The organism is Pseudomonas sp. 5Vm1k (assembly GCF_056161485.1).
On the sequence record NZ_JBSPCZ010000005.1, the window covers coordinates 230,687 to 286,591 of the forward strand.

At 59.3% G+C, this 55,905-nt stretch carries 57 protein-coding genes and 4 tRNA genes (1 of these 61 running past the window's edge); 32 read left to right on the plus strand and 29 right to left on the minus strand.

Features of this window, described 5'->3' with window-relative positions:
- The 8 genes from cobU to ACWIKB_RS12470 form a co-directional block, all read left to right on the plus strand.
- Window positions 1-158, plus strand: partial view of a bifunctional adenosylcobinamide kinase/adenosylcobinamide-phosphate guanylyltransferase gene (gene cobU, locus ACWIKB_RS12435; RefSeq protein ID WP_475267114.1) — the 3' end only. Its footprint begins 364 nt before the window's first position; the window shows 158 of its 522 coding nt (coding positions 365-522); its start codon lies beyond the left edge, outside the window; its stop codon occupies window positions 156-158.
- Window positions 155-1,210 (plus strand): nicotinate-nucleotide--dimethylbenzimidazole phosphoribosyltransferase, encoded by a 1,056-nt coding sequence (cobT, locus tag ACWIKB_RS12440; RefSeq protein WP_475267116.1) that lies wholly within the window; start codon window positions 155-157, stop codon window positions 1,208-1,210. The genes cobU and cobT overlap by 4 nt, the downstream gene beginning before the upstream one ends.
- On the plus strand, window positions 1,207-1,782 hold the full coding sequence (gene cobC, locus ACWIKB_RS12445; RefSeq protein WP_475267118.1) for an alpha-ribazole phosphatase family protein: 576 nt from the start codon (window positions 1,207-1,209) through the stop codon (window positions 1,780-1,782). The genes cobT and cobC overlap by 4 nt, the downstream gene beginning before the upstream one ends.
- Before the next feature lie 2 nt (window positions 1,783-1,784).
- Window positions 1,785-2,522 carry an adenosylcobinamide-GDP ribazoletransferase gene (locus ACWIKB_RS12450; RefSeq protein WP_475267120.1) on the plus strand — a complete coding sequence of 246 codons (738 nt, stop codon included), beginning with the start codon at window positions 1,785-1,787 and terminating at the stop codon, window positions 2,520-2,522.
- Between the two features lie 138 nt (window positions 2,523-2,660).
- On the plus strand, window positions 2,661-3,065 hold the full coding sequence (locus ACWIKB_RS12455) for a MarR family winged helix-turn-helix transcriptional regulator (protein WP_475267122.1): 405 nt from the start codon (window positions 2,661-2,663) through the stop codon (window positions 3,063-3,065).
- A gap of 52 nt (window positions 3,066-3,117) precedes the next feature.
- Entirely contained in the window at window positions 3,118-4,326 is a 1,209-nt protein-coding gene (locus tag ACWIKB_RS12460) for an MFS transporter (RefSeq protein ID WP_475267124.1), read from the plus strand.
- Window positions 4,323-4,445: a hypothetical protein gene (locus tag ACWIKB_RS12465; RefSeq protein WP_256207536.1), complete on the plus strand. Its 123-nt coding sequence runs from the start codon at window positions 4,323-4,325 to the stop codon at window positions 4,443-4,445. The genes ACWIKB_RS12460 and ACWIKB_RS12465 overlap by 4 nt, the downstream gene beginning before the upstream one ends.
- A gap of 56 nt (window positions 4,446-4,501) precedes the next feature.
- A complete protein-coding gene (locus tag ACWIKB_RS12470; RefSeq protein ID WP_475267126.1) occupies window positions 4,502-5,053 on the plus strand; it encodes a glutathione peroxidase in 552 nt (183 codons plus the stop codon).
- A gap of 186 nt (window positions 5,054-5,239) precedes the next feature.
- Here the strand turns inward: ACWIKB_RS12470 and ACWIKB_RS12475 are convergent, their stop codons facing one another.
- From ACWIKB_RS12475 to ACWIKB_RS12485, 3 genes are all read right to left on the minus strand, one after another.
- Window positions 5,240-6,511 (minus strand): OmpP1/FadL family transporter, encoded by a 1,272-nt coding sequence (locus ACWIKB_RS12475; protein ID WP_475267128.1) that lies wholly within the window; start codon window positions 6,509-6,511, stop codon window positions 5,240-5,242.
- 146 nt (window positions 6,512-6,657) lie between these two features.
- Window positions 6,658-7,140: a hypothetical protein gene (locus ACWIKB_RS12480; RefSeq protein WP_475267130.1), complete on the minus strand. Its 483-nt coding sequence runs from the start codon at window positions 7,138-7,140 to the stop codon at window positions 6,658-6,660.
- A 277-nt stretch (window positions 7,141-7,417) separates the two neighbouring features.
- Complete coding sequence (locus ACWIKB_RS12485; RefSeq protein ID WP_003214941.1) at window positions 7,418-7,642, minus strand: hypothetical protein; 225 nt, start codon at window positions 7,640-7,642, stop codon at window positions 7,418-7,420.
- A 994-nt stretch (window positions 7,643-8,636) separates the two neighbouring features.
- Here ACWIKB_RS12485 and ACWIKB_RS12490 point away from each other — a divergent pair.
- Window positions 8,637-8,960 (plus strand): sel1 repeat family protein, encoded by a 324-nt coding sequence (locus ACWIKB_RS12490; protein WP_475267132.1) that lies wholly within the window; start codon window positions 8,637-8,639, stop codon window positions 8,958-8,960.
- A 175-nt stretch (window positions 8,961-9,135) separates the two neighbouring features.
- Window positions 9,136-10,500, plus strand: coding sequence for a DNA recombination protein RmuC (locus ACWIKB_RS12495; RefSeq protein ID WP_163910401.1), 1,365 nt, complete (start codon window positions 9,136-9,138; stop codon window positions 10,498-10,500).
- Window positions 10,501-10,624: 124 nt separating this feature from the next.
- Here the strand turns inward: ACWIKB_RS12495 and ACWIKB_RS12500 are convergent, their stop codons facing one another.
- Both ACWIKB_RS12500 and ACWIKB_RS12505 read right to left on the minus strand, forming a co-directional pair.
- A complete protein-coding gene (locus tag ACWIKB_RS12500) occupies window positions 10,625-14,095 on the minus strand; it encodes a hybrid sensor histidine kinase/response regulator (protein ID WP_475267134.1) in 3,471 nt (1,156 codons plus the stop codon).
- A gap of 251 nt (window positions 14,096-14,346) precedes the next feature.
- Window positions 14,347-14,886, minus strand: coding sequence for a TetR/AcrR family transcriptional regulator (locus ACWIKB_RS12505; protein WP_475267136.1), 540 nt, complete (start codon window positions 14,884-14,886; stop codon window positions 14,347-14,349).
- 91 nt (window positions 14,887-14,977) lie between these two features.
- On the opposite strand from ACWIKB_RS12505, the gene ACWIKB_RS12510 reads away from it, so the two are divergent.
- The 4 genes from ACWIKB_RS12510 (at window position 14,978) to ACWIKB_RS12525 (ending at window position 19,754) form a co-directional block, all read left to right on the plus strand.
- Complete coding sequence (locus ACWIKB_RS12510) at window positions 14,978-16,171, plus strand: MFS transporter (RefSeq protein ID WP_475267138.1); 1,194 nt, start codon at window positions 14,978-14,980, stop codon at window positions 16,169-16,171.
- A gap of 41 nt (window positions 16,172-16,212) precedes the next feature.
- Entirely contained in the window at window positions 16,213-16,524 is a 312-nt protein-coding gene (locus ACWIKB_RS12515) for a cupin domain-containing protein (protein ID WP_475267140.1), read from the plus strand.
- 105 nt (window positions 16,525-16,629) lie between these two features.
- The gene (locus ACWIKB_RS12520; RefSeq protein ID WP_475267142.1) at window positions 16,630-17,781 is read left to right on the plus strand and encodes a TDT family transporter; all 1,152 of its coding nucleotides are present in this window, start codon (window positions 16,630-16,632) and stop codon (window positions 17,779-17,781) included.
- A gap of 98 nt (window positions 17,782-17,879) precedes the next feature.
- Window positions 17,880-19,754 carry an MFS transporter gene (locus ACWIKB_RS12525; RefSeq protein ID WP_475267144.1) on the plus strand — a complete coding sequence of 625 codons (1,875 nt, stop codon included), beginning with the start codon at window positions 17,880-17,882 and terminating at the stop codon, window positions 19,752-19,754.
- Window positions 19,755-19,858: 104 nt separating this feature from the next.
- Here the strand turns inward: ACWIKB_RS12525 and sugE are convergent, their stop codons facing one another.
- The 3 genes from sugE to rdgC form a co-directional block, all read right to left on the minus strand.
- On the minus strand, window positions 19,859-20,173 hold the full coding sequence (gene sugE / locus ACWIKB_RS12530; protein WP_027922462.1) for a quaternary ammonium compound efflux SMR transporter SugE: 315 nt from the start codon (window positions 20,171-20,173) through the stop codon (window positions 19,859-19,861).
- 119 nt (window positions 20,174-20,292) lie between these two features.
- A complete protein-coding gene (locus ACWIKB_RS12535; RefSeq protein WP_475267146.1) occupies window positions 20,293-21,258 on the minus strand; it encodes a bile acid:sodium symporter family protein in 966 nt (321 codons plus the stop codon).
- A 151-nt stretch (window positions 21,259-21,409) separates the two neighbouring features.
- Window positions 21,410-22,330: a recombination-associated protein RdgC gene (rdgC, locus tag ACWIKB_RS12540; RefSeq protein WP_133836582.1), complete on the minus strand. Its 921-nt coding sequence runs from the start codon at window positions 22,328-22,330 to the stop codon at window positions 21,410-21,412.
- 159 nt (window positions 22,331-22,489) lie between these two features.
- Between rdgC and ACWIKB_RS12545 the strand changes: the two genes are divergently transcribed.
- The 4 genes from ACWIKB_RS12545 to ACWIKB_RS12560 all read left to right on the plus strand — a co-directional run bounded on the left by ACWIKB_RS12545 (window position 22,490) and on the right by ACWIKB_RS12560 (window position 23,028).
- Window positions 22,490-22,565: transfer RNA gene (locus ACWIKB_RS12545), tRNA-Val, on the plus strand.
- Between the two features lie 19 nt (window positions 22,566-22,584).
- Window positions 22,585-22,661, plus strand: a tRNA-Asp gene (locus ACWIKB_RS12550).
- A gap of 199 nt (window positions 22,662-22,860) precedes the next feature.
- Window positions 22,861-22,936 (plus strand) — tRNA-Val (locus ACWIKB_RS12555).
- Between the two features lie 15 nt (window positions 22,937-22,951).
- A tRNA-Asp gene (locus tag ACWIKB_RS12560) sits at window positions 22,952-23,028 on the plus strand.
- 214 nt (window positions 23,029-23,242) lie between these two features.
- Here ACWIKB_RS12560 and ACWIKB_RS12565 read toward each other — a convergent pair.
- On the minus strand, window positions 23,243-24,379 hold the full coding sequence (locus ACWIKB_RS12565) for a catalase family protein (RefSeq protein WP_475267148.1): 1,137 nt from the start codon (window positions 24,377-24,379) through the stop codon (window positions 23,243-23,245).
- Window positions 24,380-24,407: 28 nt separating this feature from the next.
- Window positions 24,408-26,216, minus strand: a complete 1,809-nt coding sequence (locus tag ACWIKB_RS12570; protein WP_475267150.1) for a di-heme-cytochrome C peroxidase — start codon at window positions 26,214-26,216, stop codon at window positions 24,408-24,410.
- 271 nt (window positions 26,217-26,487) lie between these two features.
- Here ACWIKB_RS12570 and ACWIKB_RS12575 point away from each other — a divergent pair, with 271 nt between their 5' ends.
- From ACWIKB_RS12575 to ACWIKB_RS12620, 10 genes are all read left to right on the plus strand, one after another.
- The gene (locus tag ACWIKB_RS12575; protein ID WP_054615693.1) at window positions 26,488-27,201 is read left to right on the plus strand and encodes an FKBP-type peptidyl-prolyl cis-trans isomerase; all 714 of its coding nucleotides are present in this window, start codon (window positions 26,488-26,490) and stop codon (window positions 27,199-27,201) included.
- A gap of 295 nt (window positions 27,202-27,496) precedes the next feature.
- Complete coding sequence (locus tag ACWIKB_RS12580; RefSeq protein ID WP_475267152.1) at window positions 27,497-27,973, plus strand: YkvA family protein; 477 nt, start codon at window positions 27,497-27,499, stop codon at window positions 27,971-27,973.
- 91 nt (window positions 27,974-28,064) lie between these two features.
- Window positions 28,065-28,406: a helix-turn-helix domain-containing protein gene (locus ACWIKB_RS12585; RefSeq protein ID WP_475267154.1), complete on the plus strand. Its 342-nt coding sequence runs from the start codon at window positions 28,065-28,067 to the stop codon at window positions 28,404-28,406.
- Window positions 28,403-28,774, plus strand: coding sequence for a hypothetical protein (locus tag ACWIKB_RS12590; protein WP_003223109.1), 372 nt, complete (start codon window positions 28,403-28,405; stop codon window positions 28,772-28,774). Before ACWIKB_RS12585 ends, ACWIKB_RS12590 begins: the two co-directional genes overlap by 4 nt.
- Entirely contained in the window at window positions 28,775-29,173 is a 399-nt protein-coding gene (locus ACWIKB_RS12595; protein ID WP_475267156.1) for an SEL1-like repeat protein, read from the plus strand.
- 204 nt (window positions 29,174-29,377) lie between these two features.
- A complete protein-coding gene (locus ACWIKB_RS12600) occupies window positions 29,378-30,409 on the plus strand; it encodes an alpha/beta hydrolase family protein (RefSeq protein ID WP_475267157.1) in 1,032 nt (343 codons plus the stop codon).
- Window positions 30,406-30,687 carry a hypothetical protein gene (locus ACWIKB_RS12605; protein ID WP_475267159.1) on the plus strand — a complete coding sequence of 94 codons (282 nt, stop codon included), beginning with the start codon at window positions 30,406-30,408 and terminating at the stop codon, window positions 30,685-30,687. Before ACWIKB_RS12600 ends, ACWIKB_RS12605 begins: the two co-directional genes overlap by 4 nt.
- Window positions 30,688-30,839: 152 nt before the next feature.
- The gene (locus ACWIKB_RS12610; protein WP_475267160.1) at window positions 30,840-31,034 is read left to right on the plus strand and encodes a hypothetical protein; all 195 of its coding nucleotides are present in this window, start codon (window positions 30,840-30,842) and stop codon (window positions 31,032-31,034) included.
- On the plus strand, window positions 31,031-31,357 hold the full coding sequence (locus ACWIKB_RS12615) for a low molecular weight protein tyrosine phosphatase family protein (RefSeq protein ID WP_475267162.1): 327 nt from the start codon (window positions 31,031-31,033) through the stop codon (window positions 31,355-31,357). The genes ACWIKB_RS12610 and ACWIKB_RS12615 overlap by 4 nt, the downstream gene beginning before the upstream one ends.
- Before the next feature lie 60 nt (window positions 31,358-31,417).
- Window positions 31,418-31,897 (plus strand): hypothetical protein, encoded by a 480-nt coding sequence (locus ACWIKB_RS12620; protein ID WP_475267163.1) that lies wholly within the window; start codon window positions 31,418-31,420, stop codon window positions 31,895-31,897.
- A gap of 27 nt (window positions 31,898-31,924) precedes the next feature.
- On the opposite strand, the gene ACWIKB_RS12625 is transcribed toward ACWIKB_RS12620, so the two are convergent.
- From ACWIKB_RS12625 to ACWIKB_RS12640, 4 genes are all read right to left on the minus strand, one after another.
- Window positions 31,925-32,386: a hypothetical protein gene (locus tag ACWIKB_RS12625; protein WP_475267164.1), complete on the minus strand. Its 462-nt coding sequence runs from the start codon at window positions 32,384-32,386 to the stop codon at window positions 31,925-31,927.
- Window positions 32,376-32,600, minus strand: coding sequence for a hypothetical protein (locus ACWIKB_RS12630; RefSeq protein WP_475267165.1), 225 nt, complete (start codon window positions 32,598-32,600; stop codon window positions 32,376-32,378). The genes ACWIKB_RS12625 and ACWIKB_RS12630 overlap by 11 nt, the downstream gene beginning before the upstream one ends.
- Window positions 32,601-32,687: 87 nt before the next feature.
- Entirely contained in the window at window positions 32,688-34,478 is a 1,791-nt protein-coding gene (locus ACWIKB_RS12635; RefSeq protein WP_475267167.1) for a bifunctional diguanylate cyclase/phosphodiesterase, read from the minus strand.
- A gap of 135 nt (window positions 34,479-34,613) precedes the next feature.
- Window positions 34,614-36,695 carry a carboxy terminal-processing peptidase gene (locus tag ACWIKB_RS12640; RefSeq protein WP_475267375.1) on the minus strand — a complete coding sequence of 694 codons (2,082 nt, stop codon included), beginning with the start codon at window positions 36,693-36,695 and terminating at the stop codon, window positions 34,614-34,616.
- Window positions 36,696-36,835: 140 nt separating this feature from the next.
- Here ACWIKB_RS12640 and ACWIKB_RS12645 point away from each other — a divergent pair, with 140 nt between their 5' ends.
- Window positions 36,836-37,798, plus strand: coding sequence for a zinc-binding dehydrogenase (locus ACWIKB_RS12645; protein ID WP_475267169.1), 963 nt, complete (start codon window positions 36,836-36,838; stop codon window positions 37,796-37,798).
- Between the two features lie 153 nt (window positions 37,799-37,951).
- On the opposite strand, the gene ACWIKB_RS12650 is transcribed toward ACWIKB_RS12645, so the two are convergent.
- From ACWIKB_RS12650 to ACWIKB_RS12675, 6 genes are all read right to left on the minus strand, one after another.
- Window positions 37,952-38,605: an HAD family hydrolase gene (locus ACWIKB_RS12650; RefSeq protein WP_475267170.1), complete on the minus strand. Its 654-nt coding sequence runs from the start codon at window positions 38,603-38,605 to the stop codon at window positions 37,952-37,954.
- Between the two features lie 34 nt (window positions 38,606-38,639).
- Entirely contained in the window at window positions 38,640-39,629 is a 990-nt protein-coding gene (locus ACWIKB_RS12655) for an ABC transporter ATP-binding protein (protein ID WP_475267171.1), read from the minus strand.
- Window positions 39,626-40,426: an ABC transporter permease gene (locus ACWIKB_RS12660; protein ID WP_475267172.1), complete on the minus strand. Its 801-nt coding sequence runs from the start codon at window positions 40,424-40,426 to the stop codon at window positions 39,626-39,628. The genes ACWIKB_RS12655 and ACWIKB_RS12660 overlap by 4 nt, the downstream gene beginning before the upstream one ends.
- Window positions 40,413-41,258, minus strand: a complete 846-nt coding sequence (locus ACWIKB_RS12665) for an ABC transporter permease (RefSeq protein ID WP_403021058.1) — start codon at window positions 41,256-41,258, stop codon at window positions 40,413-40,415. The genes ACWIKB_RS12660 and ACWIKB_RS12665 overlap by 14 nt, the downstream gene beginning before the upstream one ends.
- Entirely contained in the window at window positions 41,255-42,061 is an 807-nt protein-coding gene (locus ACWIKB_RS12670) for an alkaline phosphatase family protein (protein ID WP_475267174.1), read from the minus strand. Before ACWIKB_RS12670 ends, ACWIKB_RS12665 begins: the two co-directional genes overlap by 4 nt.
- A 144-nt stretch (window positions 42,062-42,205) precedes the next feature.
- A complete protein-coding gene (locus ACWIKB_RS12675; RefSeq protein WP_475267175.1) occupies window positions 42,206-43,273 on the minus strand; it encodes an ABC transporter substrate-binding protein in 1,068 nt (355 codons plus the stop codon).
- A gap of 360 nt (window positions 43,274-43,633) precedes the next feature.
- On the opposite strand from ACWIKB_RS12675, the gene ACWIKB_RS12680 reads away from it, so the two are divergent.
- Window positions 43,634-44,347, plus strand: coding sequence for a UTRA domain-containing protein (locus ACWIKB_RS12680; RefSeq protein ID WP_054049597.1), 714 nt, complete (start codon window positions 43,634-43,636; stop codon window positions 44,345-44,347).
- 132 nt (window positions 44,348-44,479) lie between these two features.
- Here the strand turns inward: ACWIKB_RS12680 and ACWIKB_RS12685 are convergent, their stop codons facing one another.
- From ACWIKB_RS12685 to minC, 8 genes are all read right to left on the minus strand, one after another.
- Entirely contained in the window at window positions 44,480-46,642 is a 2,163-nt protein-coding gene (locus ACWIKB_RS12685) for a mechanosensitive ion channel family protein (protein ID WP_475267177.1), read from the minus strand.
- A gap of 77 nt (window positions 46,643-46,719) precedes the next feature.
- The gene (locus ACWIKB_RS12690) at window positions 46,720-46,896 is read right to left on the minus strand and encodes a hypothetical protein (RefSeq protein ID WP_213937034.1); all 177 of its coding nucleotides are present in this window, start codon (window positions 46,894-46,896) and stop codon (window positions 46,720-46,722) included.
- Window positions 46,897-47,088: 192 nt separating this feature from the next.
- The gene (locus ACWIKB_RS12695; RefSeq protein WP_475267179.1) at window positions 47,089-48,378 is read right to left on the minus strand and encodes a M18 family aminopeptidase; all 1,290 of its coding nucleotides are present in this window, start codon (window positions 48,376-48,378) and stop codon (window positions 47,089-47,091) included.
- Window positions 48,379-48,454: 76 nt separating this feature from the next.
- Window positions 48,455-49,558, minus strand: a complete 1,104-nt coding sequence (locus tag ACWIKB_RS12700) for a hypothetical protein (RefSeq protein ID WP_475267181.1) — start codon at window positions 49,556-49,558, stop codon at window positions 48,455-48,457.
- A 48-nt stretch (window positions 49,559-49,606) separates the two neighbouring features.
- On the minus strand, window positions 49,607-50,242 hold the full coding sequence (locus tag ACWIKB_RS12705; RefSeq protein ID WP_475267183.1) for an RluA family pseudouridine synthase: 636 nt from the start codon (window positions 50,240-50,242) through the stop codon (window positions 49,607-49,609).
- Between the two features lie 181 nt (window positions 50,243-50,423).
- Window positions 50,424-50,678: a cell division topological specificity factor MinE gene (gene minE, locus ACWIKB_RS12710; RefSeq protein ID WP_007898843.1), complete on the minus strand. Its 255-nt coding sequence runs from the start codon at window positions 50,676-50,678 to the stop codon at window positions 50,424-50,426.
- A complete protein-coding gene (gene minD, locus ACWIKB_RS12715; RefSeq protein ID WP_054049606.1) occupies window positions 50,678-51,490 on the minus strand; it encodes a septum site-determining protein MinD in 813 nt (270 codons plus the stop codon). The genes minE and minD overlap by 1 nt, the downstream gene beginning before the upstream one ends.
- Before the next feature lie 201 nt (window positions 51,491-51,691).
- Window positions 51,692-52,429, minus strand: a complete 738-nt coding sequence (gene minC, locus ACWIKB_RS12720) for a septum site-determining protein MinC (protein ID WP_475267185.1) — start codon at window positions 52,427-52,429, stop codon at window positions 51,692-51,694.
- Between the two features lie 118 nt (window positions 52,430-52,547).
- On the opposite strand from minC, the gene ACWIKB_RS12725 reads away from it, so the two are divergent.
- Window positions 52,548-53,480, plus strand: coding sequence for a lipid A biosynthesis lauroyl acyltransferase (locus ACWIKB_RS12725; protein WP_475267187.1), 933 nt, complete (start codon window positions 52,548-52,550; stop codon window positions 53,478-53,480).
- 35 nt (window positions 53,481-53,515) lie between these two features.
- Window positions 53,516-54,670: a patatin-like phospholipase family protein gene (locus ACWIKB_RS12730; RefSeq protein WP_475267189.1), complete on the plus strand. Its 1,155-nt coding sequence runs from the start codon at window positions 53,516-53,518 to the stop codon at window positions 54,668-54,670.
- A 170-nt stretch (window positions 54,671-54,840) separates the two neighbouring features.
- Here the strand turns inward: ACWIKB_RS12730 and ACWIKB_RS12735 are convergent, their stop codons facing one another.
- Window positions 54,841-55,626 carry an outer membrane protein OmpK gene (locus tag ACWIKB_RS12735; RefSeq protein WP_475267190.1) on the minus strand — a complete coding sequence of 262 codons (786 nt, stop codon included), beginning with the start codon at window positions 55,624-55,626 and terminating at the stop codon, window positions 54,841-54,843.
- Window positions 55,627-55,905 lie beyond the last annotated feature (279 nt).

Consider the following 55,905-nt stretch of genomic DNA (forward strand, 5'->3'; position numbering starts at 1 on the left):
GCAACGAGACCGGAATGGGTGTCGTGCCGCTGGGCGAATTGACTCGCCGCTATGTCGATGAAGCCGGTTGGCTGCATCAAGCCCTGGCTGAGCGCTGTCAGCGTGTCGTTCTGACCGTCGCCGGCCTGCCCCTGACTCTTAAAGGTACTGCGTTATGACTCAATCCTGGTGGCTGAACCCGTGCAAACCGATCAATGCGGCCGTCGTCGAACAGGCTGAGGCCCGTCAGCAGCAACTGACCAAACCTGCCGGTTCCCTCGGTCGGCTGGAATCGGTGGCGGTGCAACTGGCCGGGTTGCAAGGTCAGGTCAAACCAAGCCTCGATCGGCTGTGGATCGCGATTTTTGCCGGTGACCATGGCGTGGTCGCTGAGGGCGTATCGGCGTTTCCTCAGGAAGTCACTGGGCAGATGCTGCATAACTTCGTCACTGGCGGCGCGGCAATCAGTGTGCTCGCTCGGCAACTGGGCGCTCAACTGGAAGTGGTCGACCTCGGCACCGTCACGCCGTCGCTGAACCTGCCAGGTGTACGCCATCTGAATGTCGGTCCGGGCACAGCCAACTTTGTGAACGGTCCGGCCATGACCGCCGCTCAAGGCGAACTGGCGCTACAAGCCGGGCGTGACAGCGCGTTGCGCGCCATCGCTGCCGGTGCGCAGTTGTTTATCGGCGGCGAAATGGGCATCGGCAACACCACGGCGGCCAGCGCTCTGGCCTGCGCTTTGCTGGATTGCCCAGTGGTGCATCTGACCGGGCCGGGCACCGGGCTAAATGCGGCGGGTGTCAGCCATAAAGCGCAAGTGATCGAGCGTGCGTTGGCGCTGCACGGCGCCCTGCGTGGCGATGCGCTGCTAACCCTTTTCAACCTTGGCGGTTTTGAAATCGCGGCGTTGGTTGGCGCGTATCTGGCCTGCGCCCAGGAAGGCGTTGCGGTGCTGGTGGACGGCTTTATTTGCAGCGTCGCCGCGTTGGTGGCGGTGCGTTTGAATCCAGAGTGCCGCCAGTGGTTGCTGTTCGGCCATCGCGGCGCCGAGCCGGGTCATCGTCATGTGCTGGAAACCCTGAACGCCGAGCCGTTGCTGGACCTCGGTCTGCGTCTGGGCGAGGGCAGCGGTGCCGCGCTGGCGGTGCCGTTGTTGCGTCTGGCGTGCGATCTGCACGGGCAGATGGCGACTTTCGCTGAAGCAGCGGTGGCGGATCGTCCGGCATGACCATGCGCCTGGATTTGCTGCGCCACGGCGAGACCGAACTCGGTGGCGGCTTGCGCGGCAGCCTCGATGACGCACTGACCGACAAAGGCTGGGCGCAACTGCGTGCGGCCGTGATCGGGCAGGGACCGTGGGATCGTCTGGTCAGCTCGCCATTGCAGCGTTGTGCACGGTTTGCGGAAGAACTGGGCGGGCAACTCGGTTTGTCGGTGCAGTTGGAAAAAGACCTGCAAGAACTGCATTTCGGCGCGTGGGAGGGGCAGAACACAGCGGAACTCATGAAAACCAGTGCCGAGGCGTTGGGGCTGTTCTGGACTGATCCATATTCGTTCACGCCACCCGAGGGTGAGCCAGTCAGCGACTTTTCAACGCGGGTGCTGGCGGCGGTCGAGCGGCTGCACGCGAGTTATGCGGGCGAGCGGGTGTTGCTGATCACCCACGGCGGGGTTATGAAGTTGCTGCTGGCCCAGGCCCGTGGCTTGCCGCGTGAGCAGTTGCTCAACGTCGAAGTCGCCCACGCTTCGTTGCATTCGCTGTCGGTCGGCGCCGGCCCCTTGTTACGGGAAGCACTCTGAGCATGTTGCCGTTCTGGATCGCCCTGCAATTCTTGAGCAGCCTGCCGATTCGTCTACCGGGCATGCCGGCACCTCAGGAATTGGGGCGCTCGCTGCTGTTTTATCCGTTGGTGGGGTTGCTGTTCGGCGCTCTGTTATGGGCGTTGAACGGATTATTATTCGGCACGCCGTTATTGCTGCACGCCGCACTGCTGCTGACGGTTTGGGTGTTGCTCAGCGGCGCGCTGCACCTGGACGGTTTGGCCGACAGCGCCGATGCCTGGCTCGGCGGGTTTGGCGACCGTGAACGCACCCTGACCATTATGAAAGACCCGCGCAGCGGGCCGATTGCAGTGGTCACGCTGGTGTTGGTGTTGCTGCTCAAATTCGCCGCGTTGCTCGCGTTGATCGAGCAGGGGCACGGCGTTGTCTTGATCATCGTGCCGTTGATCGGACGTGCGGCGTTGTTGGGGTTGTTCCTGACGACGTCGTATGTGCGGGCCGGCGGGTTGGGGCAGGCGTTGGCCGATCATCTGCCGCGTAAGGCTGGGTGGCAGGTGCTGATAATCAGTGCGCTGACCTGTGTGTTGATCGCGGGTGTTTTCAAAGGCCTGGTTGCGCTCGTGCTGGCGGCGGTGGGGTTTATCTGGTTGCGCCAGGTGATGGTGCGGCGGTTGGGCGGGACCACGGGCGATACGGCGGGGGCGTTGCTGGAGTTGCTGGAAATGGCGGTGCTCGTAGGACTGGCATTATTCCTGTAGGAGCGAGGCTTGCCCGCGAAGAACGATAACGCGGTGTGTCTGCGATACCGCGGTGCATTGTTCCCGGGCAAGCCTCGCTCCTACAGGGTTATGTATCAAAAATTTGCTTTCATTTAACCGCGGGTATATACACGCACCATGCTCGATTCCCAATGTTTATGTATCAACCTGCGTCGCGCCGCCCGTGGCGTCAGCAGGCATTACGACGGCGCACTCGACGGCTTCGGGATCAACGTTGCCCAGTATTCTTTGCTGTGCAATTTGCAGCGTCTGGATCAGCCGAGTATTTCCACCCTGGCCGAAGCGATGGGCCTGGACCGCAGCACTTTGGGGCGCAATTTGCGGGTGCTGGAAGGCGAAGGGCTGGTGACGTTGGTCGAGGGCGAAGACATGCGCAACCGCATCGTCAAGCTCACCGAGGCTGGCGCGGAACGCCTGGCAGCAGCCTTGCCGGCCTGGGAGGCGGCGCAGCAGCGGTTGATTGACCGTCTGGGCGCCGAAAAACGTGAAACCTTACTTAGATTGCTGGACGAGCTGGCTTGATGCCGGTTAGTTCGACCTTAAGCGGGTATATACCCGCTACCGGAGAATAAGAATGACATCGATGTGGCGTACTTGCGGTTGGGTGTTGGTGGGGAGTGCGCTGATTCTGGCGTTGTCCTTGGGCGTGCGACACGGCTTCGGGCTGTTCCTGGCGCCGATGAGCGCCGAGTTTGGCTGGGGGCGTGAGACGTTTGCGTTTGCCATCGCCCTGCAAAACCTGATCTGGGGCCTGGCGCAGCCGTTCACCGGCGCCCTGGCAGACCGCTTTGGCGCGGCAAAAGTGGTGTTGGTCGGTGGCGTGTTGTACGCGACGGGCCTGATCTTCATGGGGATGTCCGACTCAGCGGTAACCTTGTCTTTGAGCGCTGGCCTGTTGATCGGCATCGGCCTGTCGGGCACTTCGTTCTCGGTGATTCTCGGCGTGGTCGGGCGCGCGGTACCGCCAGAAAAACGCAGCATGGGCATGGGCATTGCCAGCGCCGCCGGCTCATTCGGCCAGTTCGCCATGTTGCCCGGCACGCTGGGGCTGATCGGCTGGCTCGGCTGGTCTGCCGCATTATTGGTGCTGGGCTTGCTGGTAGCGCTGATCGTGCCGTTGGTGAGCATGCTCAAGGACAAGCCGTTGCCGACCCTCGGCCATGAGCAAACTTTGTCCGAAGCGCTGCGCGAAGCCTGCTCCCATTCCGGCTTCTGGCTATTGGCGTTCGGCTTTTTTGTCTGCGGTTTCCAGGTGGTGTTTATCGGCGTGCACTTGCCGGCTTATCTGGTGGATCAACACCTGCCGGCTTCTGTTGGCACCACGGTGCTGGCGCTGATCGGGCTGTTCAATATCTTCGGTACCTATACCGCAGGCTGGCTCGGTGGGCGGATGTCGAAGCCGCGCTTGCTCACCGGTTTGTATCTGTTGCGAGCGGTGGTGATCGGGTTGTTCCTGTGGGCACCGGTCACCACGACCACGGCGTATCTGTTCGGTATGGCGATGGGTTTTCTCTGGTTATCTACGGTGCCATTGACCAATGGCACGGTGGCGACCTTGTTTGGTGTGCGCAACCTGTCCATGCTCGGTGGGATTGTGTTCCTGTTTCACCAGCTCGGCTCGTTCCTCGGCGGCTGGTTGGGCGGGGTGGTGTATGACCGGACCGGGAGTTACGACTTGATCTGGCAAGTGGCGATTCTCTTGAGCCTGTTAGCCGCCGCGTTGAACTGGCCGGTACGCGAACGGCCGGTGGCGCGGTTGCAAACCCAAATGAGTGCGATATGAACAGTCTTTGGCCGCGAATCGTTGCAGTTGCTGGCGGTGCCTTGCTGCTGGCCCTGGCGTGGTGGGGCTGGCATCAGGGCGGGCTGGCGTTGATGCAGTTGGGCATGGGTGCTTGCTAGGGCGTTGCGAGGGCGAGTAACTTCGATTTCTGACGACTTCTCAAGGATGTACCGACATGCCGATGCGCTGGCTTGCAGTCCCCGCGTTGTTGATGGCGTTCACCGGATTGGCCCAGGCAGCCGACTGTCCGGAGCTCTTGCAAGGCTCACTGCCGAAGTTGCGGGCCAAGGAATCCATCGATTTGTGCCAGCGCTTCGCCGGCAAGCCGCTGGTGGTGGTCAACACCGCCAGCTTCTGTGGATTCGCTCCGCAGTTCAAAGGCCTTGAGGCGCTGTATCAGCGTTACAAGGACCAAGGGCTGGAGGTGATCGGCGTTCCGTCCAATGACTTCAAGCAAGAGTCCAAGGACGGCGCCGAGACCGCGAAGGTCTGCTACGTCAACTATGGCGTGACCTTCACCATGACCGAGCCGCAGAAAGTCCGCGGCGACGATGCGACCCACCTGTTCAAGATACTCGCCGCGCAAAGCAGCGCGCCGAAGTGGAATTTTTACAAGTACGTGGTTGATCGCCAAGGCAAGGTGATTGCCAATTTCTCCAGCCTGACCAAGCCCGACAATCCTGAATTCATCGAAGCGGTCGAGAAAGCCCTGGCCTCCAAACCCTGATTCCTGTGGGAGCGGCGGTGCGACGATTCGACTTGCTCGCGAAGGCGATGTGTCATTCAACAAGGATGTTGAATGGGCCGCCCCCTTCGCGAGCAAGCCTGCTCCCACAAAAAAGCCCCGCCTCTGTACAAGAGAGCGGGGCTTTTTTGATTCAGGCAGCGAGCGGTTCAGCCTCGCCGTGAATCATCAGAAGCGGTAGGTCGCACCGACACCGAAACCGTTCGCCCAGTTTTGATACTTGGCGCTGTAGGCTTGGCCACGGTCGTTGGTGTTGTTGATATTGACCGACTCTTCGCGCAGGTACGAGTACGCCACGTCGATGGTCAGGTCGTCGGTCGGGCTCCAGCCGGCGCCCAGGCTGAAAATCTTGCGATCGCCAGTCGGGATGCGTGGGGAGCGGTCGACGTTGTTGGTCGGTGCCTGATCGAAGGTCAGACCGGTACGCAGGACCCATTCCTTGTTCAGCTGGTAGGACGCACCGATGGCGTGAGCCCAGGTGTCGTGCCAGTTCTGTTCTTCGGTGATGGAACCGAATTGACCGTTCAGGGCGGCCGGAACACCTTTGTTTTCGACGGTGATTTCTTTCAGGCGGCTCCAGCGAGTCCAGGTGCTGCCCGCGTACACGGTCCACTTGTCGTCGATCTGGTGAGTCAGCGAGAAGTCCACCGATTCAGGGGTGGTCAGGTCCAGCGAAGCGTCGTACTTCTGGCTTGGATTCTGGCCAAGAATGCCCAGTACACCGTAGTTGACCTTGGTGTTGCCTTCGAGCTTGTACTTCACTTTCGAGTGATAGGTCAGGCCGACACGAGTGCTGTCGGTCAACTGAGCCAGGATCCCGATGTTGTAGCCCAGTGCAGTGTCGTCGCCCTTGATCTTGACTTCGCCATCAGGAAGAGCCGAGACAGCCGACAGGTTTGATTCCAGCTTGCCGTCGATACGGTTGATGGTCGGACCGAAACCGATCGATACCTTGTCGTTGAAGGCGTAGCTCACGGTCGGTTGCAGGGTCACGACTTTTACGTCGCTGGTGCTGCCGAAGTAGCGGCCGGCAAAACCGTGCTCGTAATCGGTCACCAGACCGAACGGAGCGTACACACCCACACCGACTGCCCATTGATCATCGATAGGCTTGACGTAGTAGCCCATCGGTACGGCGATGAACGGCACCATGTCGCCGTCGTTGCTGCCGCTGTTCGGGCGGGAGCTGGCTTTGCTGATGTCGGTGTGTGCGTCGAGCATTGCAGCGCCGCCGGTGACTTGTTCGCGCTTGATGCGTGCCATGCCGGCAGGGTTGCCATAAATTGTGCTTGCGTCATCGGCAGAGGAAGATCGCCCAGCAAAACCTGTACCCATCCCGCTAATACTTTGTTCGTTGATGGCAAAGCCACTTGCGAAGAGCTGGGTGGATGCCAAGGTAACGGCGAGGCTAAGGGTGGTTTTGAGCATGACTTTTTTCATTATTAGAACTCCTGGTGATCACCGGGGCGAAAATTACCAACATTTTCGTCCCAGCGCTATAGCCTGTATGGGTTGAGTTAGAGCGGTTTTGTAGGACAATCAGACCAGATTCGCGTCCTGTTGCGAGATCTTGTGAAATGAGGTGGTCAGCAAGCGACCTGATTCAGCGATGAAACACAGGTTTGCCAGGCGCAGGTAAAGTCGCGCAGGCGTCCCTGAGGCTGGAAGGTCTGGCGCCAGATTCGGGCCATGCCCAGCAAATCATCAGAGTCGGGGAGGGGAGTGTTTTGCTCTTCTACCAGCAGCCAGGCGATGGCGGTGGCGTAACGCAGGTTAACGGTCAATTCCAGGTGTGGACTGCTTAAAAAAGCATGCTGACTGGCGAGGCCGCGAACCAGGCTCGCCCGTTCAGGGTCGAGGGCCAGGTAGTGATCCCACAACGCCCGGTGACGGGGCTCGGGAATTCGATACAGGCCATGTCCACGGCGGTCATGCAGGGCGGAACCAAGGGCTGACTGGCTGGCGGCGATGCCCAGCAACAGGGATTCGGCAGTTGCGCTATGGCGCCCGAGGTAAATCAAGGTCGGGCGGATCACATAACGACACAGTTCGCTGGCAGCGATACCCATAAAGCCCTCGAAACATTAAATGGGCGGCGATACCTGAAGGGGGGGCTTGGCAGCAGTGAATCGACTCAGGCTCGCCGGAAGCGGATCAAGCCGCTTGAGTTGAAGTGTAGTGTCATATTCGCGCCGTAAAGGTCTGTTTTTAAAATATTTCCGGCAGCCAGTTATAACCGTTATATCGGTTAGTGCTTAGGCGTTGAGCGGGGGAAGTGAAATATCAGGCAATAAAAAGCCCCGCTTTTTGAGCAGGGCTTTTGAGGTTTTCAGTCTTTCTGGCGTCTCAGGCAACCAGTGCCTGGCGAGTACGATCGATCACGGCCTGCAGCGGTTCAGCGCTGGAGTATTGATCGGGGTACAGGCGTTCGCTGTGACGGGCGATGCCGTGTTCGTTGACCAGAGTGAAGCTGAAGCAGCCTTTGCGAGCGGCCATGATCAGGCAGTTCATTGGTGCAAAAGCGTTGGTTAGGGTGCGAATGGCATCCTGAGTGTGGATTTGAGTAGACATTGTTGGTGTTCCTACAAGCGACACGGATAAGAGCCGTGCAAAATTAAAACGTTCCAGTGACGACGACCACCATTGGTCGATCGAAGAACCCGACTGGAACAAAGCAGCCAGTTTGAAGCGCTGATAATTGGCGCGCTTGGGCTGGCAGGTAGGTACTTAGGAGGGCAGGCAACACATCAAGGGCAAAGGTTCTGGGCCCGGGGTGAAGATCCTGATCAATTTGCAGGCTGGTTCGGTCAGAGTAAGTGAGCTTCGCAACACCCTTTGCAATCATTTCAAAGGCAGTGTTGACGCAAGGTTTACCTGGAAACCATCGAGGTGGTCGATCCCGCTTTGTCGGTTGAGGCTTCTCAAGGGAAGGCTGACCGGGGGGATTTGTTCGACCAGAATTGACTTTCAGCTTGGTACTAACGCCGCGGATACTAACGGATTGAATTTGAGAAAGGAAGTGTGTTAGCAAAAAAAGATCTTCGGCCGGGTGGTTGAGTCGCTTTCGGCGGGGGTAATTGTAGGCCGTAAACACGGGACCTGCCCTGTAATGGCTCAGGAATTAACCGTTGGTCGTCTCGCTGCAGCGGCCCTGAATCAGCCTGGGTCAACGTTTTGCCACGGCTTATCCCCAGGCTTGGCTGCAAAATGCGCCGAAAAAGCGCACCGATATAACCGCCGCGAAGGTACTTGTGCACATAAGTTGCGCAGACTGTCACGCCACTGTCACCTTGGCTTCAAACACAGTGGGTGCCTGTAATGAAAATTTAAGTCAATGAAAAACATCGCTTTTTTTTACTGGTGAAAAAATCGTCAGTTTGACTGCGAGCCCCATTCCACAGGGCTTTGCGAGAGTTCAAGGGCGGTTGTCCACTGAGTTATCCACAGCTTCTGTGGATTGTCCCAAGCGCTTGCTCTAGGACGGGCGTGCCGGGTTTTTTTCGACTTTACCTGTAAGAAAAAAAGAGTAGAGTGGCGCGCCTTCCGATCTGCCCTACAGTGCTTTATGAAGTTTCGCTCAGTATCATCCGCTGTTACCGCGACACCCCCGACTGTTACCCCACCCAAGCGCTTTTCCATGCGTGTGGCCGAGTGGCTGCTCGACAGCCCGCGCCTGGGCGATAACCCCAACGTCAAACATTTTGCCGGACGTTTGCTCAAGCAACCGGCCCGTGAAGGGGTGGTGGCTGCGCAAAGCCGTTTGGGTCAGTTGATGTGCCGCGAATGCGGCAATGCCCGGGATCGGCGCATCGGTCACGACTTGCTGCGCCAGGCCGCCCGCGCCGGTGACCGGCGCGCCCAGCAGGAACTTGGGCTGATCGAAGACTGAGCTGTCCAAGACCTGACGCCTTGGTTAACCTTCAGGCTTTATCTCATCGGCAGGAGTCGCTATGGCTATGGACTTGACCAGCATATTGCTTGGTCTGGCGGGCGCAGCAGTGCCATTGTTGGCGCTGGCCTGGCACATCCAGCGTCGGGCGAGCTCGGCGCAAGCCGATCAGGCGCTGCTGGAAGAGCGGCTGGCCATGGCCCAATTGGCCCAGGATGGTTTGAATGCCCAGCTCGATGCGTGCCGCGACGAAATCGGCGACCTGAGTCAGGCCAACTCCACCAAGCAAGCTGATCTTGCTGCGCTACGCCGTGAAGTCGAGTTACTGCAAATCGAACGTGACGATGCCCGCGACGCGGCCCACGCCTGGAACATCGAACGCGCCGGCAAAGAGGCTGAGTTGCGTCGTCTGGACGCGCAAACCGCGTCCCTCAACGCCGAGCTGCGCGAACAACAGGAAAGCCATCAGCAACGTCTCAACGACCTTCAGGGCTCACGGGATGAATTGCGGGCGCAGTTCGCCGAGTTGGCGGGCAAGATCTTCGACGAGCGCGAGCAGCGTTTCGCCGAAACCAGTCAGCAGCGCCTCGGACAGTTGCTTGATCCGCTGAAGGAGCGCATCCAGTCCTTTGAAAAACGCGTTGAAGAAAGCTATCAAGCCGAAGCCCGTGAACGCTTTTCCCTGGCCAAGGAACTGGAGCGCCTGCAACAGCTCAACCTGCGTCTGAGCGACGAAGCCACCAACCTGACCCGTGCCTTGAAAGGCCAGAAAACCCAAGGCAACTGGGGCGAGCTGATTCTCGAGCGCGTGCTTGAGCACGCCGGCCTGGAAAAGGGCCGCGAGTACCAGACCCAGGTCACCCTCAAAGGCCCGGACGGCGAACGTTTCCAGCCGGATGTGATCATTTACCTGCCCGGCGACAAGCAGGTGGTGGTCGACTCCAAGGTCAGCCTCACCGCTTATCAGCAATACGTCGCCGCCGACGACGATGCCATCGGCCAGATTGCAATCAAGCAGCACGTATTGTCACTGCGTAATCACGTCAAAGGCTTGTCCGGCAAGGATTACAAGCGACTCGATGGTCTGCACAGCCTGGATTTCGTTCTACTGTTTGTTCCCATCGAAGCGGCGTTTTCTGCGGCATTGCAGGCCGAGCCGACGCTGTTTCAGGAGGCCTTCGATCGCAACATCGTGATCGTCAGCCCGACCACGTTGCTGGCGACGTTGCGGGTCATCGACAGTCTGTGGAAGCAAGAGCGCCAGACCCAGAACGCGCGGGAAATCGCCGAGCGGGCCGGGTGGCTGTACGACAAATTCGTGTTGTTTATTCAAGACCTGGACGAAGTCGGCAATCGCTTGCAGCAACTCGATAAAGCCTACAGCTCGGCACGCAACAAGCTGACAGAAGGGCGCGGCAACCTGGTCAGCCGTAGCGAGCAATTGAAGCTGCTGGGCGCGCGGGCGAGCAAGAGCTTGCCGGCGGATTTGCTCGAGCGGGCGATGACCGATGTGGATGGGTTGGCGGAGTTGCCGGAGTAAGTCAAAAACTTCGCGAGCAAGCCCGCTCCCACAAGGGATCTTCAGTGCCACATAGATCCAATGTGGGAGTGGGCTTGCTCGCGAAGGCGTCAGATCAGCCACTGCCGGGCTTAAGCCTGCCGCATCACAACGGCAAATGCCGACTCAACAACGCCCGCAACGCCGCCGGTTTCACCGGTTTAGCCAGATAATCCAACCCCGCCGCATGCACCTGAGCTACCGTTTCCGGCCGCCCATCGGCACTGATCACCACCCCCGGCACCGGCTCGCCCATTCGCGTGCGTAGCCAGGCCATCAACTCGGTGCCGGTCTCACCATCGTCCAGGTGATAGTCCACCAACGCCAACTGCGGACGCATCCCGTCGCTGAGCAATGCGGCGCACTCCTCACGATTGCGCGCGGTCCAGACCTGGCAACCCCAGCGCGTCAACAGACTGTTCATGCCAATCAGAATGCTGTCTTCGTTATCGATGCACAGCACCTGCGCGCCGGTCGGCAATTTACCGTTGAGTTCAACCACGTTGCTCGGCGCCATGCTCTGCGCCCGGGCCAGCGGCACGCTGACGCTGAATACGCTGCCGTGACCCGGCCAGGATCGCACGCGCAACGTGTGGCCCAACACCCGACACAAACCATCAGCAATCGCCAGGCCCAGACCCAGGCCTTTCTCTGCGCGGGTCTGGTGGCTGTCGAGGCGCTTGAATTCTTCGAAAATCACCTGCTGCTTGTCTTCCGGAATCCCCGGTCCACGATCCCAGACTTCCAGGCACAGTTCGCCCTTGCGCCGCCGAACCCCCAGCAGCACCGGACCTTTGGCATAGCGGAACGCATTGGTCAGGAAGTTTTGCAAGATGCGTCGCAGCAACTTGATGTCGCTGTCGACTCGCAATGTGCTGCCGCGCAGGCGGAATTTCAGCCCTTGTTCCTGCGCCAGTGCCTTGAACTCGGCGCCGAGAATATCGAACAACTCGTTAAGCACAAACGGCTTGGGATCGGGGTTGATCTTGCCGTTTTCCAGGCGGGAAATGTCCAGCAAGTCACTGATCAAGTCCTCGGCTGAGCGCAACGAACTGTCCAGATGATGGATCAGTTTTTGCGCCTCGCCGGACAGGCCGTCGTCCTGATGAGTCAGGGCGGCGGAGAACAGTCGAGCGGCGTTCAACGGCTGCATCAAGTCATGGCTGACTGCCGCCAGAAAACGGGTTTTCGATTGGTTCGCTGACTCGGCGGTGCCCTTGGCTTCGGTCAGGGCGACGTTAAGTTGCGAGAGTTCGTGAGTCCGTGCGGTCACCCGTTGTTCCAGGCCTTCGTTGGCCTCGGTCAACGCCTGCTCGGCCTCGCGGAACGCGGTGATGTCGGTGAAGCTCATGACAAAACCGCCGCCGGGCATCGGGTTGCCGATCAACTCGATCACTCGGCCATTGGGGAACAGTCGCTCTGAGGTGTGGGCACGGCCCTGACGCATCCAGTGCAAACGGCGAGCGACATGCACCTCCGCTTCGCCGGGGCCACACAGCCCGCGCTCGGCGTTGTAGCGAATGATGTCGGCGATTGGCCGGCCGACACTGATCAAGCCGTCCGGGTAGTTGAACAGCTCCAGATAACGGCGGTTCCAGGCCACCAGTTTCAACGATTGGTCGACCACACTGATGCCTTGGGTGATGTTCTCGATCGCCCCTTGCAGCAAGGCGCGATTGAACTGCAACACTTCTGAAGCTTCGTCGGCGATGCGGACGACGTCCTCCAGTTGCATTTCCCGTCCTTCGATGGCGGCTTTTACTACAGCGCGCGTTGAAGAAGCGCCGAGGACACCAGCCAGCAAGCGTTCGGTATGCGCGATCCATTCACCGTCGGCGTTCTGGTTCGGGTTGAAGCCTTTGCCCTGGCGATAAGCGAAACGGATGAAGCTTTGACGGGCGCGTTCTTCACCGACGAAACGGGCGGCCAGTTGCAACAAATCGTCGATCTGCACCGAAAGCATCGAGCGCGCGCTGGGCCGGGCGCTGATTTCCTGGCCAATGAACCGACCGGCCTGCCAGTGCTCGGAAACCCGCGTGCGCGACAGCACCGATACCCAGGCAAACAGTGTGAAGTTGGCGGCCAGCGACAACACCACGCCTTGGGTCAGCGGGGTGAGCGGCAGGTGCAGCGGATTGCTGTGTAACCACGCCAGCCCTGGAAAAGTGCTCAAGGACCAGCCCAGGCTGTGGGCGGCAATCGGCAGAATCAGGGTGTAGAACCACAAGAACGTCCCGGCAGCGAGGCCGGCAAATACACCGCGGCGGTTCGCCTGTTTCCAGTACAGCGCACCCAGCATCGCCGGGGCCAGTTGAGTCACGGCGGCGAAGGCGATCTGGCCGATGGTCGCCAGGCTGGCGGTCGAGCCGAGCAGGCGATAACTGACGTAGGCCAGCAGCAAAATCACCACGATGGTGACTCGACGCACCGACAGCATCCACTGGCGGAACACTTCGAATGGCCGCTCGGCGTTGTTGCGGCGCAGCAACCACGGCAACAACATGTCGTTGGAAACCATGGTCGACAGCGCCACGCTGGCGACGATCACCATGCCGGTGGCCGCTGAAGCACCACCGATAAACGCCAGCAACGCCAGCGCCGGGTGGGCCTGGGCCAGCGGCAGGCTGATGACGAAGGAGTCTGGCAGTACCGAACTCGGTAGCAACATCTGGCCGGCCAATGCGATCGGGACTACAAACAGCGCTGCCAATGCCAGGTAGGCCGGGAACACCCACTTGGCCAGGCGCAAGTCCTGAGGCTCGATGTTCTCCACCACCGTGACGTGGAACTGCCGGGGCAAGCAGATAATCGCCATCATCGCGACACCGGTTTGCACCACCATCGACGGCCAGTTGATGGTTTCTTTCCAGTATTCCTCCAAGCGCGGGGCGAGCATGGCCTGGTCGAACAGGTCGTCGAAACCGTCGTACAAGCCGTAGGTCACGAACGCGCCGACCGCGAGAAAAGCGAACAGCTTGACCAGCGATTCGAACGCAATCGCCAACACCATGCCTCGGTGGTGTTCGGTGGCGTCGAGGTTGCGCGTGCCGAAAACGATGGTAAACAACGCCAATACCAGCGAGACGATCAGCGCCGTGTCCTGGGCGCGAACGCCCATGGCATCGGCCCCGGCGCCGATCAGCAAGTTCACCCCGAGCACGATGCCCTTGAGCTGCAAGGCAATGTAGGGCAGCACGCCGACCAGGCAGATCAACGCCACCACTACCGCCAGCGATTGCGACTTGCCATAACGCGCGGCAATGAAGTCGGCGATGGAGGTGATGTTCTCCTGCTTGCTGATCATCACCATCTTTTGCAGGACCCACGGCGCGCACACCAGCAGCAGGATCGGCCCGAGGTAGATCGGCAGGAATGACCAGAGCTGTTCGGCGGCCTGGCCCACGGCGCCAAAGAAGGTCCAACTGGTGCAATAGACGGCCAGCGACAAACTGTAGACCCAGGCACGTACGCGCGGCGGCAACGGCGCGCTGCGACGGTCACCGTAGAAGGCGATGGCGAACATGATGGCCATATAGGCCAGGGCAACGGCGGCGATCAGCCCGCTGGACAGCGACATGGAAACTCCAGACAAAAGACACCCGGGGTTCAGGCCCGGACAGACAGTCTCGCACGATGGCCCGGGTTCGTCAGTGTCGACCAAGGTCGAGGCGTGGCGGGGTGTCGCAGGGCGGCAGGGCTTCGGATGTTGGGTGTCTGGGCGGGCCTCTTCGCGAGCAAGCCCGCTCCCACATGGGATCTCCAGTGAACACAAAATTTGTGCACACCCTAGACCCCATGTGGGAGCGAGCCTGCTCGCGAATGGCGGCCTTAATGACTCAACGCAATCTCAATCAACCGATGCAATTCCTCAACCTCCAGCGGCGCCGCTGAAAACAGGACACGAAACACCGTCGGCGCCGCGATCAGATTGATCAGCCGATCAACGCTCGGCAACGACTGGTCAGGGTAGCGATCCAGAATGGTCTGCAACTGCCCGCCGATGATCGCCGCGCAAAAGCCGGGCGTAGAGCTGCATTGCACATCGCGCAACAGGTTGCGGCCAAGGTCTGAACTCATCTCATCCAGATACTGCTCGCCCCAGGCGCGCAGGTCCCCGCGCAGGCTGCCGGTATTGGCCGGCTCGCTGTCGGGACGCATGCGGGCGAGGGCGACATCGGCCAGCAACACCGACAAATCGCCCCAGCGTCGATAAATAGTCGATGGCGTGACCCCCGCACGCGCGGCGATTTGCGGCACGGTCACGGTCGCGCGGTCCTGCTCTTCGAGAAGTGCGCGGACTGCCGAATGAATCGACTCTTGCACCCGGGCACTGCGGCCACCGGGGCGTAAACCTTCTTTAATTGCCATGTGGCGGACCTTAACACAAAGAATTTGCTTTAAGCGCTAGCGAGTAGCACACTCCGCAAAAGCAAAAACTTAGCTTTTGCGGAGTGTGCCCATGTCTCATCCAACATCAAACCGTTCCAGCCTGTGGTTTCTGGCGATCACTTTACTCAGTTTTCTCGCCGCTTCCACGGCGCCGACGCCGTTGTATCACTTGTATCAGGACCAGCTGCAGTTCTCTGCAGCGACCCTGACCCTGATCTTTGGCGTGTACGCTCTCAGCTTGCTGGTGGCGTTGCTGACCGTCGGCTCGCTCTCGGATTTCCTCGGGCGCAAACCGGTGATTTTCACCGCGATACTGCTGAACATGCTGGCGATGTTGCTGTTTATCAACGCCGACAGTGTCACTTGGTTGATCAGTGCCCGAGTACTCCAGGGCTTTGCGACGGGAATGGCCACGGCGGTATTGAGTGCTGCGCTGCTGGATACCGATCGCCAGCAAGGGCCGCTGATCAACAGTGTCGCGCCGTTGTTGGGCATGGCTGTCGGCGCAATGGGCTGCGGCTTGTTGGCCGAGTTCGCGCCGCTACCGTTGCAACTGACCTATTGGGTGCTGCTCGCGTTGTTTGTGATGCAGGCGCTGTACGTCTGGCGCCTGCCGGAAAGCGTCAGCCCTCAATCCGGGGCGTGGGCTTCGCTGCGCCCGACCTTGCACGTACCCATCCAGGCACGGCGGGCGTTGTGGTCGGTGCTGCCGATCAACACGGCGGTGTGGGCGCTGGGTGGTTTCTTCGCCTCGTTGGCGCCATCGCTGGTGCGCACGGCCACCGGTTCGACCTCGAACCTGATTGGCGGTGCGACGGTCGCAGCGTTGACGGTGACTGGCGCATTGATGATCTACACCTTGCGCAATCGGCCGGCGGACAAGGTTCTGCGTCTGGGCGCGAGCATGCTGCCGGCTGGTGTCGTGCTGATTCTGATCGCGGTCCATAGCGCCAGCCTGCCGCTGTTTTTCATCGGTACGCTGGTGGCGGGGTGCGGTTTCGGTGCCGGTTTCCTGGGTGCCGTGCGCAGCGTTGTGCCGTTGGCGCTGCCCCATGAGCGGGCCGGTTTGATGTCAGCGTTTTATGCGCTCAGTTATCTGGCCTTTTGCTTGCCGTCGTTGCTGGCCGGGAGTTTGAGCCGCACTTTCGGGTTGGTGGCGACCACCGATGGTTATGGCGCAGTGCTGATTGCCCTGGCGGTCGGGGCGTTGCTGGGGTTGATGTATCAGCGCTCGGTGAAAGTCTGTGGCGCCGATGTTCGATGATCGCTAGTCTTGGCCTCGCCATCCCCTCGACGGACCGATCCATGAAAATCATCCGCAGCAAATCCTTCACCGCCGAGCGTGCCTGGGGCGCGCTGGACATCGCCAACATGAACGGCATCACCACCCGTTTGCACTGGACCGACCAGCCCTACAAATGGCACGTCAACGATGGCCAGGAAGTGTTCGTCGTGCTCGATGGGCAAGTGCAGATGCATTACCGCGAAGACGGTGTCGAACAGCAAACCTTGCTGGAGGTCGGCGATATTTTTTATGCGTCGGTGGGTACTGAACATGTGGCACATCCCCTCGGCGCAGCGCGGATTTTGGTGATCGAGACGGAAGGCAGCGTCTGAATCTATATCTGCAAAACAGATAACAGTTAGAGATATTACCCGTTATATAGATATTCGATTCGGATCTACCATGGGCTCTACCTCATCAGAGGACAGGAGTTCGCCATGATCTGCCCCAATACTGCCAAGCCCGGTTACAAACCTTTAAGTCTTCTTCCCCGCCCGCTGGAAGCGATCCGCCAGTTCACCCCAAACTGGTTCGCCGCCACCATGGGCACTGGCGTGCTCGCGTTGGCGCTGGCGCAATTGCCTGTCGCGATTCCCGGGTTGCACGCGGTGGCCGAGGGCTTGTGGCTTTTCAATATCTTTCTGTTTGTGTTGTTCACCGGGCTGTACGCCGCGCGTTGGGTGCTGTTCTTCGATGAAGCGCGACGGATTTTCGGTCACTCAACGGTTTCGATGTTTTTCGGCACCATACCCATGGGCCTGGCGACCATCATCAATGGCTTCTTGCTGTTCGGTTTGCCGCGTTGGGGCGAGGGTGTAATTCACGTGGCCGAAGTGTTGTGGTGGCTGGATGTGGCGATGTCCCTGGCCTGTGGGGTGCTGATTCCGTACATGATGTTCACCCGCCAGGAACACAGCATCGATCAGATGACTGCTGTTTGGCTGTTGCCCGTGGTCGCGGCGGAAGTGGCGGCCGCCAGCGGTGGTCTGTTGGCGCCGCACTTGGCTGAAGCCCATTCGCAACTGGTGGTGCTGGTAACAAGCTACGTGCTGTGGGCATTTTCCCTACCCGTGGCATTCAGTATTCTCACAATTTTGTTGCTGCGCATGGCGCTGCATAAACTGCCCCACGAAAACATGGCCGCATCGAGTTGGCTGGCGCTCGGCCCGATCGGCACCGGCGCGCTGGGCATGTTGCTGCTGGGCGCCGACGCCCCGGCGATCTTCGCCGCCAATGGCTTGCCGGGCATCGGCGAAATCGCCGCCGGGTTGGGGCTGGTGGCCGGGATCACGTTGTGGGGCTTTGGACTGTGGTGGATGCTGATCGCGGTGCTGATCACCGTGCGTTACTTGCGCGCCGGTATTCCGTTCAACCTTGGATGGTGGGGTTTCACGTTCCCGCTGGGCGTCTATTCTCTGGCAACGCTGAAATTGGCCAGCACCTTGAACCTGGCATTCTTCAGCGTTTTTGGCTGCGTCTTGGTGGCGTTGCTGGCGGTGATGTGGCTGATCGTCGGCAAGCGAACCGTGCAGGGCGCCTGGCGTGGAGAACTGTTTGTCTCACCGTGCATTGCAGGATTAAAGAAATAACCTGCAAAGATTAGGTAATGTGTGGCCTGGATCGGCGTTCGACATTCAAACAACAGTATCCACGCCACTCTCTACCTAACATCAGGGAAACACGGAAGATGAGTCACCCCTCACAGTTCACCTTGCTTCGCACCCGGCGTTTCCTGCCGTTTTTCGTGACACAGTCCCTCGGGGCGTTCAACGACAACATCTTCAAGCAGTCGCTGATCCTCGCCATTTTGTACAAATTGACCATCGAGGGTGATCGCTCGATCTGGGTCAACTTGTGCGCGCTGTTGTTCATCCTGCCGTTCTTTCTGTTCTCGGCGCTGGCCGGGCAGTTCGGGGAAAAATTCGCCAAGGACGCGCTGATTCGTCTGATCAAACTTGGCGAAATCGCCATCATGGCGGTAGGCGCGGTCGGTTTCCTGTTCGATCACCTGTCGCTGATGCTGGTGGCGCTGTTCGCCATGGGGACGCACTCGGCGCTGTTCGGGCCGGTGAAGTATTCGATCCTGCCTCAGGCCCTGCGTGAAGACGAACTGGTGGGTGGCAACGGCCTGGTGGAAATGGGCACCTTCCTCGCGATCCTCGCCGGGACCATTGGCGCCGGGATCATGATGTCGTCCGGTCATTACGCGCCCATCGTCTCCACGGCGATTGTCGGTGTCGCGGTGCTCGGCTACCTGGCCAGCCGCAGCATCCCACGCGCCGCGGCCGCATCCCCGGAGATGCGCCTGAACTGGAATATTTTCACCCAGTCCTGGGCCACCTTGAAGCTGGGCCTGGGGCAGACGCCAGCGGTGTCGCGGTCGATTGTCGGCAACTCGTGGTTCTGGTTTGTCGGGGCGATTTATCTGACGCAGATCCCGGCCTACGCCAAAGAATGGATGCACGGCGACGAAACCGTGGTGACCCTGATCCTCACTGTGTTCTCGGTCGGTATCGCCCTCGGTTCGATGCTTTGCGAGAAGCTTTCCGGGCGCAAAGTCGAGATCGGTCTGGTGCCGTTCGGCTCGTTTGGTCTGACCGTGTTTGGCTTGCTGCTGTGGTGGCATTCCGGCGGTATTCCGGACAGCGTAACCGGCCACGGCTGGATCGAAGTCCTTGGTTTCGGCCACACCTGGCTGGTGTTGATCGACATCCTCGGGCTGGGTGTTTTCGGTGGTTTCTACATCGTGCCGCTGTATGCCTTGATTCAGTCGCGCACCGCCGAGAACGAGCGTGCGCGGGTGATTGCCGCCAACAACATTCTCAACGCGCTGTTTATGGTGGTCTCGGCGATTGTCTCGATCGTGCTGCTGAGCATGGTGAAGCTGTCGATCCCGCAGTTATTCCTGGTGGTGTCGCTGCTCAACATCGGCGTCAACGCTTACATCTTCAGCATCGTTCCCGAGTTCAGCATGCGTTTCATGATCTGGCTGCTCAGCCATTCCATGTACCGCGTAGAGCATCGCAATCTGGACCTGATTCCCGACGAAGGCGCGGCGTTGCTGGTGTGCAACCATGTGTCGTTCGTCGATGCCTTGCTGATCGGCGGCGCGGTGCGTAGGCCGATTCGCTTTGTGATGTACTACAAAATCTACAACCTGCCGGTGCTGAACTTTATCTTCCGCACGGCGGGGACGATTCCGATAGCGGGGCGTCAGGAAGACATTCAGATCTACGAAAAAGCCTTCAAGCGGATTGCCCAGTATCTGAAGGACGGTGAGTTGGTGTGCATCTTCCCTGAAGGAAAACTGACCGCTGACGGTGAGATAAACGAGTTCAAGGGTGGGCTGACGCGGATTCTCGAAGAGACACCGGTGCCGGTGATTCCGCTGGCGTTGCAAGGGTTGTGGGGGAGCTTCTTCAGTCGCGATCCGGCCAAGGGCCTGTTTCGCCGGTTGTGGTCGCGAGTGACCCTGGTAGCAGGGCCGTCGGTGGCGGTTGAAGTGGCCGAGCCGGCGAAGTTGCAGGCTATGGTGGGGGAGTTGCGCGGGGCAGTTAGATAGTTAGTGATTTTGAGGGCCTCTTCGCGGGCAAGCCTCGCTCCTACAGGATCGCGTATTAATCGCGACTGTAGGAGCGAGGCTTGCCCGCGAAGGCTATCTAAAGGTCAGGCGCTAACCTTAAGCCCAACCAACCCGGCAATAATCAACGCCACACTGGCCAGCCGAAACAGCGCCATCGATTCCCCAAACAGAATAATCCCGGCAATCACCGTACCCACCGCACCCACACCAGTCCAGATCGCATAGGCTGTGCCCAGCGGCAATTCCTTCATGGCAAGGCCGAGCAAACCAAGGCTGATGGCCATGGCGGCGACGGTAAGTGCAGTGGGGAGCGGGCGGCTGAAGCCGTCGGTGTATTTCAGGCCAACGGCCCAGCCGACTTCGAACAGGCCGGCGAAAAACAGAATGATCCAGGACATGAAAGACCTCCATCGATTGACGGGGTCGTCCCCAGATTAATGACTCGATCGAGCCGCGAGGTCGTCCTCGCGTTGCGCGATAGAGTGCCAATCATTAACCCGGGGATCAAGTTTGGTGCTTATTCAGTCGCTTCCCGCGCTGCGATTTCCCGATCTTCTTTCTCGCTCATCCGACGGAAATACGTCGAAAGCAGCGCCCCGGAAATGTTGTGCCACACACTGAACAAGGCGCTCGGCACCGCCGCCAGTGGCGAGAAATGTGCGCTGGCCAGCGCGGCGCCCAAACCGGAGTTTTGCATGCCGACTTCCAGTGCCAGGGACTTGCGCTGGGCCAGTGGTAGCTTGAACAGGCGCCCGGTGAAGTAACCCAGCAAATAGCCGAAGCTGTTGTGCAGCATCACCACCGCCATGATCAGCAGACCGGATTCGGCAATCTTCGCCTGGCTGGCCGCAACCACCGCCGCGACGATGATCACGATGCTCACCACCGACACCAGCGGCAACACTTCTACCGCATGGCGAACCTTGTTGCCGAGCATTCGTTGGGCGACCACGCCGAGCACGATCGGTAACAGCACCACTTGCAGAATCGACCAGAACAACTCCATGAACGACACCGGCAACCACGCCGAAGCCAGCAGCCAGATCAGCGCCGGGGTCAGCAGCGGGGCGAGGAGGGTGGTGACGGCGGCAATGGCCACCGACAGCGCCAGGTCCCCGCGAGCCAGCCAAGTCATCACGTTGGACGAAGTGCCGCTTGGGCAGCAACCGACCAGGATCACGCCAACCGCGATTTCCGGCGGCAGGTGAAACGCCTGGCAAAGCAACCACGCCATTCCCGGCATGATCACGAAATGAGCGACCACGCCCAAGGCCACGCGCCACGGATGGCGAGCGACTTCGGCGAAGTCTTCGAGCTTGAGGGTCAGGCCCATGCCAAACATCACCAGCCCCAACAGCGGCACGATGGCGCCTTTCAGGCCAATGAACCACGCAGGCTGCAAGAACGCCACGACGGCGAAAATCAGCACCCAGTAGGCGAAGGTGTTGCCGACAAAGCGGCTTAAAGCGGCGAGGGCGCGCATGGGCTGATCCTTATTATTCGATTATGAACATCACACGGAACCCATGTGGGAGCGGGCTTGCTCGCGAAGAGGGAGTGTCAGTCGACATGGATGTTGACTGACACAACGCTTTCGCGAGCAAGCCCGCTCCCACAGGGTTAATCACAAGGCTTTAGATGCCTTGAGGGGTCTCTTCGCCGCCCAACGCTTCAACCAGCGCCGGCAGGAAATCGCCGAAGGTCAGCATCATCAGGGTGAAGCTGGCGTCCAGTTGGCCGAGGGCTTCTTCGCCGCCGTCCTGTTCTGCCTGATCCTGCAGCAAGTCTTCGAATTTCAGGCGCTTGACGGTCATTTTGTCGTCGAGCATGAACGACAACTTGTCCTGCCAGGCCAGGGACAACTGAGTGACCACTTTGCCAGTGCTCAGGTGCAGCTGGATTTCTTCGCTGGTCAGGTCCTGACGCTTGCAACGCACAATGCCGCCGTCTTCGTGGGTGTCGCGCAGTTCGCACTCGTCCAATACAAAGAAGTCGTCCGCGGCTTTCTGGGTTTTGACCCAGTCGGTCATGGTGGCGGTCGGGGCCATTTTCACGGTCAGCGGACGTACCGGCAGCGTGCCGATCACTTCACGCAGGGTCGACAGCAGGTCTTCGGCGCGTTTCGGGCTGGCCGAGTTGACCAGGATCAGGCCTTGTTTCGGCGCGATGGCGGCGAAAGTCGACGAGCGACGGATAAAGGCGCGTGGCAGGAAGGCCAGGATGATTTCATCCTTGATCTGATCACGCTCCTTCTTATAGACCTTGCGCATTTGCGTGGCTTCGATCTCTTCGACCTTTTCCTTCACCGCGTCACGCACGACGCTGCCCGGCAGAATGCGTTCTTCTTTACGGGCGGCGATCAGCAGGAAGTCGCCGCTGACGTGGGCCAACGGAGCATCTTCGCCCTTGCCGAATGGCGCGACGAAACCGTAGGTGGTCAACTCCTGGCTTGCACAAGGACGCGCCAGTTTGGTCGCCAGTGCAGTTTCCAACGCCTCGGCATCAAAAGGCAGATCTTGGGTCAGGCGATAGATAAGCAGGTTTTTGAACCACATGGGGCGAGTCTCTCCTTTATACAAAGGGGGGCATTATTCTCTTCGCGGCGCCATAGGCCAACCCTTCTCTAAGCCTTTGGAAGGCCTGAGAAAATTAATTAAAAAAGTGCTTGCCAGAGGTTGGGGTGCTCCGTAGAATGCGCGCCACACCGAAGCGAAGGGTGATTAGCTCAGCTGGGAGAGCGTCTGCCTTACAAGCAGAATGTCGGCGGTTCGATCCCGTCATCACCCACCATTCGTTCTTAGTGTTACGCGCAGCGGTAGTTCAGTCGGTTAGAATACCGGCCTGTCACGCCGGGGGTCGCGGGTTCGAGTCCCGTCCGCTGCGCCATATTCGGTAACCTGGAATGCTGAACGCCAGGTCACCACGGAAAAGCCCGCTCACGCGGGTTTTTTTCTGCCCCAAGTTTGTACGTTGTTCCCGCAGGTCGTGTCGTTTCACCGGTTTTCGGATTTATTTGAAAAAATATTCAATTAAATCAACACTTTACGAAAATCTGTGGCACAATGCGCCCCGCAACGAAGGTAAAGGGTGATTAGCTCAGCTGGGAGAGCGTCTGCCTTACAAGCAGAATGTCGGCGGTTCGATCCCGTCATCACCCACCACTTTCAACGCTACGCGCAGCGGTAGTTCAGTCGGTTAGAATACCGGCCTGTCACGCCGGGGGTCGCGGGTTCGAGTCCCGTCCGCTGCGCCATATTCGGTAACCTGGAACGCTGAACGCCAGGTCACCACACAGAAAGCCCGCTTAATGCGGGCTTTTTGTCGTCTGGGATTTGGCTGAACTGCTGCGATTTCTCCTTGTGGGAGCGGGCTTGCTCGCGAAAGCGTTGTATCAGTCGCCGAAGATGTTGGCTGACACACCGCTTTCGCGAGCGAGCCCGCTCCCACAGGGGTTGTGTGTTTGTCTGTTATTGCTCGGCGTTGCGGCTGTGTCGGTAATCGCTGATCGCTTCATACACTGCTTTGCGCAGACGATTGATCCCGCCAATCGGCCGATGCGCCTCCAGACCAAACCACGGGTTGAACGACTGGTTATCGCATTGCAGATTCAGCGCCGGCGTATCGAAATCCTGGGCCGGCACGTTGATCTTCGCGACCGTCTCGAACGGCGCATCACTTTCACGCCATTCAACGCTGGTGTCCTCAATCGGCATGTACTTGTTCGCATCCTGGCGCTGGATCTGCAGGACGAAGCACGCCGGCACGCGGTCTGTGGATAACTGTTGATTCAGCGCATTACGCAGGAAGTTCGGCAGGTCCTGATTTTGCTTCGGCAGGACGTAGGCCGGGCAGCTTCCCGGATCTGGCATCACACGGAATTTGGCGTTGGCTTCACCGAACTTGTAGGGCGAAACCGAAAAGTACGTAGTCTGGGTCGGACTGTCCGGAGCAGGGGAGAGCGTCGCCAAGGCAATAAACAGATGGCGAACCTGCCAAGTGCGCGGGTCCCAGCCCGGGAAGAACGCCATCACCGATTTGCCGTCAGCCTGCGCGGCCACATTCTGACGGTACTCGGCGACATCACTGACAAAGAAATTCGGATGGCTGAACATCACGAAGTCCTGCTCGTGACGACTCGCCTGATCGGCCAGCAACGGTTTGCCGGGCACATCGAGCAACTTGATGGCCATGCCCCGGGCATCGCGGATGCTGTCGAATTGCGGGTAGGCGTTGCCGTTGGACAGGCGCACGGTGGCTTGCCAGGTTTTGCCCGGCTCGCTGAACACACCTTGACGCAGCTCCGCTGTCAGATCCGGCAACACTTGAACCTCGGCCTTCACGCAGCCATGGGCCTTGGCGTGAGCATCACGCAGGTAGCGGGTGCTTTCACGGTGCTGATCGACGATGCGCACGGCGGTCTGGATGATGTCCTGGGTCATCGCCGCCTCACCGGCCGGAATCTGCTCGTCGGCGGACACTGCGCCGTTGTGCTGCCAGGCAAACCACGCGGTGGCCACTGCCCAGCCCAACAGCCCCAAACCCAATAGCCAAAGCAGGAGTTTTCCGAGGAAGGCGCCGAGGCGCAGCCAAAGCGTAATCAGCATGAGCAAATCCTTTTGACGGAGACAGGGTTCATGGCAATTGCGCCTCCAGCGGACCACCCAAAACTTTCAGGTATTCCAGCAGCGCCCAGCGTTCCTGCGGTTGCAGCAAGCGGCCGATGACGCCGTTGCCGCGCTCACCGGCGCGGAATTCGTGGCCGCTGTTGTGATTGCCGGTGATGCGCGTATCGAACACGAAGCCGTTGTTAAACGCCTCGGTGCGATAACCAAGATGCTGAGGGTCGTACTCGAAGCTGCCTTTATAGAAGGTGGTCGCGCGCTCGTCCTGGGGCGAGAGCAACTGATAAATGCTCGGCACCGAACCGTTGTGCAGGAACGGCGCCGTCGCCCATACACCTGCCAGTGGCCTGGCCTTATAGGCGCGCAATTCCTGGACGCCGATCGGCAGGCCGAAACCATCCATGTCCGCTCGTTCTGCCGGCGTGACATTGGCTTCGCGGTACGCTCGGTTCTCGACGAACGCCGTGACGTAGGCAAGCCCCTTGGTCACTGAGAGCTTGCTCAAGTCCAGCGGCTCGGTCGGTTTGGGGTGCAATTGCACATCCAGTTGGCCAAGCTCCGCCGGGTCCCATTGCAGGGCTGTCAGGTCGAAACGATGGTCGGCAATGTTGTTGGCGGCGGTCGGGTCGGTGCCGATGGCGGCGACCGGGATCAGTTTCAGTTGTTGCACCGAGCGCCCGTCGACTGGCTTCACCCGCGGCACATGGCAACTTGCACAATTCTCGGCGAACAGCGCACGACCCTGGGCGGCCAGCGGCTTGTCGACGTTGCCCAACACCTCTTCCGGCCAGGCGGGTGGTTTGAGGCGTTGCAGGGTTTCTTCGATCAGATTCAGGTCACGCACGCGCACGCTGGAGGGATAACGCGCATCGCCTTTCAGCGGTTGGCCGTCGGCGTCGAAGAAATTTAGCGTGGCGCCCACACCCAGCGCCTCGCCGATATTGCGCGCCATTGGTTGCTGCGCCGAACCGTTCCACTGCACCCAGTCGAACGTCCAGATATCCCATAGCTGTGGATAATCCACCGGAGCATTGGCCACGCGGTAGTTGGCGGGGGAAATCGCATCGCCGAAGCTCGCATTGGCGATGCGCCCGAACGCGTCGGTACGGCCGGGGCCTTCTTCGGTTGGATAGAGCCCGCGATGGGTGTCGTTCCAGGCGACTTTCACGAAGGTATCGAGTGAGCTTTTGAAGTCTTCGCGTAGGGCTTTATGCCGGGCATCGTAGTCCGCGCCCAGTACGTTGCGTGCGAAACGTTCGAATTTCCACGGGTTGTAATAAGTCGACACAAGACTGGCGACCAATGCCTGACCAAAACTGCCTCCGCGCAGGGTCGGCACGCTGGAGGGCAGCACATGCTGGGCCGACCCACCATCGATGCGCACGGCCTGGCCGTTAAAGCGCAACTCGCCGGTGTGGCAGGCGGAGCAGGTAATGTCGAGGAACTGAACCTGGCTATCGGGATTCTGGTGCCGGGCAAAACCCACTGGCAGGTTGCCGGGGTTGTTTGGCGTGGCTTTCTGCGCGGGATCGATCAAAAAACCGAAGCGCGCGAGGTATTCCGGGGCGGCGAATCGCTGTTGCGAGAACGGCAGTTCCAGCGCCTCGAACCAGTCGTAATGCAGGCCTTTGACCTGGGTGCCCTGGGGTGTGAAGTAGTAAGTCTGACGATCAGCCACGCTCCATTGCTCCAGGTAATGCACCTGTTGAGCGGCGGAGTAGGCGGGCAGCTTTGGGTTGGCCACGTAGTACAGAACCACGGCCAGGCCAAGCCCCAGCAGCACAGCGATCAGAACCAGCAAGCGGAGTAAGAGGCGCAAGATAAACGTCCTTGTCGATTTTTAGCTCTCTTATGCCTCAGCTCCGTGGGTGGCGGCAAGTGGCCATTACGCCAGATGTTGTGGGATCCGGCATCGGCGTCTATAAGAAGAAGATGACAGAAACTTCATCCAGCTCATTCCCGAAATGCTTTAAAAGACCTGAACTTATCAGCAGTATCCTGCTCTCATGCCGGTAGCCATTGGTCGTGGCCGCCTGATAAGCTCGCGGCTTTATTCGATTGCCCTTTAGGCGCATGAACAAGGAAATAGCATGAAACAGCATCGGTTGGCGGCGGCGGTGGCCCTGGTAAGCCTGGTACTTGCGGGTTGTGATTCGCAGACCAGCGTAGAGCTGAAAACCCCGGCGCAAAAAGCTTCCTACGGGATTGGCCTGAACATGGGCAAGAGCCTGGCTCAGGAAGGCATGGATGATCTGGATTCCAAGGCCGTAGCCCAAGGCATCGAAGATGCCGTCGGCAAGAAAGAACAAAAGCTGAAGGACGACGAACTGGTCGAGGCCTTTGCAGCACTGCAAAAGCGTGCAGAAGAACGCATGGCGAAAATGAGCGAAGAGTCGGCAGCCGCTGGCAAGAAATTCCTCGAAGACAACGCCAAGAAAGCCGGTGTAGTGACCACTGCATCCGGTCTGCAATATGAAGTCGTGAAAAAAGCTGACGGTCCTCAGCCTAAGCCGACCGACGTAGTGACTGTTCACTACACCGGCAAGCTGACTAACGGCACTACCTTTGACAGCTCGGTTGATCGCGGTAGCCCGATTGATCTGCCAGTCAGCGGTGTGATCCCTGGTTGGGTCGAAGGCCTGCAACTGATGCACGTTGGCGAGAAGTACAAGCTGTACATTCCTAGCGACCTGGCTTACGGCGCGCAAAGCCCAAGCCCGGCAATCCCGGCCAACTCGGTGCTGGTATTCGACCTGGAACTGCTGGCGATCAAAGATCCAGCGAAACAAGACGCCGCCAAGTAACGTCGTCTGCTACAAAAACAACGCCTCGCACACTGCGGGGCGTTGTTGTATCTGGCGTTTGGTAACGTACAAAGAAAGCGAACGGATGCTGTAGGCTGGAGTCATAGGCATTGAGAGCGCTGGACTAGCCGCACCGAACCGCCAAGTCAATGAAATCTTGGGTTTTTTTATGTGAGTAAAAAACGCCCGATCTGAGTTGAGCCCTTATAAAACGGGGCTCTCAGCCGTGAAATGCAGCTCTGTTCACAAGGTTATCCACAATTTGTGTGGATAACATTTCAGCGGGAGGAAAAAGATGAAAGCACCCTGGAATTTCGCTCGCTTCCTGCCATTGGCCGGACGCCTGCTGGCCCGAGGTCGCCTACCGACCCTGCTGTTCGCCGTGGCCAGCAAAGGCGCCAGCGAAGGTGGCCGCCTGGGCAAGCTCAAGGACGACCTGCGCCTGTTGCAGGCCCTGTGCCTGGCCTACTGGCGCGGCGAGTACCGGGCCATCAGCCGCAAATCGATCCTGACTGTCGTGGCCGGCCTGATGTACTTCCTCAGTCCACTCGACGCCATTCCCGACTTTATCCCCGTCTTCGGCATGCTTGACGACATCGCCGTGCTGGCCTGGGTGATGAAAACCCTCGACGACGAACTCAACGCCTTCCGCGCCTGGCGCAATCGGCAGTTGCCAGAGAAGCTCGCGGTGGTCGAACGACTGCCCGATACACCTGAACAACTTCAGCTCCAAGGGCCAAAAAAGACCGGGTTGATTGAGTTTCGTCCATAGATTGATGCCCCCGCGACCTTGGCCGCTGTTAGGATTACACTTCAAGGGAAAAGTGCCGACTCGCTAAGTGTCGTTGTCCTACGGGGAAGTCATGGATATTCAGATAATCACACGCGAAGGCGAGCCCGAATATGCGGTTTTGCCATGGGCTCAGTATCAGGCTCTACTGAAAGCAGCAGGCATCGACCCACAACCGCCGCGGGCCGCCCCAGAGCGTCCGACGGCAACACCAGACCAGATTCTTCCGGGTCTGGATCAACTCCGCAATTTGCGCGAAGGGAAGGGCATCGCCATTGAGGCGCTCGCCCGCACGGTAGGCATCAGCCCGTCTTATCTGGCCTTGATCGAAAGTGGCGAGCGTCTACCCGACGCTGCGATTCGCCGCAGCCTGGCCTGGGAATTGACGGTGCCAGGGTGGAGGGATGAATCGTGAGCGTACGCATCAGTCGTCAACATTGGGACGGGTTATTGGGCGAGTTGGACCAGGCGCGCCGCCAGCGCCATCTTCTGACCTACCGAGCACTGCTCGAGCGATTGCAATTGCCCACGCCGGCCATGCAAACCCTGACCGCCGCCCTTGAACACCTCGCCGCACTCGACGCCAAAGCCGAGCAGCCTTTGCGCAGCTCACTGGTGATCAGCCAGGGCGCCAGCCGCCTGCCGCGCACTGGCTTCTTCGAATGCGTCGAGCGCCTGGGTCGCTTCTCCGGCCCATCCGACGGCGTCGCCGCAGCTTCGTGGCACGCCTCGGAAGTGGTGCGGGTGTTCGAATACGAGTACCCCGAATCCGCGGAGGCCTGAGTGTTTTTACGACTCAAGGCGTGGGCCGGTTACCGACTGGCCCGTAGGCTGTTTCACTGGTCATGGTTCGTGCGACAGCCCCGAGGCTGGAAATGGCTCGAAGGCCAATTCGCCCGCATGGCCAACCTCGGCGACGTCGGCGCGCAAAGCTTCTACGGCCACATCCTGACCTTTCGCGGCGTTGGCCTTGGTGCCCGCGAGGAAGGCGTGCGACTGCTGCGCCTGGCGGCGTTGGCGGGGGATGGCAAAGCGGCGTATCAGATTGGCGTGATCAGTTTGGCGGGCACGCCGAGCAAAGCGCCCGACCCGGTGGAAGCGGCGCGGTTTTGGCGGATTGCGTTGAAGGCTGGGCATCCGTTGGCGGAGATCAAGTTGAAAGGGTTGCCGAGCGATAGCTAACTGATCATTCCCATGCTCTGCGTGGGAATGCAGCTGTGACGCTCCGCGTCACAACAGTGTCCGACTCGAAACCACCGGTGCAATTGGAACGCAGAGCGTCCCTGGCAGCATTCCCACGCAGAGCATGGGAACGATCAAATAAGGACGCACCTGACGACGGATGTCAGGCACTAATGAGTTGATCTAATCAAGGAAGATAAAAAATTGAAAAAAGCTTTCTGTGCCCTGTTTCTAACCTGCCTGACCACCAGCGTACTCGCCAACGACAACCCCGTCGGCTTCCAATCCTCCACGCTGCCAGACCCGCAAAACGAGCGGCCGCTGGAGATGGTCGTCTGGTACCCCACCGCAAACACTGCCACCCCGCAACTGTTTGGCGACAACCCAGTGTTCTTCGGCGCCCTCGCCGTGCCCAACGCACCGCCGACTGCCGGCGAACATCCATTGGTGGTGATCTCCCACGGCTTCGGCGGCAACTGGATCAACCAGACCTGGCTGGCCAGCGCACTCGCCCACAAAGGCTACATCGTGGCAGCGGTCAACCACCCCGGCACCACCAGCCGCGACCGTAGCCCCCAAGCCGCCGCACAGTTATGGCAACGACCCGCTGACCTCAGTCGGGCTATCGACGCAGTCACGGCTCAGCCGGAACAATTCGGTGTAGTCGCCAAGCATCGAATTGCGGCCGTAGGTCATTCGCTTGGCGGCTGGACCGTTATGGAAATCGCCGGGGCGCGCTTCGATCCTGACCGCTTTGCCAAGGACTGCATCGTCCATCCGAAGTTGGCCAGTTGCACCGTCTACCAAACGATGAACCCCGCAAGCACCCCGGAATCGAAGGCCCGGCTGGCTGCTGATTTGCGCGATAAACGCGTAACCGCCGTTGTTTCGTTGGACTTGGGGCTGTCGCGTGGGATGACTGATGAAAGCCTTGCGGTGTTGCCGGTGCCGATATTGGTGATTGCTGCTGGTGTACCGTCTGAAGAGCTTCCGGCGCAGTTGGAGTCTGCTGACTTGGCCAAACGCCTGCCGCAAGCGTCGAAGCGTTACGTTGAGATCAGTGATGCCAGCCACTTCAGCTTTATGGCGGTGTGCAAGCCTGGGGCGGTGGCGATGCTTGAAGACGCGGTGCCGGGTGATGGGATTATTTGCGGGGATGGGGAGGGTGGGAGGTCGCGGGAGGTGATTCAGGGGCAGGTTACTTCGATGATTGATGAGTTTCTGGAGCGGTCATGAATCATAACGCTATGGAATCCTGCCCACGCTGTGGATCAATCCAGCACGTCAGGCCCAAGGCAATCTTGATAGGTGCAGCAAGCCCAAAGAAACGCTTTAACGGAGAAGAAAAAGCGGGCTATCGCCGTTTGGATCAACTTGCAGTGGATGAATGCGATCCTGCTGAACTGAAGCCTGCACCGCTGGAGCAGCTTGTAGATGGGTTTTATTGTGATGGTTGTGGGGTGGGTTTTGTGGCAAGTGGGCTGGTGAAAGGTAGTGATCGATTCACGAATTAAGTCCATGTTCTTGGGGGCGATAGACCAACGAGGAAAGGAAAATAAATCCGTCTCCCTAGCACTGAACCTAGCCACTTCCCCGATTCACGCCTACCATACGCCCAACTCGTATTACCGCGGCTGCTGAACCCGGTATTCACGAGGACATGATCATGCAAAGAACCCGCGCCTGGAGACGCTCCCAGGCCCGTAAATGTGGCAGGGATAAAGCGGTTCGTCCGCTGGAATTCAAACCAGAAAAGAACTGGAAGCTGATGTACACCCGTGCCGACAAGTTGGTCAGGGCACGCCAACTCGGCATGAGCTATCCCATTCGCACCACCCGCCAACTGTTGGATCAAGAGTGACTAACCTCCTGTTCGTCTGCAGCCGTAACCAATGGCGCAGCCCTACTGCTGAAGCGATCTGGCGCCGCCGTCCTGGCTTCAATGCCCGTTCGGCGGGCACTAGTCCAAACGCACGTAAACCCATTGGCCCTGCGGATATCCGTTGGGCCGATGTCATCTTCGTCATGGAACGCAAACACCTGCATCGTCTGCAGGCGGGATACGCCCGCCTGCTTGAACACAAGCGACTTCACACGCTCGATATTCCCGACGATTATCGTTATATGGATCCTGATCTGGTGGACATACTCGAAGTCGCAGTGGCGTCCTATCTTGCTACTTAGACTTCATACGGAAACTGCAACTGTCGGCCAACAGAGGACGCTTGAAACCACGGTAATACAATGAAGAAAAAATCAGGAATGATTGCACTTCTGGCCAGTGAAGCAACCGTCCAGCCTGAGCCTTGCCGCAAGTTTGACCCTGATCGCATGACCCGAATACCCGATTGTCTGTCGATCATCGACGTACTTCGCTGTATCAAACACGGTGGCCCAGAATGGGCACATCGTCACGTTACCCTATGGTTTCCCGGCCCATCAAATGCCTGGGCTCTGGTGTATTTGTTTCAAGACGGTAGTGATCCGTACTTCGACTTCATGTACACCCGCAAAGAGCCGCCTCATGAAGTTTTGTCCGTACTGCTAGAGAAGTACCCACAATGCACGGTTATCGATTGGTCGCCCGGTCGTTTGGCTTGTATCAGCGCTCTTGGTGCGGATATTGAGGCGCTAGCCCACATCATCCAGGAAGTGGCTGAAACCGTTTGGGATAAGCGCATCATGGTCGTCGATGCGTCCTATGAGGAAATGGGTGCAGCGTGACTCAAGAGCAGAGGGTCCGAACATTAGTCAGAGTTGGTGGGGGCCCAGACGCGCCTTCACATGCGCTGTCAGTCCATCGAAGTCCTCAAATGTCAGATCCGAATAACCCGGCTCCACTCGGTCGAGGTACTGCCAGACCGGAAGGTTTGCATTCTCTGCCTGACGTTTGAGCAGGCCGGAGCGTTCGAGGCAAACTATCCAGTTCGTGCCTGGTAGGGGGGCTCTAATATGGGCAATCAGCAGCCAGCGCTCACGGCCTTCATAGCTTGAAACAGCGGCCTCCAGGCGTTTCATCGTGGCCTCGTCTTCCTGCGCGAAACGAAAGGCCACCCAGGGTAGCCCGCCAGGAACCTCTACAAATCCGCAACCGTTCCAAGTCTGAGTGATCCGCGAACCGTATTTCCTCCATTCGAGAGCGCCCAGATCAGCGAGGACATTCAGTAATTCAGCTTCGGGAAGCTGTATTCGCGAGGCATCGTCACTCTTCATTTTTCTTGAGTCCAATAATCGATTGCCCGTCTTTACACTGCGTGAGAGTGAATGCAAAGAGTATCTGCGTCGGGTCGATGGCGGCCATCTGGCGAGTGGGGAAATCAAGCCAGGCTTTAGCGAAACCTTTCGCCACGCTTACTTCTTTTTGAGCGAAATTTCCGGGCAAGGTCTTCGGAAATTTCCTTCGAGTTGCGGCGGTTTTGGTTCCCAAACGACGCGGTCAGTCCTCTCGCCCCCTTGGGGAGAGGGTTAGGGTGAGGGGATGATCGCGCAGGCGCCGCAAATCCGGATCAAAAGATCAGCGGTGGCCGGCTACTAGTGTTTCTTCGGCTTCGGGCACCGCAAGGCTATCAATCACATGCACGCTATACCCAGGCACATTCTTCGCGTGATGTTTGGCCTGCGACGCCATCTCCGCCAACTGGCTCGCATCGAGTTGTCCACAGGCTTCGGGATGCAGGTGCACTACGCCGATGGACAGTGAAAGCAGTGGGAATTCCTGTCTTACACCTTGGCGATTCGGCGCGATAAAGCACCCAGCCTCAAGATGTTCAGCGCGATAGAAACGTCGGCACTGGCTATGAAAATCATCCAGCAACTGGTTCAAACGTTTGCGCCAATCCTCCGGCCCAAGCACCAGCAAGAAGTCATCCCCACCGATATGTCCGACGAAGTCGCGAGAAGGATCTACGCGGTCATTCAGACACTGCGCCAAACACAGTAGGACTTCATCCCCACGGCCATATCCATAGATGTCGTTGAAGGGTTTGAAGCTGTCGATGTCCACGTAGCAGATCACCGATTCCCGCGCTTGTTGCAGCAGGCGGGTCAGGCATTGCTGGATGGGTACGTTGCCGGGTAACAGGGTGAGCGGGTTGGCGTAGCGGGCTTGTTGGATTTTCAGTTCGGTGATCAGTTTGAGGACGTCGATGACGCGTCCCAGCCCGAGGTAGCTGCCGTTGAGGGTGATGATGAAGTCTTCTTCGATGCGTTGCCGGGCGCGGCTGGTGATGAGGCGGCTGACTTGTTGCAGGGATTGGCTCATTTCGACGGCGAGGAAGTCGTCGTTCATCAGGCGGCTGATGGGTTTGCGCGCGAACAGGTCGGTGGCGAAGGGTTTGAGCAGGGCGTCGGAGAGCGAGTGGCGGTGGACGATGCCGCACGGCTGGCCTTGGTCGTCGAGCACGGCCAGTGAGTTCAGGTTGGCTTGGCGGCGGAAGGCTTCCAGTACGGTCGCTGTCGGGGTGTCGCGGGCCACGGCGGGTTGGTCGTTGAGTAGGGCGCTGAGGTCGCTGCCTTCGTCGTTCAGCGCTACCACGGTGCTTTCCTGTTTGGGCATCAGCGTCCGCGCATCCCGTGGCGGATGTTCCTGGGGGCGGCAGAGCAGATAGCCTTGCACCAGGTCGACGCCCATTTCAGTCAGCACCGCGAGTTCTTCCGGCAGTTCGATGCCTTCGGCGATCACTTGCGCGCGGGAGGCCTTGGCGATTTGCAGGATCGAGCCGACGAACTCGCGCTTGAGCGCGTCCTGGTGGATGCCGTCGATAAAGTGCCGATCAATTTTGACGTAGTCCGGCCGCAGCTCGGACCACAGTCGCAAACTCGAATAACCTGCGCCGAGATCGTCCAGTGCAATCGAAAACCCCATCGCACGGTAGTGATGCAAGGCGTTTTGCAGCAACTGGAAATCATCGGTCGGAGTTTGCTCGGTGAGTTCGATCACCACCTGGCTCGGTGGTATGCCGAAGTCCTGTAGTAGTTGCAGGGTGCGGCCCGGTTGGTGCGAGGTTTCGAGCAGGGATTCCGGCGACACGTTGAGGAACAATTTGCCCGGCAGTTGCTGTTCGTTGAAGCGGCGGCAGGCACTTTGGCGGCAGGCGATTTCCAGTTCGCTAAGGCGCCCGGCCTGACGGGCCACAGCGAACAAGGCGATGGGGGAGTGCAGCGGGCTGTTGGAGGGGCCACGGCTCAGGGCTTCGTAGCCGATGATTCGTCGTTCAGAGAGGGAAATGATCGGCTGGAACAGACTGTGCAAACCGCTTTGAGCCAGAATTGAACTCAAGGCACTCAGCTGTTCGGTCGTGGTCATGGCGATCTCTGGCGATAAAAAAAGGACTGGGAGCGGACTCTTGATTCAAGAGGCGCTCCCAGTCCTGTATTTCACGACAGAATGATGACTATTTGATGACGCTCCGGGGAGCGTCAGCATTAAATTGCCATCATCTTAGTGCTTGGCCACCTGGTTGCTCAGTTTCAGGTAATCCAGCAGCACTCGCCCGGTCTCGCTCAGGTAGGCATCGTCTTCCGGTTTGACCTTGTCCGGCTCAGCCGCGATAGCATCTTCGTCTTCTTTCTTCAGCTCTTTGAGCGGTTCTTCGCCCTTGGCTTTGCGACGGATGTTTTCCATGACCAGTTGCTTGGCTTCGATGTCGGCATGTTGCTTGCGACGATCGGCTTCGTTGAGGCTGACGGTTTTTTCTTCCATCAGCTTCTGGGCCAGGGCCAGCTTGTCGCGGATGAACACGAACTCCGCGTCTTTGGCCGAACGTACGTCATGCTCGGATTTGAGCTCGGCGATGTACGGCTTGAACGGGTCGGTCGCCGGTTTGATCGAGGCCTTGATGGTGTCCCACGGCATGGCTTCCGGCAGGGCGCTTTCGCCGATTTCCTTGGTGTCGATGATCGACGGGAAATCCACATCTGGCAGTACGCCCTGGTGCTGGGTGCTCTGGCCGGAAACCCGGTAGAACTTGGCCAGGGTCAGTTTCAGTTCGCCATGGTTCAGCGGCTGAATGGTCTGCACGGTGCCTTTACCGAAGGTCTGGCCGCCGATGATCAGGGCGCGGTGGTAGTCCTGCATGGCGCCGGCGAAGATCTCCGAAGCCGAAGCGGACAAGCGGTTGACCAGCAACGCCATCGGGCCTTTGTAGAACGCGCCCGGGTTTTCATCTTCCAGCACATCGACCCGGCCATCGGCGTTACGCACGAGTACGGTCGGACCTTTGTCGATGAACAGACTGGTCAGCTCGGTGGCTTCCTGCAAGGAACCGCCGCCGTTGTTGCGCAGGTCGATGACCACGCCGTCGACCTTGTCTTTCTGCAACTCGGTCAGCAGTTTCTTGACGTCGCGAGTGGTGCTCTTGTAGTCCGGATCGCCAGCACGGAATGCCTTGAAGTCCAGGTAGAAGGCCGGGATCTCAATGACGCCGAGCTTGTAGTCCTTGCCGTCCTGTTTCAGGTTGAGGATCGACTTTTTAACGGCCTGATCTTCAAGCTTCACCGCTTCACGGGTGATAGGCACGATTTTGCTGGTCTGGTCGTTTGGCGCATTGCTGGCCGGAATCACTTCCAGGCGCACCACGGTGCCTTTCGGCCCACGGATCAGCTTGACCACTTCGTCCAGGCGCCAGCCGACCACGTCGACCATCTCTTTGTTGGCCTGGGCCACGCCGATGATCTTGTCGGCCGGGGCAACCTGCTTGGTCTTGTCAGCCGGGCCTGCCGGCACCAGACGCACGACTTTCACCTGGTCGTTATCGCTCTGCAACACGGCGCCGATGCCTTCGAGGGACAGGCTCATGTTGATGTCGAAGTTTTCCGCGTTATCCGGCGACAGATAGTTGGTGTGCGGGTCGTAGGACATGGCGAAGGTGTTGATGTACGCCTGGAAGATGTCTTCCGGACGGGTCTGGTCCAGACGCGACAACTGATTCTTGTAGCGCTTGGTCAGGGTTTCCTGGATTTGCTTGGAATCCTTGCCGGCGATCTTCATCCGCAGCACTTCGTCCTTGACGCGTTTGCGCCACAGGTCGTCGAGCTCGGCGGTGGACTTGAGCCACGGAGCGTCCTTGCGATCGATCAGCAAGGTTTCCTTAGTGGTGAAGTCGATCTTGTCGACGCCTTTGTTCAGCTCTGCAAGGGCGAAGTCCAGACGCGCTTTGACGCGGTCCAGGTAGCGCTTGTAGATGGTGAACCCGGCGTTCAGGTCGCCGCTTTTGAGGAAGTCGTCAAACTGGGTTTTCCACTTGTCGAATTCGGCAATGTCGCTGGCCATGAAGTAGCTGCGCGATGGATCCAGCAGCTTGAGGTAGCTGTCGTAGATGATCACGGAGCGCGCATCATCGAGCGGCGGCTTGCTGTAGTGGTGGCGCTTGAGCAGCTCGACGACGTTCAGACTGGCGATTACTTCGTCACGATCAGGCTGAAGGTTGTCCCAGCTATTGGCTGCAAACGAATTGCTCGACATCGGCAATAGGCCGATACCAATAAATAGGGCTAGGGCAGTGCTGGGAAACAGTTGCTTCATGCTGATTCGACGCGGGGACAATTGATCACGCATATTAGGCCGTCTTTGAAGTCGCCGGTTCCACAAAGGGCCGGTCACATAATGCAAGAAAGCCCGGCGCTACAGCTACGGGCTCAGTCCAGACTCACTATGGAGGCACTGTGAAAGCATTGCAAGGCGTTGACGGTCAAGTGGAGTGGGTTGAAGAGCCGAGTCCTACCTGCGATGTAGGACAAGTTCGCATTCGAGTAGCGGCAGCGGGTCTCAATCGCGCGGATTTGTTACAGAAGGCGGGCCTTTATCCGCCCCCACCGGGAGCCAGTCAGGTACTGGGTCTTGAGTGTTCGGGGGTGATCAGCGAGGTCGGTCCGGGCTCGTCCTGGCAGGTGGGAGACCGGGTCTGCGCCTTGCTGGCCGGGGGCGGGATGGCCGAAGAGGTGGTTGTCGACGGACGGCACGTGCTGCCGGTGCCGGAGGGTTTGTCGTTGGCCGAGGCGGCGGCGTTGCCCGAAGTGTATGCGACTGTTTGGTTAAATTTATTTCATCTGGCCGGCCTCAAACCCGGTGAGAAAGTTCTACTGCACGCCGGGGCAAGTGGAATCGGTTCAGCCGCCATTCAGTTGTGCAAGGCGTTTGGCAACCCGTGTTGGGTCAGCGTCGGGTCTGCCGAGCGTTTGGCCTACTGTGAAGCTCTGGGGGCCCAGGGCGGGGTGGTGCGCACCGGGGACCTGGAGAGTTTGAGCGACCTGGGGCCGTTCGATGTGATCCTGGATCCGGTGGGCGGCAACTATGCGGCGCTGAACCTCAAACTGACTGCCCTTGATGGCCGCTGGGTGTTGATCGGTCTGATGGGCGGGCGTGAGGCGAAGCTGGACCTGGCGCAGGTGCTCGGTAAGCGCGTGCAACTGCTGGGCTCGACGTTGCGCAGCCGTGATGATCAGTTCAAGGCAGATGTGTTCAGTGACCTGAGCCAGCATGTGTGGCCGTTGTTTGCGGAAGGGCGGTTGAGTCCGCAGTTGGCGAAGACGTTCAAGATCAAGGATGCCGAAGCGGCATTTGCGGAATTGGCGAGCAACACGGTGGCGGGGAAGTTGGTGTTGTTGATCGACGAAAGCCTGGTTTGAGGCTTTAAAAGCATCGCGAGCAAGCTCGCTCCCACAGGTTCAGCGCGATTCCTGTGGGAGCGGGCTTGCTCGCGAAGGCGGTGTGTCAGTCAACATTGATAGCGACTGACACGGCCTCTTCGCGAGCAAGCCCGCTCCCACATGGGTTTTGTGTTACTTCCAGAGATGGATCGGCCAGCCGGCCTTCTGGGCATGCTCCAGCAACACCGGGTCCGGGTTCACCACATGCGGGAAATCCACCTTCAGCAACAACGGTAAGTCGTTGCGTGAGTCCGAGTAGAAACTCGCGCCTTCAAGGTTTTCCTCTTCGGCATCCAGCCATTCCAGCAACCGGGTGATCTTGCCTTCGCGGTAGGTCAGGGTGCCGACCGTGTTCCCGCTATAAACACCATGAGCCACTTCCAGTTCGATGCCGAGGATCTCGTCGATCCCCAGACGATCGGCAATCGGCCGCACCAGGTGCGTGCCCGAGGCCGAGATCACCAGAATTCGGTCACCGGCCTTGCGGTGGGCGGCGATGGCTTTGGTGGCGTCGCTGAAAATAATCGGTTCGATAAAATCTTCCACCCATGGACCGACCAGGTGATCGACCTCTTCCGGCGTGCGCCCGATCATCGGCTCCAGGCTGAAGGTCATGTAGTCCTCCATCCGCAGCTTGCCGTGGCTGTAGGCGTCCATCAGTTCGTTGTTCTGCCGCATGAACGATTCGGGATCGACCCAGCCCAAGCGGCCCATCTGTTCGCTCCAGAGGGTGGCGCAGTCGCCGTGGATCAGGGTTTCGTCCAGATCAAAAATTGCCAGGGCCATCAGTGCAGTTCTCTCTTCAACATCAGCAAAGGCATCAGGCTACCTCACACAGGGCCGTCGGATCGATGGAAAGCGCCAGACGCTGACCATCGGGATGCAGATCGGCCGCCGAGCGGTTCAGCACATCCACCACCAATTCCACGCCGCGGGCCTCGACCCGGTAGCGAATCACGTTGCCCAGCAGGCTGTGGCTGCGGATCTGTGCGTCGAGTTCGCCGTTGAGGCTCAGCTCGATGGCTTCCGGGCGAATCGCGATGCGATGGCTGATCGGCCGTTGCAGCAGCTTCGAGGCGGCGTCGGCGTCCAGCAGGTTGTAGTTGCCGATGAAGCCGGCAGCGAACACATCGACAGGCGCGGTGTAGAGGGTTTCGGCATCGCCGCTTTGTACGATCTTTCCCTGATTCATCAGGAAAATCCGGTCAGACATGGTCAGGGCTTCTTCCTGATCGTGTGTGACGAAGATCGTGGTCAGACCCAGTTCGCGCTGGATCGCACGGATCTGTTCGCGCAAGTGCTTGCGAATCCGTGCATCCAGGGCCGACAGCGGTTCATCCAGCAACAACAGCCGTGGCCGCGTGACCAGCGAGCGGGCCAGGGCCACACGCTGGCATTGGCCACCGGACATTTGATGCGGATAGCGTGAGGCGAAGTCGTTCAGCTCCACCAGTTTCAGCACTTCGGCGACGCGCTTTTGGCTGTCGTCGGCGTTGACCTTCTGCATGCGCAACCCGAAAGCGACGTTCTGCTCCACGGTCATGTTCGGGAACAGCGCGTAGCTCTGGAACACCATGCCGATCCCGCGTTTTTGCGGGCTCAACGGCACGATATCGACGCCATCCAGCAGGATCTTGCCGCCATCCACCGAGGTCAGCCCGGCAATGCACCGCAGCAGCGTGGACTTGCCGCAACCGGACGGGCCGAGGAGGGTGACGAATTCGCCCTTCTGGATTTCGCAGTTGATGTCGCTGAACACCGTGGTGCCCGCGTAATTCTTTTGAAGGTGTTGGACGCTGACATAGCTCATTCGCTTTTGTCCTTGTTCAAGATATTGGCCGCCCAGGTCAGAACCAGCACGAAGAAGAAGTAGGAAATCACCAGCGCACTGGTGAAATGGCCGCTGCTGTTACGCATGTTGTTGAGGTAGACCTGCAAGGTTTCGTAGCGGGTGCCGACCAGGATGTTGGCGAACACGAACTCGCCGAACAGGAACGAGAACGACAGCAGCAGCGCCACCATCAGGCCCTTGCGCAAGTTCGGCAGCACCACCAGGAACGCCGCTTGAAAGGTGCTGGCACCGAGCAGTTGGGCGGCGTCCATCAGGTCGCGCAGGTTGATCGCTTGCAGGTTGTTGGTGATCGCCCGATACATGAACGGCAACGCCACGGTGAAGTAGCATCCGATCAGAATCCACGGCGTGCCGACCATCGCAAACGGCCCGGAACCGTAGAGTTGCAGCAACCCCACCGACGACACCACCGGCGGCACCGCGAAGGGCAGCAAGATCAGGATGTTCATCAGCGCATCAAGTTTCGGGAAGTGGTAATGCACCACAAACAGCAGCGGCAGGATCAGCACCACCGACAGGATCAGCGCGCCGACACACACCAGCAGCGACTGCCCGAACGCGTGCAGAAAGCGCGGATCACTCCACAGCTGCACGTACCATTTGAAAGTGAAGCCGCTGGGCAGAATGGTCGCCGACCAACTGCTGGCGATCGAGTAGATCAGCGTGCCGGCGAGGGGCAGCAACAGGATGGCAAACAGCAAATACACCACGACCCGGTGGTAGACACCGACGGGGCCCAAATCAGCGCGAGACATGGTAGCTCCTCTTCAACAGCAGCTGATGCACGATGGTCACCAGGGTCATCAACGCCACCAACACCACGGCCAGGGCACTGGCCAGGTTTGGATCGAGGGAAATATCGCCGGAGACCATCGCCGCGATGCGAATCGGCAGCACGTTGAAGTTGCCGGTGGTCAGGGCGTAGACCGTGGCGTAGGCGCCGAGGGCGTTGGCCAGCAGGATTACGAAGGTACCCAGCAGCGCCGGGGTCAGTACCGGCAAACCGATGTGGCGCCAGAACTGCCAGCCGTTGGCGCCGAGCAATTCGGCGGACTCACGCCAGTCTTCGCGCAACGCGTCGAAGGCCGGGTAGAGCAGCAGCACGCCCAAAGGAATCTGGAAGTAGGTGTAGAGAATGATCAGCCCGGTTTTCGAGTACAGGTTGAAATCCTGAATGATCCCGGCCTGTTTCAGCATGATCGTGAAGCTGCCGTTGAAGCCCAGCAGAATGATGAAAGCAAAGGCCAACGGCACGCCGGCGAAGTTGCTGGTCATGTTGGCGAAAGCATTCACGAAGTTGCGCAGTTTCGAGTCGACCCGGCGCAGGGAATAAGCGCCTAGCACTGCGATGATGATCCCGAACACGCTGGACCAGAAACTGATCTCAAGGCTGTACTGGATCGCCTGCAAGTAGAACTTCGAACTGAAGATCTTGGTGAAGTTTTCGATGCCCCAACCGAACTCTTCCGATTGCAGGCTGTTGATCATCACCCATACCAGCGGCGCGATTTCGAACACGATAAAGAACAGCGCGAAGGGCACCAGGCATAAGGCTGCCAGCCATTTGCCGCGACTTATGGAATTCACTTGAGCAGCTCCCGGCACACAGGTTTGTCGTGGGGCACACCCAGCAGTTCGCAGACGGTGCCGCAGATTTCAAGTTGCTTCGGCGTGGCGCCGGCGTTGAAGCTGAAGGCGTCGCCGAGGACGAACAGTGGCACTTCGCGTTCTTCCGGCAACAGGCCGTTGTGGGAGCGGTCGTTGTTCATGCCGTGGTCGGCGGTCACCAGCACCTGGTAGCCGGCGTCGAGCCAGCCTTGCAGGTAGTCCGCCAGGATGATGTCGGCCGAGCGCGCGCTGTTGCGGTATTGCGGGGTGTCGAGGCCGTGCTTGTGCCCGGCGTCGTCGATGTTCATGGGGTGGATCAACAGAAAGTTCGGCGCATGACGCAGGCGCAGATTTTCCCCGTCGGCGAACAGGTGCGAATCGGGGTAGTGATCGCTCCAGTAGAAGTGCCCGTGCTGGATCGGCAGTTCCGGGTTGTCGGTGTGACGATCCCGCGCCGCCACGAATGGCGAACGGTTGTACAACTCGCTGACCCAGTGATAGGCCGCGGCGGCGGTGGTCAGGCCGGCGTCGGTGGCGTAGTGGTAAATGCTGCGCTGGTTGGACAGGCGCGAGACGTTGTTGTGGACGATGCCACTGTCGATCGGCGCAACGCCGGTCAGGATGCATTCATACAGCGGTCGGGACAGGGCGGGCAGTTCGCATTCCAGTTTGTAGAGCGCCGCGCGTCCTGCGCCAACGTAAGCCTGCAGGTGCCCCATGGCGTGGCGTGCGACCTCATAGTTGAGGCCGTCGAGCACGACAAGGATGACGTTGTGCTTCATAGGGGCAAAACTCCGCAAAACAGTAGATTTCAGCGAAACCTGTAGGAGCGAAGCTTGCTCGCGAAGGCGGACTTCAAGCCAACATAAATGTTGAATGTCAGGCCGTCTTCGCGGGCAAGCCTCGCTCCTACAAGATCTGAAGCATTACTTCATTTCGACGATAACTTCTTCGTTCCACTTCTGCGGCAGGGCCTTGGAAGTTTTCTCCCATGCATCTGCGTCCTTGATCGGGGTCACGCCTTTGTACTGCTCGTTCGGCAGCAGTTTGGCCTGGACCTCGGCTGGCAGTTGCAGGTGTTCGGCACGGATCGGACGGGCGTTGCCGCGCGCCAGGTTGATCTGGCCGGCGTCGCTGAAGATGTATTCGCGGGTCAGCTTGGCGGCGTTCGGGTTCTTCGCGTATTTGTTGATGATGGTGGTGTAACCGGAAATCACCGAGCCATCGGACGGGATCAGCACGACGTAGTCATCCGGGTTGGCCATCTTGGCCTTGTAGCTCAGGCCGTTGAAGTCCCAGACCACGCCGACTTCGATTTCGCCTTTTTCCATGGTGGCGATGGTCGGGTTGGCCATCGACAGACGACCTTGCTTGGCGATGTCTGCGAACAGCAACAGCGCAGGTTGCAGGTTCTTCTCGTCGCCACCGTTGGCCAGCGCTGCAGCCAGTACACCGTTGGCGGCCTGGGCGGCGGTGCTCACGTCACCGATGGAGACTTTGTATTTGCCGGTCTTGAGGTCAGCCCATTTGGTCGGTGCTTCGGAACCGTGCAGCAGCTTCTTGTTGACGATGAACGCGATGGTGCCGGTGTAGGCCAGGGCCCAGTTACCGTCCTTGTCTTTCGCCCAGTCCGGAACTTGTGCCCAGGTGCTTGGCTTATAAGGTTGCACCACACCTTGCTTGACCGCGATCGGACCGAAAGCGGCACCGACGTCGCCGATGTCGGCGCTGGCGTTGTCTTTTTCAGCAGCGAATTTGGCGATTTCCTGGGCCGAGCTCATGTCGGTGTCGATGTGTTTCAGGCCGTAGTTCTTGGCCAGGTCATCCCAGGTGCCTTTCCAGTTGGCCCAGTCATCGGGCATGCCGACGCTGTTGACAGCGCCTTCCGCTTTCGCAGCGGCTTCGAGGGTTTTCAAATCCGTGTCAGCAGCCATGGCGGCGGTGCACATGGCAATGGTCGAGCCTAACAGTGATGCCAGGAAAAGCTGTTTCATCCGAAGCTCCTTTGGGCGTTTTCAACGCTGCGATTGCGGTTGTGTTGGTCTAGGTCAGCAATACCTGAGCCAATTTAAGGGGACTGCATGACACTTTCATGTCGGTCGTCGCCCGGCAGGACTTTTATTTGCCCGCAATTGGCAGGTGCCCGGTAAGCGTAGACCATGGGTAAAGGCCCGCAGGGCAAGGGACTTGGCCGATGTATTGCAAGGTTTGCAGGCAGATTCGGGATGACCGTTTGGCAGCTGTCATCTCTCAGTCATCTGTACTGCCTAGGCTTGCAGAATGTTGGATAAGCGGGTTTTACCGTGCGGTTCTGCCCCGAAACAGTGCTGGTCTAGTCCAGATAGGTAACGTTGATGCGTGATGAGGCAACTAAAGCGGTGACAGCCATTGGCCAGGTGCTGCAAGAGCAACTCGACCACGGCTTGTTGGCGGCGGGCAGCAAGTTGCCGGCCGAGCGCAAGCTCAGTGAGTTGTTCGGTACCACACGGATTACCGTGCGTGAGGCGTTGTTGCAGTTGGAAGCGCAGGGGCAGATTTATCGCGAGGAGCGCCGTGGCTGGTTTGTCTCGCCGCCGCGCCTGGCCTACAACCTGATGCAGCGCAGCCACTTTCACGCGATGGTCAGTGCGCAGGGGCGAGTGCCGTCGACCGAGGTGATTTCGGCGCGTTTGCAGCCGGCGTCGGCGGCGGTGTGTGCCTGGTTGCAGTTGCCGGCGTTGTCGAGCGTGATCCAGATTTGCCGGGCCCGACGCATCGATGGGCGACTGGTGTTGTACGTGGAGCATTATCTGAACCCACAGTTCTTCCCGGGGATTCTGGACTTTGATTTGAATCAGTCGATTACCGAGCTGTATGCGCGGCACTACGATTTGCACTACGGGCGGGTGCGCTTCGAGATCGTGCCGACGTCGTTGTCGGTGGATGCGGCGGCGGCTTTACGGGTGTCGGTGGGGAGCCCGGGGTTGCGGATTGCCCGGGTCAATTATGATCAGCATGAGCGGTTGATCGATTGTGATCTGGAGTTTTGGCGGCATGATGCGATTCATGTGGGGGTAGATGTGGTTTGACTTGGGTGGTTTGGCTGCGGGACCGTGTCGACTCCTTCGCGAGCAAGCCCGCTCCCACAGGTGACCGAGTACTCCCATGGGAATGCGGTCAAAAATGTGGGAGCGAGCCTGCTCGCGAAGAGGCCCGCCCAGTCACTCCTGTTCTTTCTGGGGCCCGCCACCCGCCGTCACCACCTGAATACTCATCCTAGGCGTCGCCAAATCCAGCCCCGCCTCATCCAGATGCCGCTTCAGCGACAAGTTGAACGCCCGCGACACTTCCCACTGCTTGATCGGCGCGGTCTTGAATCGGGCGCGAAGAATCGCACTGCCGGACTCGAAACTTTCCACACCCTGGATCTCCAGCGGCGACCAGATGTTGCGCCGTTGCAGCGGATCGGTGCGCATCTTCTGGCCGACTTCGCGCATCAGTTTGATCGCGTCGTCGATTTCCATGTTGTAGGGCACCGCCACCCGGAAGATCGCGTAGCCGAATTCCCGGGAGTAGTTCTTGATGCTTTTGATTTCGCTGAACGGGATGGTGTGGACGATGCCGTCGATGTCCCGCAGGCGCACGGTGCGGATGGTCAGGCCTTCGACGGTGCCGAGGTGGCCGCCGACGTCCACGTAGTCATCGATGGCCAAGGAGTCTTCGATGATGATGAACAGGCCAGTGATCAAGTCGGCAACCAACGACTGCGCGCCGAAACCGATGGCCAGGCCGATCACACCGGCACCGGCCAGCAGTGGCGTGACGTTCATGCCCATGTTCGCCAGCGCGACTATCAACGCAATGATGAAGATCGCTACGAACAGCACGTTGCGGATCAGCGGCATCATCGTCTGTGCCCGGGCATTCGCCAGGCCTTTGCGCGAGCGGGTGAGGGCGTGGTGCACGGCGGTGTCGCTGAGGATCCAGATCAGCCAGGCGAAAATCAGCGTGCCGGCGAGGCTGAACAACTTGACGCTGACTTCATGGCCTTCGCCTTCGGTGAAGGCGATCAGCGACATGCCCCAGACCCGCAGGCCGAGTTCGATGAACACCAGCCACACAAACAGATGGGCGAGGGTGTAGCAGAAGCTTTTCAGGCGATCGGAATACAACGCATGGCGCTTCACCCCGCGCTGCGGTTTGAGCGAGTGCCGGCGCACCAACCCGTTGATGACCATGCACAACACCAGCAGCACGGTGCAGATCAGCGACTGGCGCAACGCGGTGCTGGTGTCGCCCGCGGAAATGAACGTGGCGAACAACGAAATGCACACCAGCACCAGCGCCGGCACGTACCAGAAGGTGCCGAGGATATCGATGGTATCGCTCAGGGCGCGGCGGGTCAGGCGCCGGGACAAAGGTTGGTTGCGGATCAAATGCGCGATCGGCCGGCGGAAACGCAGGATGAACAACCCGGTGGACAGCGCCGCCAGCACGTTGGCAATGGTCGCGGCAGTGTGGGCGAGATGGCTGCCAAGACTGGCGACCAGGCGCGGGTCGCTCAGGGCTTCGCCGAAGGCCGCGAAACTGCCGATCAGCCACAGTGGCCGGAAGGCCTGATGGCGCAGGATGTACAAGGCGCGATGGCGGTGCGGCCCGTCGAGCACGGAAAAGGCGATCACGCAGATCGCCGAGAAGCAGGTGCCCACCACCAACGCATAGGCCAACACCATCGCCAGGCTTTTGCCCAATGACGAAGGCAGCGCATAGGTCATATAAACCGTCATCACCAAAGCAATCAGCCACGGCCCAAGTTTGCGCAAGGCGAAGCGCAGCATGTCGAGGGCCTTGGGGTGTTGCGGCAGTTCTTCGGTCAGGCCGAACCGCATGCGCACCCGATGGCCGAGCCAGATCAGCGCGGCGGCCAGCAGGCTCCAGACCATCAGGATCATGGCGAAGGCAAAGATGATCGGCAGCCATTCGTTCGCCGGCAGCATCAGTGCCGACAGTTCTTCCTTGGCCAGATCGAACTCTTCGGACCAGCGCGTGATAGGACTGTCAGCCCCGGAAAACTGTTTTTCGAAACTGGCCAGGGTGCCGCCGATCAGCCCGAGTACACCTTCTTCGGCGGTCGGTTGGGCTTTTTTGGTGACGTCGCGCAGTTTTTTCAGGTCTGCCAGCAGTTTGGTGCGCTGCTGGTCGTTTTCCAGGGACTTGATGACTTCGTCGAGGGATTGCCCCAGGGGTACTTGGGCTTCGGGCTGGGTTTTCGCCGAGTTATTGAGCAGCCCCGGCAAACTGACCGCTTGGGCAGCCGACATCGGCAGCAGCGTCATGAGGCAGACAAGGAGGAAACACGGCAGGGCGAAAAGACGAGCGAACACTAGGCGGTCAACCTCGGGAAGAGCGGATCGGCCGAGTGTACGAGCCCGTTAAAATCAATGCGAGCGGGCGCACGGATTTATTCGTTGAGTTTGGCCAGGATCTTGTAAACAACCGTGGCGAGGATCATCAACATGCCGAGCCACATGGCGAAGACGCCGGCATTCTTGTCACGGAAGTTAAAGCCGATGGCCAGCATGATCATCCCGGCAAGGATGGGGATCAGCATGGCGTGGAACGAAGACATCGAGATCATGGGTGACTGCCTTGTCGGAAGGGATACTTAAATTGTAGGAGATGGTATGAACTTGTAGGAGCTGGGTAGGAGCTGTCGAGTGAAACGAGGCTGCGATCTTTTGACTTTAGCTTTTTAAAAATCAAGATCAAAAGATCGCAGCCTCGTTTCACTCGACAGCTCCTACCCAGCTCCTACCAGCCCCTACAGGGGTTACGGCAACTCGCGGCAGGCGTAGAACGCGCTCAGCACTTTGACCAGGTGCGCCAGGTCGTGGCTGCCGCACAATTCACGGATCGAGTGCATGGCGAAAGTCGGCAGGCCGATGTCCACGGTGCGCACGCCCAGGTGGCTGGCGGTGATTGGGCCGATGGTCGAGCCACAGCCCATGTCGCTGCGTACCACGAAGCTTTGCACCGGGACTTCTTCGGCCATGCACAGATGGCGGAAGAACCCGGCGGTTTCGCTGTTGGTGGCGTAGCGCTGGTTGCTGTTGACCTTGATCACCGGGCCGGCGTTGAGTTTCGGGCCATGGTTGGCATCGTGCTTTTCCGCGTAGTTCGGGTGCACGCCGTGGGCGTTATCCGCCGAGACCAGCAGGGATTTCTGAATGGTGCGCACGAACTCATCACCTTCAGGCAGCAGGCGACGCAAGGTCTGCTCCAGCATCGGGCCATCCGCGCCGCAAGCCGAGCAGGAGCCGACTTCTTCGTGATCGTTGGCCACAAACACGCAGGTTTCGTCGGTTTCGGTGGTCAGCAACGCTTGCAGACCGGCGTAGCACGACAGCAGGTTGTCCAGGCGCGCGCCGGCAATGAAGTCGCCATGCAGGCCAATGACCGCCGCGCTTTGGGTGTCGTAGAAGCTCAGCTCGTAGTCAAGCACCACGTCGGCATTGAGCCCGTGCTCGCGGGCGAGTTGGTCAGTGAGCACGGCGCGGAAGTCCACGCGCTCGTCACCGGCAAATTGCGCGAGGATCGGCGGCAATTCGGTCTGGGCGTTGATCGCCCAACCCATGTTGGCTTCACGGTTGAGGTGAATGGCCAGGTTGGGGATGGTGGCGATCGGTGCCTTGAAGTCGATCAACTGGCTCTCGACCTTGCCATCGCGGCGGAAGGTCACGCGACCGGCCAAGGACAAGTCACGGTCGAACCACGGCGCCAGCAGCGCACCGCCATAGACTTCGACGCCCAACTGCCAGAAACCCTGGCGTTGCAGCTCCGGCTGCGGCTTGACCCGCAGGCATGGGCTGTCGGTGTGCGCGCCGACGAGACGAATGCCGCCGTGCAGTGGCGAATGACGGCCCATCTTGACGGCGACAATCGAGGAGTCGTTACGGGTGACGTAGTAACGACCGCTGGTTTCGACGGCCCACGGCTCGCGCTCGTCAAGACGCGAAAAACCCGCCGCTTCCAGACGCTGAACAAGGCTGGCAGTGGCATGAAACGGGGTAGGGGAGGCCTTGAGGAAGTCGATCAGGCCTTGGTTCAACTCTTCGCGCATAAGAAACTCCAGACAGCAATGGGCGGCAGTTTAACGTATTGGCCTGGGGCTTTGGGCACGACATGTGTCGCCGGTATCAACCGGCGGCCGCCACGCGTTTTTTCAGGTACTGCATGATCACCCGTTCATCTTCGGTTTTTTCCGGTTTGGGCAGTTGTTCCGGCCAGTGACTGCGGGTGCTCAGCAGCTTTTTCTGGCGGCTCTTATCCCAGCGCAGAATCTCCCGCGAGGCGCACTCCCACCATTCATGCCGGCAGGACGAATAATACGGGCCCTCCGGTGCGGCGCTGCCATAGAGCAAGTCGCGACCGACCTTGCGCAGGGCGCCACTCTGGTTGCGCAACTTCCATTTGATTTTCAGCCGTTGCCAGGACGATGGAAAGGGCTTGACTCGCGGCACGTCACGGCACAGTTCGATCAGCTCCAGGTTGAACTGTTCGCCATGCCGGGCGAAGAAATAGGCCAGCATCGCGTGGAAGAAACGCTTCTCCGCGAAGTAGTGATAGATGTACTTTTTTGCTTCCGTCACGGGCTTGTCGCGCATCGCGAACGACATCGCAATCTGCTCGATGGTGTGAATGTCGAAGCCGTCCCGGGTCCATTCGTCGATCAACTGGATCGATTCGTCGAGGAGGGCGCCGTCGCGGTCGGTCACGCCGCACAATCCGCTGTTGTACAGCTTGAAACCGTTGTCCGGAGTGACACCGTGGGCTTCAAGGCACGTACCGAGTTTCAGGTATTCGGGCCGCTCACAGACGTACTGCCAGTCGTATTCGAAGCGATCCATCAGGTATTGGCCGGGCCGGATTTGCCTGAAGGCGCGGTTCGGGTCGCTGGTGAACAACGTGTCGGTATCGACGAACAGGGTCTTTTCAGCCAGCGTCAGGCCGGCGGCAATGGCGCAAGCCTTGCGCCGGTGGTGATAGCCGTTTTCGCCCTGCCACTGCGTCAGGATTTCCTGGCTGAGTAACACGGTTTCAACCGGCCAGCCGGCATAGTCCTGAGGGCGATCCGTGAGGATTCTGATGCGGGGGAACTTCGCATTTTTGACATGGGACAGCGCGGTCAAGATGCTGAACTTGGCTTCGCGCCGGTAAACGTCCTGGTTGCCGTAAATCAGGTAAAGCAGTTGGTTGCGGGTTTTTTTAACGGGTGTTTCCAGAAAATCGGTAAAACTCATCCGGATGGGGATCCTTTTAAAGCGGGGCGACTGCTGGTCAGGCAGTGCTTAAAACGGTGCCGGGCATTCGAAACGCAAGCGTTCGCCGGTTTGCGGATGGGTGAAGCTGAGCATGCTGGCGTGCAGGCACAGGCGCGGCCAGGCAGCCAGTGCCTGTTCGTGGGCGTAGAGCCCGTCACCCAGCAGCGGGTGGCCGATGGACAACATGTGCACGCGTAACTGATGGGAGCGGCCGGTGATCGGCGTCAGCTCGACACGGCACCAGTCGCCGCAACGTTCCAGCACGCGCCAGAAGGTCAGGGCGTTCTTGCCGAATTCGTGGTCCACCACATGCCGAGGCTTGGTCGGCGGGTCGTAGCGCAGTGGCAAGTCGATGCTACCGCTGTCCAGTTCCGGCTGGCCCCAGCACAGGGCGGTGTAGGCCTTTTCGGTTTCGCGGTCGTGAAACTGCCGGGACAGTTCGCGATGGGTGTCCGGGTCACGGGCCAACAGGATGATGCCGGAGGTTTCCCAGTCCAGCCGATGGACGATTCGTGCTTCCGGGTAGCCGTTTTCCTGCAGGCGGGTAATCAGGCAATCCTTGTTGTCATCGGCCCGACCAGGGACGGAGAGCAACAGGGTCGGTTTGTTCACCACCAGGACGGCGTCGTCTTGATGGATGATGTGGATGTTGGACAACGGCATAAAACAGCCTCGTAACAAACGCCAACGGCGGCTCAGAACCCTACATGTCCAATGTAGGAGCTGCCGAAGGCTGCGATCTTTTGATTTTGCTTTTTTCAAACAAGATCAAAAGATCGCAGCCTTCGGCAGCTCCTACAAAGGCCCGAAGGGCCCTGAGCCGCCGTGGCTCCCGTCGGATCGACTAGCGATCCGGCAGGGTGATATTGAGTTCCAGAATCGAGCAGCTACCCTGGTTTTCCAGGGCGACGTGCACATCATCGGACCCGATATTGACGTACTTGCGGATCACTTCCACCAGTTCCTTCTGCAAGGCTGGCAGGTAGTCCGGGGTACTGCGCTGGCCGCGTTCATGCGCCACGATGATCTGTAGACGCTCTTTCGCTACCGACGCGGTACTAACCTTTTTACTGGCACGAAAGAAGTCAAAAAGATTCATTATTTACCTCCAAACAGGCGCTCGAAGAAGCCCTTCTTCGTCACATCGAGGAAACGATGTTCCTTTTCTTTGCCAAGGAGGCGGTCGACCGCATCACCGTATGCCTGACCGGCATCGCTCTGGTCGTCGAGAATCACAGGCACGCCCGAGTTGGAGGCTTTCAGCACCGCTTGGGACTCCGGAATGACGCCCAGCAGGGTCACGGCCAGAATTTCCTTCACGTCTTCGACGCCGAGCATTTCGCCGTCGCTGACGCGTTGCGGGTTGTAGCGGGTCAACAGCAGGTGTTCCTTGATCGGGTCTTCACCCCGTTCGGCACGACGCGACTTGCTGGCCAGCAGGCCCAGCATGCGGTCCGAGTCACGTACCGAGGACACTTCCGGGTTGGTCACGATAATCGCTTCATCAGCGAAGTACATGGCCAGGTGAGCACCTTTCTCGATGCCGGCCGGGGAGTCGCAGACCACGAAGTCGAAATCTTCTTTCAACGCCATCAGGACTTTTTCCACGCCTTCGACAGTCAGCGCGTCTTTGTCGCGAGTCTGACTGGCGGCCAGTACGTAGAGGTTTTCCAGGCGCTTGTCTTTGATCAGGGCTTGTTGCAGGTTGGCTTCGCCGTTGACCACGTTGACGAAGTCATACACCACGCGACGCTCGCAACCCATGATCAGGTCGAGGTTACGCAAACCGACGTCGAAGTCGACAATAACTGTTTTGTGACCGCGCAGAGCGAGGCCGGTACCGATAGCGGCGCTGGTGGTGGTCTTACCCACACCACCCTTGCCGGATGTAACCACGAGAATCTTGGCCAAGGTGTTTCACCCCTAAGGAAAAAGGACTTTTAGCCCCTGAAAAACATCTCTTGAAAAACTACTGCAGTCGGACAGCCTTGGCTGGAATCCGGTCCTGAGCGGCGTCTACCTGCGGTAAACACTGCTTTTGGCCTTTTTCCTACTTCGTTTGAGCCGTTTTCGCTACGTTTTAGAGATGCTTGGAAAATGCGGCAGTATCCGTTAAAGCCGAATGATGTTCAACACGTCGCCCGACAGGCTGACTTGTACGCCCGAGCCCCACAACGGATCGCGTCGCAGGTCCTCGGAAACCTTGTAATGACCGGCGATGGACAGCAGTTCGGCGCTCATTTGCTGACAGAAGATCCGGGCTTTCCAGTCGCCTTTGACCCCGGCCAGTGCACGACCGCGCATCGGGCCGTATACATGGATGTTCCCATCGGCGAGAAGTTCCGCCCCCGGGCTGACCGAGGAAATCACTACCAAATCGCCACCCTGGGCATAGATCTGCTGGCCACCACGTACTGGCGACGTGATGATTTTCGTCGGTTTGATCGTCGGCTCCGGTGGTTTTTCCGGTTTTTTCACCACCACGCCTTCGTTCGGGTCCAGCGGACGCTCACGGGCACCGGACGGCGGCAGCACCGGCAGGTCGACGGCGATGGCGGCGGCGATGTCTTCGATGCGGCTGGCACGGATCGCCAGGGTGCGCAGGCCGTGCTGACGGCAAACACGCATCAGGCCGGGCAAATCGACGGCACCTTCACTGGCCGGGAGTTTGTCCAGGGCCAGCACCAGCGGCGCATTGCTGAAGAAATTCGGCGCCTGGGCGACTTTGGCGGCCAATTGCCGATCGAGGTTCTCGAGGTCGTTGCGGGCCAGCTCCAGCACCGTAATGGCGAGCATGCTGCCCTTCAACTGGAACACGGGATCTTGGTCTAGCGGTTCGGTTTGGCTCATGGTCGGCATACAACGGCTTGTCACTAAAAGTGCCGAGACTTATAACGAGAACGCCCGCGAGCCGCAAGCCGGGTCGAACGATGTAGAATGCGCGGCCATTGTCTTTCCGGAACCTTTAATGGATCGCCCGCGTTTTCGTACAGCATTTCTTTCCCCTCGTTTCTGGCCGTTGTGGTGCGGGCTGGGGCTGTTGTGGCTGATTGTGCAGTTGCCGTATCCGGCGTTGCTGTTTATCGGCCGCGTCCTGGGCTCACTGATGTATCGGGTGGCCGGCGACCGACGGCGCATTGCCAAGCGCAATCTTGAGCTGTGTTTCCCTGAAAAATCCGCCGCCGAACGCAAGCGCCTGCTCAAGGAAAACTTCGCCTCCACCGGCATCGCTTTCTTCGAAATGGCCATGAGTTGGTGGTGGTCGCGCAAGCGCCTTGCCAAATTGGCGCATGTCGAAGGCCTGGAGCATCTGAAAAAGGCCCAGCGCGACGGCAAGGGCGTGATCCTGATGGCCCTGCATTTCACCACCCTGGAAATCGGCGCGGCGCTGCTCGGGCAGCAGCACACGATTGACGGCATGTATCGCGAACACAAAAACCCGTTGTTCGACTTTATCCAGCGTCGCGGTCGCGAGCGGCACAACCTCGATTCGCTGGCGGTGGAGCGCGACGACGTGCGCGGCATGCTCAAGTTGCTGCGCGCCGGCCGGGCGATCTGGTACGCACCGGATCAGGACTACGGCGCCAAGCAGAGCATCTTCGTGCCGCTGTTCGGCATTCAGGCCGCGACGGTGACCGCCACCAGCAAATTTGCTCGGTTGGGCAAGGCGCTGGTGGTGCCGTTCACCCAGGAGCGACTGGTGGACGGCAGCGGTTATCGGTTGGTGATTCACGCGCCACTGGATAATTTCCCCGGCGAGACTGACGAGGCGGATTGCATTCGCATCAACCAGTGGGTCGAAGGCGCCTTGCGCGAGTGCCCGGAGCAATACCTCTGGGCCCATCGTCGCTTCAAGAGCCGCCCGCCGGGCGAGCCCAAGTTGTACGCAAAACGCGGTTGAACCAGCGATCCCTTTAGGCACCATGGAGTGTTGCGATGAGCCCAACTGAACCGGTTACAGGGTTGATTCTTTCCGGCGGCGGGGCTCGGGCGGCGTATCAGGTGGGCGTGCTGGCGGCGATTGCCGAATTGCTGCCGGTGGGCGCGGACAATCCCTTTCCGGTGATCGTCGGCACCTCGGCCGGGGCGATCAACGCGGTCAGCCTCGCCAGTGGGGCGCTGGACTTTCGCAGCGCCATCGAACGCCTGACCGCGTTCTGGCAGGGTTTCCGCAGTCATCTGGTGCTGCGCAGCGACTGGCCGGGGGTGATCCATCAGGCCAGCCGCTTTGTCAGCCACAGTTTGCTCGGCATCGGCGCCCAGGTGCCGGTGGCGTTGCTCAACAGTTCGCCGCTGCGCCACTTGCTCAATGACAAACTGCAAATGAACGGCATCGCCGAGGCCATCGCGCAAAAGCAGTTGCAGGCGGTTGCAGTGACTGCGTTCGGCTACGAGTCGGGTCAGGCCGTCACCTTCTATCAGGGCGGCGGCACCATCGACGCCTGGTTGCGCCATCGGCGGATCGGCGTGCCGACCCAATTGACCGTTGAACACTTGCTCGCCAGCTCGGCGATTCCGCTGTTGTTCGCCCCGGTGAAAATCGGCGAGGAGTTTTTCGGCGATGGCGCGGTGCGTCAGTCGGCACCGATCAGCCCGGCCCTGCACCTGGGCGCGAGCAGGGTGCTGGTGGTGGGCGTCAGCGGCAACCCGCGCGGGGTTGACCCGGAACAACCACTGCAACGGGCCTACACCGGCCAGCAGCCGACCCTGGCGCAGATCGGTGGGCACATGCTCAACAGCACGTTCATTGACAGCCTGGAAAGCGACATCGAGTTGTTGCAACGTCTGAATCAGTTCAGCCATTTAATGCCGGACGGTACGCCTACCCGTGCGTTGGGCGTGGCGCCGGTAGAGGTGCTGGTGATTTCGCCAAGTCAGCCGATCGATGAGATTGCTGCGCGGCATCGCCAGGAGTTGCCGGCGGCGCTGCGCCTGTTCCTGCGCGGACCGGGGGCGACCAAGACGAGCGGGGCGGGGGTGTTGAGTTATCTGTTGTTCGAGGCGGGGTATTGCAGCGAATTGATTGATCTCGGGCGACGGGATGCGTTGGCCAAGCGGGATGAGTTGTGTCGGTTTTTGGGATTGGTTTAAAGCAAAAGATCGCAGCCTTCGGCAGCTCCTACGTTGGAATGCGATCCCTGTAGGCGCTGCCGAAGGCTGCGATCTTTTGATCTTGCCCCTGAAAAAAAAAGACCACAACCACCCTCCACCCCGGATGCGCACGTGGTGGATGGCGCTTGCGATCTCTTGTCTTCAGCTCATCAGAAGTGGAACTTCACCAGGAAGCTAGTCACGTTCTGATTGGTGGTAAACGCATTGGTGTCGTCGATCCCGTACTTGTCTTTCCAGTAGTCGTATTCCACACCGACGTACAGCTGCTTCTCACCGAAATTCAACGCCTTGCCCAGGTCGTATTTGACCTGCGGGTTGAAGTGCAGGTTGGCGTGGTATTCGCCACGGGCATTCTTGTCGTTATCGACCACCCAGTCCATGTAGCCATCAATCAGGATGTTCGAGTCGCCGACCGGAATGGTGTAGGACCAGACCGGCGTGATCTGCCAGACATTGTTGCCCGGACGGTCACCATCAGGATGACGCTGATAGAAGTTCAACTGAAAGTAGTCGAACCCCGGGATCGCCAGGTCGAAGCCCGGACCGATCAGGTAAGACTCGGAATCGCCTTCACCGAACTCGTAGGTCATCGCCAGCAGGACGTCTTTGATCGGCCCGAACTCGATTTTCTGGTCGAGGACTTTACCCAACGAAATACGCGGCTGGAACTCACCGTAATAGGTGTTCGGGCCGTTGTTGAAGTCCTTGCCGCCGTTGTAGAAGATCTTGTCGATGAACAGGAAGTTATCCCCGTATTTCCAGGCATCGGCGTGCTCGAAGGTGACGGTCTGCTGAATGTGCGGGTTGACCTTGAAGTCCTTGCCGTACAGATAGGTCAGGCTGTTGTTTTGCCATTGCAGCAGGTCGCCGGCCATTGCCTGGCCCCCGGCCAGCAAAGATCCCGCGAGCATCAGGCTGGTGCACGTACGTTTCATTCGGTTGCTCCCAAAAAGTAGGTGGTTCCACGTTTTTTTTCTTAGGTCGGCGCTCTGGTGTGGCGCCTTTTGTTGCTGCAGTAAAAATCATCCAATCGGTCAGCTTTAGTGCTGTTAGCAAGAGCTGAGCCAAGGCTTTCGAAAAGCAAAAAAACGCCCGTTCGGCTGTTCGAAAACAGTCGATTGAGAGCGATTCGGGGGTGCCTTGGTACTGGCCAGAGCCGGGATAAGTTGGCTTTTTGGTCAGGAATTAAATCCGGGCTTTTTTTTAGACCAGAT

Coding starts and splice junctions, on each gene's coding strand:
- ACWIKB_RS12670 (WP_475267174.1), bottom strand. CDS start 42,061: ATGAAGCACAACGTCATCCTTGTCGTGCTCGACGGCCTCAACTATGAG.
- ACWIKB_RS12490 (WP_475267132.1), top strand. CDS start 8,637: ATGAAGTTTCGCTCAGTATCATCCGCTGTTACCGCGACACCCCCGACT.
- ACWIKB_RS12660 (WP_475267172.1), bottom strand. CDS start 40,426: ATGTCTCGCGCTGATTTGGGCCCCGTCGGTGTCTACCACCGGGTCGTG.
- ACWIKB_RS12675 (WP_475267175.1), bottom strand. CDS start 43,273: ATGAAACAGCTTTTCCTGGCATCACTGTTAGGCTCGACCATTGCCATG.
- ACWIKB_RS12655 (WP_475267171.1), bottom strand. CDS start 39,629: ATGAGCTATGTCAGCGTCCAACACCTTCAAAAGAATTACGCGGGCACC.
- ACWIKB_RS12625 (WP_475267164.1), bottom strand. CDS start 32,386: ATGAAGAGTGACGATGCCTCGCGAATACAGCTTCCCGAAGCTGAATTA.
- ACWIKB_RS12535 (WP_475267146.1), bottom strand. CDS start 21,258: ATGCGCGCCCTCGCCGCTTTAAGCCGCTTTGTCGGCAACACCTTCGCC.
- ACWIKB_RS12700 (WP_475267181.1), bottom strand. CDS start 49,558: ATGAGTTTTACCGATTTTCTGGAAACACCCGTTAAAAAAACCCGCAAC.
- ACWIKB_RS12485 (WP_003214941.1), bottom strand. CDS start 7,642: ATGTCTACTCAAATCCACACTCAGGATGCCATTCGCACCCTAACCAAC.
- ACWIKB_RS12705 (WP_475267183.1), bottom strand. CDS start 50,242: ATGCCGTTGTCCAACATCCACATCATCCATCAAGACGACGCCGTCCTG.
- ACWIKB_RS12635 (WP_475267167.1), bottom strand. CDS start 34,478: ATGACCACGACCGAACAGCTGAGTGCCTTGAGTTCAATTCTGGCTCAA.
- ACWIKB_RS12470 (WP_475267126.1), top strand. CDS start 4,502: ATGCCGATGCGCTGGCTTGCAGTCCCCGCGTTGTTGATGGCGTTCACC.
- ACWIKB_RS12585 (WP_475267154.1), top strand. CDS start 28,065: ATGGATATTCAGATAATCACACGCGAAGGCGAGCCCGAATATGCGGTT.
- ACWIKB_RS12505 (WP_475267136.1), bottom strand. CDS start 14,886: ATGGCAATTAAAGAAGGTTTACGCCCCGGTGGCCGCAGTGCCCGGGTG.
- ACWIKB_RS12510 (WP_475267138.1), top strand. CDS start 14,978: ATGTCTCATCCAACATCAAACCGTTCCAGCCTGTGGTTTCTGGCGATC.
- ACWIKB_RS12455 (WP_475267122.1), top strand. CDS start 2,661: ATGCTCGATTCCCAATGTTTATGTATCAACCTGCGTCGCGCCGCCCGT.
- ACWIKB_RS12695 (WP_475267179.1), bottom strand. CDS start 48,378: ATGCGCGAAGAGTTGAACCAAGGCCTGATCGACTTCCTCAAGGCCTCC.
- ACWIKB_RS12730 (WP_475267189.1), top strand. CDS start 53,516: ATGAGCCCAACTGAACCGGTTACAGGGTTGATTCTTTCCGGCGGCGGG.
- ACWIKB_RS12580 (WP_475267152.1), top strand. CDS start 27,497: ATGAAAGCACCCTGGAATTTCGCTCGCTTCCTGCCATTGGCCGGACGC.
- ACWIKB_RS12640 (WP_475267375.1), bottom strand. CDS start 36,695: ATGAAGCAACTGTTTCCCAGCACTGCCCTAGCCCTATTTATTGGTATC.
- ACWIKB_RS12500 (WP_475267134.1), bottom strand. CDS start 14,095: ATGTCGCTGTCCAGCGGGCTGATCGCCGCCGTTGCCCTGGCCTATATG.
- ACWIKB_RS12575 (WP_054615693.1), top strand. CDS start 26,488: ATGAAACAGCATCGGTTGGCGGCGGCGGTGGCCCTGGTAAGCCTGGTA.
- ACWIKB_RS12690 (WP_213937034.1), bottom strand. CDS start 46,896: ATGATCTCGATGTCTTCGTTCCACGCCATGCTGATCCCCATCCTTGCC.
- ACWIKB_RS12450 (WP_475267120.1), top strand. CDS start 1,785: ATGTTGCCGTTCTGGATCGCCCTGCAATTCTTGAGCAGCCTGCCGATT.
- ACWIKB_RS12680 (WP_054049597.1), top strand. CDS start 43,634: ATGCGTGATGAGGCAACTAAAGCGGTGACAGCCATTGGCCAGGTGCTG.
- ACWIKB_RS12565 (WP_475267148.1), bottom strand. CDS start 24,379: ATGCTGATTACGCTTTGGCTGCGCCTCGGCGCCTTCCTCGGAAAACTC.
- cobC (WP_475267118.1), top strand. CDS start 1,207: ATGACCATGCGCCTGGATTTGCTGCGCCACGGCGAGACCGAACTCGGT.
- ACWIKB_RS12520 (WP_475267142.1), top strand. CDS start 16,630: ATGATCTGCCCCAATACTGCCAAGCCCGGTTACAAACCTTTAAGTCTT.
- sugE (WP_027922462.1), bottom strand. CDS start 20,173: ATGTCCTGGATCATTCTGTTTTTCGCCGGCCTGTTCGAAGTCGGCTGG.
- ACWIKB_RS12460 (WP_475267124.1), top strand. CDS start 3,118: ATGACATCGATGTGGCGTACTTGCGGTTGGGTGTTGGTGGGGAGTGCG.
- ACWIKB_RS12735 (WP_475267190.1), bottom strand. CDS start 55,626: ATGAAACGTACGTGCACCAGCCTGATGCTCGCGGGATCTTTGCTGGCC.
- ACWIKB_RS12620 (WP_475267163.1), top strand. CDS start 31,418: ATGAAGAAAAAATCAGGAATGATTGCACTTCTGGCCAGTGAAGCAACC.
- ACWIKB_RS12475 (WP_475267128.1), bottom strand. CDS start 6,511: ATGAAAAAAGTCATGCTCAAAACCACCCTTAGCCTCGCCGTTACCTTG.
- ACWIKB_RS12650 (WP_475267170.1), bottom strand. CDS start 38,605: ATGGCCCTGGCAATTTTTGATCTGGACGAAACCCTGATCCACGGCGAC.
- ACWIKB_RS12525 (WP_475267144.1), top strand. CDS start 17,880: ATGAGTCACCCCTCACAGTTCACCTTGCTTCGCACCCGGCGTTTCCTG.
- minC (WP_475267185.1), bottom strand. CDS start 52,429: ATGAGCCAAACCGAACCGCTAGACCAAGATCCCGTGTTCCAGTTGAAG.
- ACWIKB_RS12465 (WP_256207536.1), top strand. CDS start 4,323: ATGAACAGTCTTTGGCCGCGAATCGTTGCAGTTGCTGGCGGTGCCTTG.
- ACWIKB_RS12480 (WP_475267130.1), bottom strand. CDS start 7,140: ATGGGTATCGCTGCCAGCGAACTGTGTCGTTATGTGATCCGCCCGACC.
- ACWIKB_RS12515 (WP_475267140.1), top strand. CDS start 16,213: ATGAAAATCATCCGCAGCAAATCCTTCACCGCCGAGCGTGCCTGGGGC.
- minE (WP_007898843.1), bottom strand. CDS start 50,678: ATGAATCTTTTTGACTTCTTTCGTGCCAGTAAAAAGGTTAGTACCGCG.
- ACWIKB_RS12725 (WP_475267187.1), top strand. CDS start 52,548: ATGGATCGCCCGCGTTTTCGTACAGCATTTCTTTCCCCTCGTTTCTGG.
- rdgC (WP_133836582.1), bottom strand. CDS start 22,330: ATGTGGTTCAAAAACCTGCTTATCTATCGCCTGACCCAAGATCTGCCT.
- ACWIKB_RS12610 (WP_475267160.1), top strand. CDS start 30,840: ATGCAAAGAACCCGCGCCTGGAGACGCTCCCAGGCCCGTAAATGTGGC.
- ACWIKB_RS12605 (WP_475267159.1), top strand. CDS start 30,406: ATGAATCATAACGCTATGGAATCCTGCCCACGCTGTGGATCAATCCAG.
- cobT (WP_475267116.1), top strand. CDS start 155: ATGACTCAATCCTGGTGGCTGAACCCGTGCAAACCGATCAATGCGGCC.